The sequence below is a fragment of the Nostoc mirabile CHAB5784 genome (genome assembly GCF_020829645.1).
GTDB lineage: Bacteria > Cyanobacteriota > Cyanobacteriia > Cyanobacteriales > Nostocaceae > Nostoc > Nostoc mirabile.
This window is the reverse complement of sequence record NZ_JAIVFS010000023.1, coordinates 1-57671: the sequence shown is the minus strand read 5'-3', so window position 1 is coordinate 57671 and position 57671 is coordinate 1. Positions and strand designations below refer to the sequence as shown.

Sequence of the window (57671 nt, the reverse complement as noted above, 5' to 3'; positions counted from 1 at the left end):
TTATGGGTAATCGCAAAAGTTATACACCCAATTTAGAAGGAGATATTCCAGCGATCGCCATCGAATTTCTATCGGATACTGAAGGTGGAGAATATTCGGTAAAGCGAGCTTATCCACCTGGAAAATGGTTTTTCTACGAGCAAATTTTGCAGATTCCCATCTACATAATTTTTGAACCAGATGGCGGTTTATTAGAATATTATCAACTTGAAAATAAACGCTATGAGTTAAAGCAACCTGACGAAAATGGTCGTCATTGGATTGAGGTAATGGGCTTATTTTTGGGAACTTGGCAAGGAACAAAAGAAGCTCGCACTGGCTATTGGTTGCGCTGGTGGGATCAAGCTGGTAATTTATTACCGTGGGCTGTGGAACAGATTGAGCAAGAACGCCAACGCGCCGAACAAGAACGTCAACGCGCCGAACAAGAACGCCAACGCGCCGAACAAGAACGCCAGCAAAAAGAACGACTGATTGCTTATTTGCAATCTCAGGGTATTGACCCGAATAATTTGCCTCCGTTCGAGTAGAAACTAAAAACCACCTTTTTGAAATTAAGTATGAATTTGCTCTGCCTATAATTTAGAACCCTTTTTGTAGGGACAATTCATTAATCATTGGTGTCAACTTAAACTCAAACACGCAATTTCCCCTCGTTTTAGATTCCCCAACCCCCGATAAATTGGGGGCAAAAGATTCTAGTTCCCCCCTTTTTAAGGGGGGTTAGGGGGATCGAAAAACTTTCACTCTTCTTATAAGGCTGGGTTTTCACGTTAAGTTGACACCAATATTCATTAATTGCCCCTACAAAAATCATCCAATTTTGCAAAACAAATTAGTTTACCAATTAAGCAACAATATAAGGCGAGTCAATCGCAGCTACACGACCAGCGTCTACCAAAGCTTGATAGACCATCACCGCTACCTCAGCGCGTGTAGCATCGCGGGTAGGATTGAGTTGTTTGAGGTTTGGGTGATTGACGATAATCCCCTTGTCTATAGCTTTTACTACCTCATCCTTGGCATATTCAGGAATCTTTGCTTGGTCATCAAAAGCTTTGATAGATGCTGTACCATCAGCAGATAACCCCAATCCATTCACCAGGGAGACAATCACTTGCACACGCTGGATATTTTTGTTGGGGGCGAAGGTATTGTCAGGAAAACCAGAGAGAAATGAACCTTGATATGCCTGCTGAATTACCTTGGATGCCCAGAAGTCTGCTGCTACATCTTTGAATTTGCTCGCAGGGCGGTTTGGCGGTGGATTGAAAGCTTTTACCAGTAATGCGGCGTATTGCGCCCGTGTCATCGTAGCATCCGGTTTAAATGTGCGATCGGGAAAACCATTAACTATCCCCAATTTGACTAATTCCCGAATAAAGCCACCTGCCCAATGATTCGTAATATCGGTTAATTCTATAGTGGGCGTGGGTGTTGGAGTGGGAATGGGAGTGGGAGTAGGTGTCGGTGTTGGGGTGGGAGTGGGTATCGGTATTGGAGTGGGAGTAGGTGTCGGTGTTGGGGTGGGAGTAGGCGTGGGTGTTGGAGTGGGAGTAGGTGTCGGTGTTGGGGTGGGAGTAGGTGTCGGTGTTGGGGTGGGAGTAGGCGTGGGTGTTGGAACCGAACTATCTGCAAACTCTACGTTTCCTGTGACTTTAGACGTATCTATTTTATTCCCCACAGAAACCAGCTTGTTGGAACTGGCATTTTGCAAATTAAATTTACCGTTATTGCGTAAAGTATTGCCTCCTAAGTTATTGGCACTGCCGATATCTGGTAGGGCAGTTCCGATTACTGTGATCCCATCGTCAGTGTTATTTTCGCAGACATTGTTACGCAATACAGGACGAGCGCTGCCAGAGATGACAATTCCAGAACGGTTTTCGTAAGTTCTGTTATCTCGAAGGGTGGGTGATGCAGTATCACTAATGGCAATGCCAAAACCTGTTTTTAAGCAGGTATTATCTAGAATTTGACCTTTAGAATTTTTAGCGATCGCAATTCCATTGGCTGCATTTTCACTGAACACATTACCTAGAATAACTGGATTAGCCTCACCTGTAGCAAAAACTCCCTCCCTCTTACACTTAGTGAAGGTGCTATTAGCAACAGTAGGAGCAGTTGATTCAATCCAGACACCACTACCACGGCTAGCCAAATTTGTTACAGTCACTCCCCGCACTTCGGCTTTATCCAGTAGCACAAATGTGACATTCTGACCAGCAAAAGTACGGCTCAAATAGCTACCACTCCCTTCAATCAAAATACCATTGCCTTTATTGGTTTCATTACCAACCACAGTCACGCCAGATGGAACCGTTAGCGGAAAGACTTCACCGCTAGCAGCATTGTAATTACCTTCTGCTAGTTGAATCTTGGTGTTATCTGTAGATACCTTAAGGGCTTGCGTAATAGTTTTGAATGGGGCTTGTTGGCTACCAGGGTTGGTATCTTTGCCTGATACTGGATTTACATAAAAAGTCTGAGCCATATTTATACTTCCAAAAAATACATAGCTATCTTAGCGCTAACCATAAAAGTGGGTAGCGTTTGATGCATTAAGTAACTTATACCAATTCGCAATTCGCAATTCGCAATTCGCAATTAATAAACTTAGATGCCGCAGGACTTTCCTGATCTACATCTGTTACCTCATTTTGGAGAATTGGTATTAAGGTACTTTTCACTGCAAGGTTAAAAATTTATGCAAATGCTTTTAGGGTTCACTAGTACTCGACCAACTCAAAATTGCTGAGTGCTGAGTTAGGAATTAAGAATGAGGAGTTCTGAGGTGGATGAATGAGTATCTGAGGTGGATGAATGAGTATCTGAGGTGGATGAATGAGTATCTGAGGTGGATGAATGAGTATCTGAGGTGGATGAACGGAGTTCTGAGGTGGATGAACGGAGTTCTGAGGTGGATGAATGAGTATCTGAGGTGGATGAACGGAGTTCTGAGGTGGATGAATGAGTATCTGAGGTGGATGAACGGAGTTCTGAGGTGGATGAATGAGTATCTGAGGTGGATGAACGGAGTTCTGAGGTGGATACACAAGATTTTAACTGATTCGGCGGGAAGTCCCCCGCTATAGATGTACTCATCGATTCGGCGGGATGAAAGCCAGGGATATTTCTTGCCGTTCTGTTTGTGGTCTTCACCGAAGCTGGAGAACAAACAGGACAGGCAAGAAATATCCAATCTCCTAGATATCAACAAGGAATTACAACAAATAGAATTCGTGCTAAAATAGAGACATTAAAAACGTTGTCAAGATCAGAATTTATCCATCTATCAAACAGAAACAAGTGCTGTCACAAGCGTTTGGTTGTGCAAGATGGTATTGGAACAATTCTCTAAACGCAACGAACGAGCTTTACAAAGAAACGGGTAAAGGGTTATCCCAGATTGGGATGAATAGCCGATTACCCGCACTCAAGAAAGAATACGAATGGCTAGGCGAAACTTATAGTCAAGTGCTGCAAAGTGTTTCGTTGAATTTATCGAGAGCGTTTATCAACTTCTTTGAAAATCGGGCATCTTTCCCGACCTTCAAATCGAAGCATGATAAGCAGTCAATTCAGTATCCGCAAAAAGTTCAAATTGTTGATGAGAACCATCTGAAGTTCCCCGGCAAATTAGGCGTTGTTTCTGCCAAGATTCATCGCACGTTTGAAGGGAGAATCAAAACCGTTACCGTCAGCATGAATCACGCAGGCAAGTATTATGCTTCTCTGTTGTTCGATGATGAACTGCCTTCACTTGAAATTAGCTCAGATGGTAAAGCGGTGGGAATTGATGTAGGTCTAACGCACTTTGCGATCACTTCAGACGGCTCTAAGTTCGACAATCTTAAGCCGTTGAAGAAACGAACCAAGAATCTGAAGCATAAGCAACAAAAACTGTCCCGTAAGCAGAAAGGATCAAATCGCACAAAGAAAGCGCGTCGCATTGTGGCGCGGGTGCATGAAAAGATTGCAAATTCTCGTAAAGACTTCCAGCACAAGCTTTCTCGCAAACTGGTGAACGAAAACCAAGTCATCATTGTTGAGAATCTGGCAGTCAAAAATATGGTGAAGAATCACACTCTTGCCAAAGCAATCAGCGATTGTGGTTGGTCAGAATTCACCAGACAACTGAAATACAAGGCTGAAAGAGACGGCAAAACCTACCTAGAAATTGGACGGTTTTTTCCATCGAGTAAGACTTGTCACGTTTGCCTCAACCAGGTTGGTAGCCTGTCTCTCGATGTGCGTAGCTGGACTTGTTCGAGTTGCAATACAAAACATGACAGAGACGTAAATGCCGCTATCAATATTCGAGATGAAGGCTTACGAGTATTAGCGTTAGGAACTAGCGCTACTGCCAATGGACGGGATGTAAGACCAAGGGCTGGAAGGAAATCTTCCGTGTCTAAGGCTGTTCCGGTTGAAGTTGGAAGCCTACACCATACCGCCTAGCGGTTGGTGTAGGTAGTTCACCCTAAGCATATTGGCCCATATAAGCCAATACGCCTGAGTTAGGAATGTAAAATAAGATTGTTTTTCTCAGCGTTCTCTCTGCCTCTGCGGTTAAACAGTAATTATTTTAACCACAAAGACACAGAGAACACAGAGACAAGAGGTTAAAATAATTCGTAATTCGTAATTGAATTCTTCACTACGAATTACGAATTACGAATTAGTAATTAGTTAATAGGGCCACTTCCAGTCACGAATTTCCGGCATATCGTCGCCGTACTTCTCAATGTAATGTTTGTGTTCGATCAGCTTATCTTGCAACTGCTGTTTGACATAAGCTGCCCTATATCCTAGCTTTGGTACACGATCAATTACGTCCATTACTAGATGGAAGCGATCAAGCTCGTTAAGCACAACCATATCAAAGGGAGTGGTGGTGGTTCCTTCTTCCTTGTAGCCACGCACATGCAACTGATCGTGATTGGTGTGGCGATAGGTTAAGCGATGAATCAGCCAAGGATAGCCATGAAAGGCAAAGATAATGTGTTTATCGGTGGTGAAAATCGTGTCAAAGTCTTTTTCGCTCAAACCGTGGGGATGTTCGCTTTTTGGCTGTAGTGTCATCAAATCGACTACGTTCACTACCCGCACCTTTAACTCAGGAAAGTGCTGGCGCAGAATGTCCACAGCCGCTAAAGTTTCTAAGGTGGGAATATCCCCAGCACAAGCCATCACTACATCTGGTTCGCCGCCTTGGTCGTTACTTGCCCATTCCCAAATACCGATGCCTTTGGTGCAGTGCTTGATAGCAGCATCCATATTTAGGTATTGCAATGCTGGTTGCTTTCCTGCAACGATGACGTTGACATAGTTGCGGCTTCTTAAACAATGGTCAGTTACTGATAGCAGAGTGTTGGCATCGGGGGGCAAATACACGCGAACGATTTCTGCTTTTTTGTTGATTACATGGTCAATAAAACCGGGGTCTTGGTGAGAGAAACCGTTGTGGTCTTGCCGCCAAACGTGGGAGGTGAGTAGATAATTGAGGGAAGCAATTGGTTTACGCCAGGGAATATGTCTAGTCGTTTTCAGCCATTTGGCGTGCTGATTAAACATCGAGTCAATGATGTGGATGAACGCCTCGTAGCAAGAGAAAAATCCGTGGCGTCCTGTGAGCAGGTAACCTTCTAACCATCCTTGACAATTAGTTTCGCTGAGAATTTCCATCACCCGACCGTCCGGGGAAAGGTGGTCATCTTCTGGGAGGATCTGGGCTGCCCAATCCCGGTCTGTGACTTCTAGCACAGCGCCTAAGCGATTTGATACCGTTTCATCGGGGCCGACAATGCGGAAGTTGCGGCTTTCTTGGTTAAGTTGCATGATATCCCGCAGGAATTTTCCTGCAACTTGGGTAGCTTCAGCGATCGCTTGCCCTGGTTTTAGAACATCTACGGCATACTTTTGAAAGTCGGGCATTTTCAGGTCGCAAAGCAAAATACCGCCGTTTGCGTGGGGATTGTCACCCATGCGTCGATGACCTTTGGGAGCCAGTTCTGCTAATTCAGGAATCAGCTTACCGTTGCTGTCGAAGAGTTCTTCTGGTTGGTAACTCTTCATCCAATCTTCTAAGAGTTTCAGATGTTCTGGCTGTTTGGCTATGTTACCAAAGGGAACTTGGTGCGATCGCCAAGAACCTTCTGTTTTTTTGCCATCGACTTCCTTGGGGCCTGTCCAACCTTTGGGGGTTTTCAAGACAATCATTGGCCACTGGGGACGTTCGGTGAAACCGTGTACGCGGGCTTCTCTTTGGATACTTTGAATTTCGGCGATCGCTATATCTAGAGTCGCCGCCATCTGCTGGTGGACATCTGCGGGATCGTCACCTTCGACGAAGTATGGCTTGTAGCCATAGCCTACAAATAAGCTTTCTAATTCCTGATGGCTGATCCGTGCCAGTACTGTTGGGTTAGCAATTTTATATCCATTCAAGTGGAGGATCGGAAGTACAGCCCCATCATGCACGGGGTTAAGAAACTTATTGGAATGCCAGCTAGTTGCTAAAGCACCTGTTTCAGCTTCGCCGTCACCCACAACAGCAGCAACGATCAAATCAGGGTTATCAAAGGCAGCACCGAAAGCGTGGACGAGGGCATAACCTAGTTCCCCACCTTCGTGGATCGAACCAGGGGTTTCCGGTGCAACGTGGCTGGGAATACCACCAGGGAAAGAGAACTGTTTAAAGAGTTTCTGGATTCCCTCAGCATCCTGGGAGATGTTGTGATAATACTCGGTGTAAGTGCCTTCTAAGTAAGTATTGGCTACTAATCCAGGGCCGCCATGACCGGGGCCAGCAATGTAGATTGTGTTTAGGTCATATTTCTTAATCACCCGATTCAGGTGAACATAGATAAAGTTCAGCCCTGGCGTTGTTCCCCAGTGCCCTAAGAGTCTGGGTTTGACGTGTTCCAGCTTTAGCGGTTCTCTCAGTAGCGGATTGTCGAGTAGATATATCTGCCCAACGGAAAGATAGTTAGCTGCACGCCAGTAGGCGTTTATCTTACGTAATTCTTCATCTGTTAAAGGCTTTGTTTGTGGAGGCGTTGCTAATGTCATTTCGACACTCCATTACAAAAAGGATTTTGACGGTTTGATTCAGTATGTAATTTTACTTATTTTCACAATAATAGCCATCTAACTCATGATGAATTTTTCCAGTCTTTGTGAATAAAATACTCCTTAGTGTTAAAAGGCAATCGAACGTGGATTTATCGGTTCGGCAAGTTGAACTTAACGATGCTGAAGCTATTATCAGCATTTTGAACCCAATCATTGAAGCTGGAGTATACACAGCGTTTGATACCCCATTCACTGTAGAAGCTGAACGCGAATATATTTTAAACTTTCCAGTGCGTGGAGTATTCCACGTAGCTATCTGCGGTCATGAGCAAAAGATTGTGGGATTTCAAAGTATGGAACCATTTGCTACTTACACCCATGCTTTCGATCATGTGGGAGTGCTAGGAACTTATGTAGCTTTGTCACATCGACGACAAAAAGTTGCTACAAGTTTATTTAATGCTACGTTTGAGGTTGCCCGTCAACGAGGATATGAGAAACTATTCACTTTTATCCGTGCAGATAATATGGCGGCGCTAGCTACTTACCTCGACCAAGGTTTTTACATCATTGGTACAGCCAAAAGACAAGCCAAAATTAACACGACATATATAGACGAAATCATCATTGAAAGATTTTTGTAAGTATGTCTAAACTTTCTAATTATTAATTTCCAATAATCCAGATGGCGGCGTAATTTCAATACGACCAGATGGTAAGTCTACCACAGGAGTGATCGCTTCCACAAATGGAATCAAAACAGTTTTCTGCTTTTTGTCATTTGTCATTTGTTGTTTGTCAATAGCAAAAGATGGGTGCAACTTGACTTCTAACAAATCATTGCCAGCCGGGATGATATCTACCACTGTACCAACGAGTTCGCCAGATGCTTGCATGAAAACTTCCAAACCAATCAAATCGAGGACATGATATTCATCTTCGCCTAACTGGGGGCGATCGCTTGCTGGCACCATTAACTTACAACCACGCAAAGCCTCGGCTTGATCGCAATTTTCCACGCCAGCTAATTTGATCACATACAAGTTTTTGTTACTGATATAACGTCCTGTTAATAATTCGATTGGTTGCGGTTCTGTGTCACCTGAACGCAACAACCAACGTTTTCCCGGCACCTCAAATCTTTCGGGGAAGTCTGATACAGGATAAATCCGTAATTCTCCAGACAATCCTTGAGGGGAAACAATCTTACCAATTTCTAGCCAATTATCTGATTTGTCATTTGTCATTTGTCATTTGTCATTGGGGAAAGCGTTCTTATAACTCCTAACTCCTGTACAGACGCGATTAATCGCGTCTCTACTCCTAATCAGGCAGTCACCGCCGCACCTTTATAAGCTTCTTCAGCCACTTTTGCTAAACGTTGCATAGCAGTGGCTATCTCTTCATCCGTACCTGTAAGGCTGATGCGGAAGCATTGATGCTTGTGCGCCCATTCTTCCTCTAAACCGGGGAAGAAGCTATTTCCTGGGACAATAATCACACCTACTTGCTTAAGTTGCTGGTAAAATTCCCAGTCACTGATGGGTAAATCCTGCAACCACAACCAAGCAAAAATTGCTCCTTCACCGCGATGGAGGAACCAAGGTAAATCCTTGGGCATCGCTTGTTCTAGGCTGGTTTCTAAAACGGTAAACTTATTTTGGTAAAAGGGACGGATGACAGTGTGAGAAATTTCTACTAAAGCGCCAGAGTTGATTGCAAGAGCTGCGATCGCTTGGCCGTAACGTGAAGAATGGAGACCAATATTTGCTTGGAAACACTCCAGCACTTCAATCCACTTTTCATCGCCAATGGCAATACCAACCCTTTCTCCTGGTAATCCCGCTTTCGATAAACTCATGCAGTGGAGGATGTTATCACCAAACACTGGTGTCATTTCGGTAAAGTTTAATGCTGGGAAGGGAGGCGCATAAGCTGAGTCAATTAACACGGGCAGATTGTAAGGTGCAGCCAGGGCAGCAATCTTTTTCACTTCATCCTCAGTGAGGACATTACCAGTGGGATTACAAGGGCGAGAGAAGAGGATACAACCCGTATTTTCTGTAATCGACAGTTGGCTGAAGTCGGGGCGATATTTAAATCGGTGGGCGGCTTCATCAATATCGAGAGTCGGTTTGTAGGCAGTTAAGGCTTTTGAAACTAAGGAGATGCCGCCGTAACCTGTGTAGTCAGGGCTGAGGGGCAAAACGATTTGTTTTAACTCGCCGCTAGGGGTGTAGCCACCGAAGCTATTCACAGCATAGAAGTAGAGGGTTTGACTGCCGGGGGTGATGAGGATATTGCGTTCGGTTATACCGTTGCCGAAGGCATCGCTTAAGTTTAACCCGTAACGTTTGTTGAAGTCGTTGGCGATCGCTTCAACTAATGGTGCATAGCCCTGACTTGAACCGTAGCGACAAACTACCTCACCATATTCGGGGCTAGCCAAAAGCTGTGCAGTACAATCCCGCCATAGTTGCTCTACCTCTGGCAAAATCAACGGATTACCAGCACTCAAATTAATAAACTGCTGCCCTGCACCCGCTCGTAATGTTTCGATAATATCCTTCATAATTGCTCTGACGCCAGTCAGGTTGGACATTTGAGCGCCAATTTGAGTTAGGGCAGGGTTCATAAGCTGTGACAAAATGTATTAATCGAGGGGTGGACAAATTATTTGGGGGTTGCTGCTGATATCCAGTTTACATCGTTGTCAAAACAGCTGTTGCCGCCTTTAACCAATCTAGCTAGAGAATGATATTTTAACAAAGTAATATTTATCGTTATAGCAGGGATCGTACTTATTAAATACTAGGACTTACGCACACTCTACGAAATCTTCTCTTTTCTACGAAAGGCTGCATAAACGCGCAGCGTCTCGTTGGCAAAAGCCGACGCACCAGAAGGCGGTAGCCTACGGCAAGCCACTACGTGTCTACGATAAATTAAGCTTTTTGCCGATTTTTGCGTCAGTCCTGAATACGATGAAGTGATACAAAAGTGTATCATGCCCTCAATGCTATCAGGGGACTGGGGATAAGAGGAATAATCAATGCCCCATGCTCTTAAAGCACTCCCCGATATAAACTCAAATAAGCCTATTGACAAAACTATATAGGAGGGCTGAAGTTGCAAGTTAAAGCAGCAGTAGCTTACAGCGCAGGTAAGCCGTTGACAATTGAAACCGTTCAACTATCGGGGCCACAAGCTGGCGAAGTGTTAGTTGAGGTGAAAGCAAGCGGGGTTTGCCATACCGACGCCTTTACCCTATCTGGTGACGATCCCGAAGGTTTGTTCCCGGCAATTTTGGGGCATGAAGGCGCTGGTGTGGTAGTGGAGGTAGGCGCTGGTGTCACCAGTCTCAAACCAGGGGATCATGTAATTCCCCTATACACTCCCGAATGTCGCCAGTGCGAATATTGTCTAAGTTTCAAAACTAATCTTTGTCAAGCCATTCGCTTAACTCAAGGACGCGGTGTTATGCCCGATGGCACTAGTCGCTTTAGCATTGATGGGCAAATGATTCATCATTATATGGGTACATCCACTTTTGCCAACTATACGGTGCTGCCAGAAATCGCCCTGGCAAAAATTCGCGAAGACGCGCCATTTGATAAGGTTTGTTACATTGGCTGTGGTGTGACTACTGGTGTTGGTGCAGTTATCAATACTGCCAAGGTGGAACCAGGAGCAAATGTTGTGGTTTTCGGTTTGGGTGGTATTGGTTTAAATGTCATCCAAGCAGCGCGGATGGTAGGGGCAAATATGATTGTCGGGGTGGATATTAATCCCAACAAACGCGCTTTAGCGGAAAAGTTTGGCATGACGCACTTTGTCAATCCCCAGGAAGTAGAGGGTGATTTAGTTCCCTATCTGGTTGATTTAACAAAAGGCGGCGCTGATTACAGTTTTGAATGTATCGGTCATGTCAAAATTATGCGTCAAGCATTAGAATGCTGCCATAAAGGTTGGGGCGTTAGTGTGATTATTGGTGTTGCTGGTGCTGGACAAGAAATCAGTACTCGTCCTTTTCAACTAGTAACTGGGCGCGTTTGGAAAGGTTCAGCATTCGGTGGCGCTAGAGGACGTACAGATGTGCCGAAAATTGTTGATTGGTATATGGAAGGTAAGATAAATATTGATGATTTGATTACCCATGTAATGCCCATTGAGCAAATTAATGATGCTTTTGAATTGATGCACAAAGGTGAATCAATTCGGAGTGTGGTGACTTTCTAATTCGTAATCCGTAATTTGTACCTGAGAGGTTGTTTGAAAATTTTTTCATTGTGACTCTAGGCACTTTTAGATCCCCCGCAAGCTAGAAACTACTCCGCTCAAATTCTCTAGTACTCTGTCAACCCAAAAATGACGGGTGAAGGTGGGGAGTAGGGAGTAGGGAGTGGGGAGTGGGGAAAGAGTTTTTACTGTTTCTCAAATGTCTTCATGTCCGTCAAAATGTATTTGACAGACCACTAGTTTGTAGTTAGCGATCGCCTAGAAAATTTTTTTCTACTACATTCTTCTGCTTTTGTCAAGTCTCTGCATATCACCTTGTTGTACAATCCTTTTCCTGACTTATTTACCGAAGAGGCAGAGGGGAAGGGGGCACTTAGCTGGGGGAGCAAGCCCTTCCCCTCTGCGTGAAGCGAAGCGGAACATGGGTATGAAGCCCCGTCCTTCCAGGACGCTTGGCTGGGGCGGAGTACAAGCTCCGTCTCAGCCTCTCCCCCCTGCTCCCTGCTCCCTGCTCCCCTGCCTCTTTTGACTAATGCATAGCTTAAAAAGGGGAGAGGGGTTGGGGGTGAGGTTTTCTAGATAAGAGTGAAAAGTTAGCTCAAGTGAATTTAGTATTTTCAATTCTTAAAAGAGGTTTCGCCAATGACCAATTCAGATTTAGAGAGAGTTACGGTTCGCCCAATGGATGAGTATAACCAAAAGTTGGTGTCTTACGTCCATCCGCCAAATTGGGTTAATCCTCAACCTGCCGATGTTTACGATTTGGTAGTAATTGGTGCTGGTACGGCGGGATTAGTGGTGGCTGCGGGTGCTGCGGGTTTGGATTTGGGTTTAAAAGTGGCGTTGATTGAAAAGCATCTCATGGGTGGAGATTGCTTAAATCTTGGTTGCGTACCATCTAAAACTATTATTCGGTCTGCTCGCGTTGTTGGCGAAATCTGGGATGCTCAAAACTTGGGAGTTAATATTCCCCAACATAATATTGATGTTGATTTTCCTAAAGTCATGGCAAGGATGCGGCGGGTAAGGGCTGGTATTAGCCATAACGACTCGGCGGAGCGGTTTCAAAACTTGGGTGTAGATGTCTTTTTGGGTAGCGGTCGATTTGCAACTAAAAATACCGTGGAAGTTGGCGACAAAACTCTCCGGTTTAAAAAAGCTGTAATTGCTACAGGCGCCAGAGCTGCACAATTGTCGATTCCGGGAATTGAAAAGGCGGGTTATCTAACTAATGAGACGGTTTTTTCCCTGATTCAACGACCGGAACGTTTAGCGGTGATTGGTGGCGGCCCCATTGGTTGCGAATTGGCGCAGGCTTTCCGGCGCTTGGGTTCTGAGGTGGTACTTTTCCATAGCGGTTCTCATCTTTTGAATAAAGAAGATGCTGAGGCTGCCAAAATTCTGCAAAAGGTTTTGATTAGCGAAGGAATTCGGGTGGTACTGAATTCCAAGTTGGAAGAAGTGGTAACTGTTACTGAGGGGAAACGGCTTTACTTTTCCTCCAATGGTCATCGAGATTCGGTGACAGTAGATGAAATTTTAGTTGGTGCGGGGCGATCGCCAAATGTCGAAGGTTTGAATTTAGAATCAGTGGGTGTAGAATATGACTTGCACCAAGGTGTGAAGGTAAATGATTATCTTCAAACGACGAATTCCAAAATTTATGCAGCTGGCGATATCTGCATGAACTGGAAGTTTACCCATGCTGCTGATGCTGCGGCGCGGATTGTGATTAAAAATACGCTGTTTTCTCCCTTTGGCATAGGACGCTCGAAACTCAGTAGTCTGATAATGCCGTGGGTAACTTATACTGACCCAGAAATTGCCCATGTAGGGTTGTACGAACACGAGGCGCAGAAATTGGGTGTTGAGGTGACGACCATCAACATACCTTTTAGTAGTGTAGACCGAGCGATCGCAGATGGTGAAGAATCAGGATTTCTCAAAATCCACCATAAAAAGGGGTCTGATGAAATTATCGGTGCAACGATTGTCGCCAGTCACGCGGGTGAGATGATATCAGTTGTAACTACGGCAATGGTGAATAAAATCGGTTTGAGTAAGTTAAGCAGTGTAATTCATCCTTATCCCACTCAAGCCGAAGCTATTAAAAAAGCTGCTGATGCTTATCGTCGAACCCTCCTGACATCAAATACCAAAAAATTGTTGGGATTTTTAACAAAGTTATCTTAACCAAAATCAGTGAACAGTTGTCTGACTGTTCACTGATAACTGTAGGACTTACGCACTGTACAAATGCATTGTAATGTGCATTACCTAAAATAGGAAGTTTTCAGGCTTTTCTTAATTATCCTGCGATCGTAAATAGACGATGCTGTAGGGGCACAGAAAAAGCTCATACGTGTCAACTTAACGTAAAAGTTATGTCCCGCAAGGAACTTAAGTTCCTTGCTAATAGCAAAAGTAATCTTTTGATTACTAAATATCCGCAAAAATCTTTAGTCTACTTCAGTAGACTTTAGCTAAAAGCCAAAGAACTTTAGTTCCAGGCGGTTGAGTCAGCCCAGCAGTTAAGCTATTTTTAGCTTAAGTTGACACCAGTGAGCAATGCTGTGCCCTTACGAAAGATATGGTTTTTAACCTTAATCCATATTTGGTATTTCTTGTCAATGCGTAAGTCCTAAACTTACCCCTTTCAAGGTGACTCGTAAAATAAGATTGTTTTTTCTCAGCGCTCTCAGCGCCTCTGCGGTTTAAAAGTGATTGATTTAACCGCAGAGGCGCAGAGAACACAGAGTAAAGAGCTTAAAGAGGAATTTATTGACCAAAATTGTTACCCACCTTGAAAGGGCTAGTCCTAAACTGTAGCCCTTTCAAGGTGGTGAAATTTAGAACGAGAATTGGTTGTTTCAACCTTCAAAAAGCCCAAAATCTGAGCGGAGAATTCAAGATGGTAACACTGAAACAACGTATCTTCGTTGGCCACCTTGAAAGGGCTAGTCCTAAACTGATAACTAATAATTGTTATCTAAATAGGTTGGAAGCGATCAATCTCACCCCCGGTCAAGTTTGCGTAGTACAGATTACCATCCTTTCCAGTGGTGATTTGTACAGGCACTCCTAAATTTGGTCTGTCTTCCTGGTCTGATCGGGATTGTCTAATGTGCTATTGGGATTGTTTTTAGGGTTGTTTGGATTGGTTTCTGGTGGATCGTAGGTATACAACAGGTAAACGTAGTTTTTGGGATTTGTGGCTTTGCCATTGAGATATATGCCTCACAATAGTGCTAAAAGTAATTCCATAATCAATGTTCCAGAATTCGGTTTTATATTGAATATTTTCAAAAAAAACTCGTAATAATTTTGGTTGTCAATAGACCCCTGTTCTGCCACTATCCTGTTACAAAAACTTGGTTATTGTATTTGTTATTAGAAAAAAATCTTGCGATGCCTGCGGCGGGCAAAGCGATTGTTCAAGAGCGGTTAATCAAGGAACTTAAAAGTCAGGAAGTCCGTGATATTGTCGATCAAATGTCGTCAGATGACCGAGCTAGGTTATTTGATGAATTACCTGCAAAAGTCGTTAATCGTCTGCTAGAACAACTAAGTCCAGCAGAACGCCAAGCTACAGCCCAACTATTGGGTTATGAAGCTGATACTGCTGGGCGAATCATGACGCTAGAGTTAATCTCGCTGAAAGAAAACTTTACAGTATCTCAAGCTCTAGAGCGAATTCGCAACTTAGCTAATGCTAGTGAGATGATTTATTATCTTTATGTCATGGATGCGGAAAGGCGCTTAACGGGGATTGTATCGTTGCGGGAGTTGGTGACATCTCAGCCTGAGCAAATTATTGGCGAAATTATGACGCGTGATGTGGTATTTGTCCACACTGATACAGATCAGGAAGAAGTTGCCAGATTAATCCAAAGATATGACTTTCTGGCTGTGCCTGTGGTAGATCGAGAACAGCGTTTAGTAGGTATTGTCACCGTCGATGATGTGATTGATATTCTGCAACAGGAAACCACCGAAGATATCTATGCCTTGGGTGGTGGTGTGCAGTCGGGGGGCGACAACTATTTTCAGATGAATTTACTGGAAATTGCTCGGAAGCGGGTTGTGTGGTTGTTGGTTTTACTTATAACTAATACCATTACAGGAACAATTACAGGACTTACGCACAAGGAATGGAAAATCGAACCACAGAGGACGCAGAGAAGCCAGTGCGCCCTTGCGGTTAAGAGACTTGAAGCAACTGGCGCGACACGGAGGAATAAGAGTTTGAGAGTTTTTTTGCATAAGTCCTAAATTATTAAGTCACAAGAAGACCTTTTGGCAAAAGTGGTAACACTAACAGCGTTTATCCCTTTGCTGACTGGTACTAGTGGTAACGTGGGTGCCCAGTCTTCCACAGTGGTGATTTGTGGGATGAATACTGATGAAATCCGATCGCTTGGCGCATTGCAAGTAATTGGCCGGGAGGCGATGTCTGACGACAAGCCGAAGAAGCGTCTACGCAGGTGCATTATTAGGAGGAATGTTAGGTACGATCGCTACTGTCTGGGCTTATTTTCTGCAAGGACGATTAGAAGTAGCGATCGCTGTCGGCACTAGTCTGGTAGCTATTTCTATTTTAGCTTCTATCTCCGGTTCAGCACTACCGTTTCTATTCCGCTACCTCCGTTTAGATCCGGCATTAATGTCAGCACCATTCATTACTACAGCAGTTGATGTCGTGGGCGTTTTGATTTACTTCAATTTGGCGCGGGTAATTTTAAAGTTATGAAAAGAGTCATTAGTCATTAGTCATTAGTCATTAGTCATTAGTCATTGGTCATTAGTCATTAGTCATTGGTCATTAGTCATTGGTCATTAGTCATTAGTCATTAGTCATTGGTCATTAGTCATTAGTGAAGAATAAAGTCCAAATGACTAACTTTTACAATTCTGATTCCGTATCTGGAGCAACAATTTCGCCAGTACCCAATTGCAGGATCAAGTCTTGCTCAGTAATCAATCCACTAAGTTCTTTTACTTGTAAATTCATGTCTTCACAAGCTTGTCTTAGTTCTCGTGCAAATTTGTTGAGGTCTTGACCATAGCCACATTGATAAGCAGCAGTTTCAATTCCTTGCTTGGCATTTGCTCTAGCACAATCTACTAGTTCCGTGCCATACAGTGGTGTAGGAGATGCCATAGAGGTACTTATTACTTCTTAAATGTTTGCTGCTAGATAGACTATCAATATTATCATATTTACTCATCCCTCCAATGGAAGACCATCAGGGTAGAGTTACAAGTTGAGAGTTAGGAGTTAAAAGTTAACAGTTATAAATTAAGAATATATCGGTTATAACTCCTAACTCCTGTACAAACGCGATTAATCGCGTCTCTACTCCTAACTATTTCACTTAACCATTAACAACATCTCCACCATTGACATGTAACACTTGTCCAGAGACATAAGAAGCATCATCAGAGGCTAAATATACGTAGCTAGGAGCAACTTCTTCTGGTTGTCCGGCTCGTTCCATTGGTACTTGTTTACCAAAAGTTTCAACTTTCTCTTCGGGAAAAGTTGAGGGAATTAAAGGCGTCCAAATTGGCCCTGGCGCGACAGCATTAACGCGAATTCCTTTGGATACTAAATTTTTTGATAAGGAGCGAGTAAAAGCAACGATCGCACCTTTTGTAGAGGAATAATCTAGTAACTGTGGGCTACCTTTATAAGCTGTTACCGATGTGGTATTGACGATAGAACTACCTGCTTGCAAATGCTTGAGTGCAGCTTTAGTCATGAAAAACATTGAGAATATATTAGTGCGGAAAGTTCGCTCTAGTTGTTCTTCGGTGATTTCTTCGATACTTTCTTTCGGATGTTGTTCGGCGGCGTTGTTGATGAGAATATCGAGTTTGCCAAACTCACCAACTGTTTGTTGGATAGCTTGCTGACAAAAAGTTTCATCGCCAATATCGCCTGCAATGGTTACTGCACGACGCCCTTGTTTTTCTACCAATTGTTTTGTTTCTTTGGCATCATCGTGTTCATTGAGGTAAAGAATCGCCACATCTGCACCTTCTTTAGCAAATGCGATCGCTACAGCACGACCAATACCACTATCTGCGCCCGTAATCAATGCTACTTTATCTTGTAACTTGCCACTACCACGATATTGGGCATCATCTGCCTTGGGTTTTGGCGTCATTTCTGATTCCACACCTGGTGTTTCTTGCTGCTGTGGCGGTTGTAATTTTTGCTCTTTTTGCTCTTTTGATTTAGCCATAGGTTTTGTCTCGGTAATTTAATATTGTATGTAATTGGATGTTGGGAAAAGCCGTTTCCAGTCTCTAGTCCCCATTTCAAAAATAAACCTTGGATCGAAACTTCAACCCAAGGTTTATTTTTTGCTTTGGCTCCCACTAGCCATTTGCAATTTTAGACGTTTATACCTCAGATACTTATCACACGTACTTATTGCTGGCAATTGTACGCGGCTTACATTATTTATCCTCACACCTGACACACGCTATTCACCTGACCACCAAAAACAAGGATACAATTTTCATCCGATGAAGCATTGCTTCTTTTTATCTGCTCTTAAGTTAACTATTATTGTGCTGTACTTTATCGCTCCATAGAGGTAAAATAAACTGAAATTTGCTCAACCTTAAGACGTAAAATAAATTAAATAAATAAGAGTTACTAAATTAGTTTATTATTTATTTAGGGTGATATCTGCATAGCTGGCTTCTTGCAAAAGTATCTGACAACTAGTCTTTAAACTAATAACCCAAAAGCCTGCGTGGTGCGCTACATTGAGATCATTAGAGGGTAGGGGTTATGGCAATACTAAATATTTCTGAGTCAGAGCAGGTTGAAAAGTTTCACCAGTTACAATTAACCCTGAGCGATCGCTGGAAAACAAGCGAGTCATTTGACAATAATGAAGCGGATATTTTAATTATTCCCTCCCTGAGTATCGACCAGCGCGAACTCCAAAAGATCGAAGGCTGCGAGCATTATGAAGAAAGATTACTATTTTCCTTAATTCGGTTGCAGAATCCCCGGACTCGGCTGATTTATGTAACATCAGTACCGTTGCATCCTAGTATCATTGATTATTATCTGCAACTGTTGCCAGGAATTCCCTTTTCTCATGCTCGCAACCGTTTGCTGCTACTTTCTACTTACGATTCCTCGCTTAAGCCTCTGAGTCAAAAGATTTTAGAACGCCCCCGCCTGCTAAAGCGGATTCATCAAGCTTTGAGGCTAGATAAATCATTTATGATTTGCTACAACTCTTCGCACTGGGAAGGCGAATTGTCTGTAAAATTGGGTGTACCTCTGTATGCTGCCGCACCAGATTTACAGATTTGGGGGACAAAAAGTGGCAGTCGGCAAATCTTCAAGGAAAGCGGAGTACCGCATCCAGATGGCAGCGAAAAAATTTGGAACCACACAGATTTAGCAGAAGCTACGGGTGATTTATGGGAACGGCAACCGACATTAAAACGGGTAGTAGTCAAACTCAACGAAGGCATTTCTGGAGAAGGGAATGCGCTGCTAGATTTTAGACCGATTGAGAATGTAGCACCGGGTAAAGGGACTCATGCCGAAAGGGTAGCAGCAATTAGCGATCGCTTTTCAACAATGCGCTTTCAAGCAAAGCTTGAGACTTGGGACAATTTTTCGGGAAGAATCCCTGAGTTGGGGGCAATTACCGAAGCATTTGTGGAAGGGGAAATTAAGCGATCGCCCAGCGTCCAAGGACGGATCACACCCACAGGCGAAGTGGAAATTCTTTCAACCCACGACCAAATTCTTGGAGGCCCAGACGGTCAGATTTATCTTGGTTGTAGCTTTCCGGCTGATGAAAGATATCGATTGCAATTACAGCAATTGGGACTACAAGTTGGCAGAAAGTTAGCAGAGAAAGGCACTTTAGAGCGATTTGGCGTAGATTTTATCGCCGTTGACAAGGGTAACGGAGAGTGGGATATTCAGGCGATCGAAATTAACCTGCGTAAAGGCGGTACAACTCATCCATTCATGACCTTGAAATTATTAACGAACGGTCGCTATGACCTTTCCACGGGTTTATTTTATAGTCAGCAAGGTCGTCCAAAATATTACATTGCCACTGATAATCTGCAAAAAGAGCGCTATCAAGGATTATTACCTAATGATTTGATGGATATCATTGCCGATCACAGACTGCATTTTGACAGTGGTACTGAAACGGGTACAGTGTTTCATCTTATGGGGTGCCTTTCGCAGTTTGGCAAGTTGGGATTAACCAGTATCGGAGATTCCCCGCAACAAGCACAAGATATTTATAACAAAGTCGTGAAAGTTCTGGATGAAGAAACCCGCAGCAATAATCATAATTTCTCGGAGTTTTCAGATTATTCCTTTCCCGTGGCTTGGGATGAATATAGTTAAATCAACTAGCGATCGCCATCCAAGTCCTCAGGCATTAGCCGAATAATTTCCACTTAAGTGGATAGCGATCGCCGCTAAACATCTGGTCAAATTAATTATGCGTTGCCCTAAATCCTTGGTAGGTACAATTCATGAATTGTGCCTACGTCATTTTTACTCCTATGTCTAATATCATGTCCGCCTAATTAGTTATAATTCCCGCTTCTATGCAAAACACCGGAAAATCCTCTTTCCCCCTGCTCCCTGCTCCCTGCCCCCTGCGCTCTTAATGATAAGTCTTTAACCGGACACGATATAATAGACAGATTGTATAATTTGACAATTGACTAAGCAACCTGTAATGGTCGTGTAGGAAGCATCCTGGGTTCTGGTAGTGGCTTCCCCTCTTCTTGAAGCATCTCAACAAACGCCTCAATCACTTCTTGCCCATTTTTAGCGGCTTCTTCGTAGGTTTTGCCATGTGTATGAAACTCCTGCCAGGGGAACTCAGGCAAATGCACTAGGAAGAGTTGATCGTTCTCTGACCATTGAATCACCATGCTGTAGTGATAGCTCATCTATTATTCACCTTCGTCGTTTTCAAAGTCTTCCAAGCTTTTGAGTACCCGTTGAATGTTCTTCTCCAAATATAGCGGAGCATCATCTCCGTCCTTCCCTGGAATGGTGAGAGGTTCTTCAGGTAGCAACGGATGTTTCCAATACGTATGACTTCCTTTTCCTCGACCTGGCTGAAGAATGTATCCAGCTTTTGCTACCATTGCCTTCAGTTCTCTAATTTTCTTGGGCATTGGTTTTCACGGTTTACCAGTTCAAGCTTACTATAAGTTCAGCGATCGCTTGATCTTCTAGGTTGGTTATTATCCAAATGTCACCTGATCTCGAAGCACATCCACAACCTTCCCAACTTGCAAAACCAAATATCCCAGTAATTTATCCAAAAAATTGAGAATGCGGCGACATATTCCATCACCTTTTGGAACTTTAGGGAAAAGTGCGACGCCCAATAGCCCATCGGAGATATCGTTTTGATGTTTCTCTTGATGTGGCACTCACCAGGTGTGGTATTTAATAGGACTTACGCAAAAACCCTCTCAAACTCTCATTCCTCCGTGACGCGCCAGTTGCTTCTCCCTACAGCCCTTCTCAAGACAGGAGACGCTGTGTTTCGACTCCGCTCAACATAAAGAAAGCGTTCGGGCATCCTACGGCAGGCGCTAGCCTCTCACGAATGGGATTCGGGGAGACGCGCAAGGGACAAGTCTCTTAACCGCAAGGGCGCACTGGCTTCTCTGTGGTTCGTTTTCCGTTACCCGTGCGTAAGTCCTATTTAAGTTAGCACAACTTGAAGCGTTTCTTGCCAATCTAACTGCAACTTTGAGTGAGCATTACCGCTATTAATGGCAATTTCTACCCAGCCGTGACTGCCAACTAAAGCTATTATCTCTCCCACGTTGACATCACTGTAAGTTTCACAGCCTGGTATACTCAACCCCGCAGCTTGCACACACCAAGTTTTGCCTTGTACGTAACTTCCTGCAATGTTGCTCACTAAGTTGCCAAAGTGGTCAATATATTGAATGCAACCCACTACACCAGTGGTTGTTTGCTTGCACTCGCCTATATCCAGTTTTACCAAACTTGCTGGATCAATTTCTTGTCCTAGCTGTTTGAGAGGGACACCACTAGCAAGACTAGCTCCCACTGGTGCAAAGATATCTCTACCGTGAAAAGTCTTGCTTGGTTGAGGAGTTCGCCAATAGTTAAAATTTGTAAGTTCCACGGCTGCGATCGCCAGACTTTGACTAAGTACCCCGCTAAAGATACCATTATCTGGGCCTACCAGAAACCCTTGAGCAAATTCTACTGCGATCGCTCGTCGCTTGCTTCCCACACCCGGATCTACTACTGCCACATGCACTGTGCCAACTGGGAAATAGGGATAAGCATTCATCAAAGAAAATCTGGCTGCGGCTATGTCTTGCGGCGGAATTTGGTGCGTTAAGTCTACCACCGTCAGTCTGGGGTTGATTTGGGCTATGACACCCTTCATTATGCCTACATAAACATCGCGATCGCCGAAATCGCTCACTAAAGTCACGAGTGGTTGTTGACCTATCTGGTTTTTAGACATATTTTATGTTAAATGTACATTAAGTGGTAATATTCTGTAGCAACAGCTACAAAATATGTGTTATGTTAAGGATGTAAGACATAAAGCAAAAAATTAAAGAGGGTAATCACTATGAATCAAAGTAGACTACAAAGTGTGAGGAAAGCACAAGAAGCTCACAGAGAGAATATTCAAAAAAGCCTAGAGCATCGCTTACAAGTAGCCAGAGCAAAAGGCGACGAACAACTGATTCGTCAACTGGAAGCTGAGATGAGGTATTCGGGCTAAATCAAGTTTTCAATGTTCTTAGTTTGTTGTGTAACCCGCTACGGCGGGTTTTTTTTGTATTTAGGGTGTTTCCTGGCAATTTCGCTCTTAGGGACTTCCAAATAAAAAAATACTCAAAAAACTGGCGAAAAAACTCTCTCCTCCTTATTCCTCTGTGTCGCGCCAGTTGCTGTCATAGCGGGAACGCTAAGAGCGAACAAGTCGGGGAACCCGCAAGGGCGCACTGGCTTCTCTGTGTCTGGAGTGGTAGCCGGAGGGCAAGCCCTCCGGCTTGGTGCAGTCGCTCATGGGGGAAACCCCCAGACGCTCGATGACTCGCTCATAGCGTTGCCATGCCGTTGGCGCAGCCTAAGAAGAGAAGGCTTTACGGCTGCGCTATCCGCGGCATCGTCTCCCCTTGGGAGAAGACTGCGCTGCTTCACCGCTTTGCGTCTACGTTTATTTGGATAATTTATTTCTTGGAAATCCCTTACAGCGTTTTCAATTAATTGAATTACCCCACTCCCAATACGGTTCGGATAAGGTTTTTTGATGACACGCCGCTAATCGCAAAGACGCGATAAATCGCCGTCTTTACAATAATCAGTCCTTTGTCTTGACGGCGATTTATCGCGTCTCTTGCCTTAACCGAACCGTATTGACCCCACTCCCCACTCCCTATTCCCCATTCCCCATCCCCCACCCTCACACTTCCGGTTCAACACCCAAGGCTCGTAACTGTCTCTAGTGAACTAAGACTTTGGTTTATAAGTCGAAGCAACGTGCAATTCTTTCAACTGTTTACCATCTACACTCGAAGGTGCATCTGTTAACAAACAACGTGCTTGTTGTGTTTTCGGAAAAGCAATGACATCTCGAATAGATTCTTCTCCAGCTAGCAACATCACCAAACGATCTAAACCGTAGGCAATGCCACCATGCGGTGGTGTACCATATTCAAATGCTTCTAAAAGAAAGCCAAATTTACTTTGTGCTTCTTCAGGAGATAAACCGATCGCTTCAAACACTTGCTGTTGAATTTCTCGCTGATAAATCCGCAGACTTCCGCCGCCAACTTCTACGCCGTTGAGTACCAAGTCGTAAGCTTGGGCGCGTGCAGTCTTTAAGTCGCTCAAATCATCAGGATGTGGTGCTGTAAACGGGTGGTGGAGTGCTTCTAGACGCTTTTCGTCAGCATTCCACTCGAACATCGGGAAATCCGTAATCCACAGCAAGTTGATTTTTTCTGGATCGATTAAGCCAAATTCTCTAGCGATCGCTTGTCGTAATCTATCTAATGTCTTATTAACTGTAGCAGCATCACCAGCCCCAAACAATAGCAAATGTCCAGCTTTTGCACCTGTACGGCGTAAAATTTCTTGTTTTTGTTCCTCGCTGAGGTTGTCTTTAATCGCGCCAATGGTGTCAATTTCGCCATCATCCCTGACGCGGATATAAGCTAAACCTTTAGCACCGGCTTCACTGGCTTCTTTAAATAAATCACCGCCTGGTTTAATGCGGACATTAGAAATTACATCGTTACCGTTGGGAATGGGCAGGATTTTGACGATACCACCATTTGTAACAGTGTCCCGAAAGACTTTGAAACCAGAGTCTTTCACAACATCTGAGACATCGACTAATTCCAAACCATAGCGTGTATCTGGTTTATCACTACCGTAGCGTTCCATCCCCTCAGCGTAAGTGAGGCGGGGGAAAGGACGCTGTAACTCAATTCCTTTAACCGTTTTGAAGATATGGCAAACTAAGTTTTCATTCAGTTCGATAATTTCTTCTTGGGACATGAAGCTCATTTCCATGTCCAACTGGGTAAATTCTGGTTGCCTGTCGGCGCGTAAATCTTCGTCACGAAAGCAACGCGCAATCTGATAATATCTATCTAAGCCGGATACCATCAGCAATTGTTTAAATAGCTGGGGTGATTGCGGCAAAGCATACCACTCACCAGGATTGACGCGACTGGGTAGAACATAATCCCGCGCCCCTTCTGGGGTTGAACGGGTAAGTATTGGGGTTTCGACTTCGATAAAACCTTCCAAATCTTCCAAATAACGACGCATGGCTTTGACAATTTGATGACGCAGTTGCAAATTTTGCGCCATGCGTTCGCGTCGCAAATCCAAATAGCGATATTTCAGCCGCAAGTCTTCCCGCACTGTCTCGGTGTCAGCTACAGAAACTTGGAAAGGTAACTGTTTGCGAACAGCATTCAGGAGTTGAATTTTATCGGCGTAGATTTCTACCTCGCCTGTTGGGATGCGGCTATTCAGCGATTCATCGGGACGTTGTGTTACCCTACCAGTGATTTCCACAACATATTCATTTCGCAGGGCGTTCGCCTGTTCGTAAGAATCTGGGGTGCGTTGCGGATCGCTGACGATTTGGACAATTCCAGAGCGATCGCGTAAATCTAAAAATATCACACCACCGTGATCGCGGCGACGGTCTATCCATCCGTAAAAGGTAACAGTTTCTCCAATATGTTCTTTTCGGAGTTCGCCGCAATAGTGAGTTCGCATAAGTGTTAGTTATTGTTTCCGGGGCTAGATTGGCAAGCAAATGTCAAAGCTTTCCCATTATCTAGCATCAATAGTAATTGTAGTAATAAACATACAATAATCTCACGCCAATTTGGCAAAGGTCGATTGGGGGAGTGGGTGAGACGCAAAAGCTCAAAGAAGACGCGATCGGGCAAAGAAATTATCAGATCCTCTCACCGTGTCCTGGCACCACCATGTTTTCCCACAAGTGTCAACAAAAGCCTAGAAATAGCTTAACTGTTGGCTTCCTCGCCCGCCTCGAACTAAAGTTCTTTGGCTTTTAGCTAAAGTCTACTGAAGTAGACTAAAGATTTTTGGCTATATTTAGTCATCAAAAGAAGACTTTCGCTAAAAGCCAAGGAACTTCAGTTCCTTGCGGGACATGACTTTTACGTTAAGTTGACACTAATGCCATGTTTCCCGTAATATAATGTTTCCATTTTTACAATAATTCTTTTGTGTAACTTAACTATGGAACACAACTGATAACTTTTAACATTTTTGAGGGGTTTAAGTCCCTCGCTTCTAACAGCGACAAGTTTTGTGGTGGAGTTAAATAATTCGTAATGACGCTCCTGCGTCACTAACGCTGCGCTAACGTAATTCGTAATTCGTAAATTTTGTTTTGTAATGGGGATTTAACCCCAACACAAAACTTGCGTGATTTTTGAACCGGGGGACTTAAACCCACAGAACTAGTTAAAATCCCCAGACGCTCTCTACGAGACGCTGCGCGTAGCTTGCTTCTCTATAAGAGTACGCGGACTCGCTAACGCAACTCTTGGAGACGCTAATGCAAAACAAAATTTCCGAATTACGAATTACGAATTACGAATTACGAATTATTCAATCACTGTCTCCATAAAAATCTTCATCTAATAACTGTTCTATCAGAAAAGGGCAATCGAGAGGATATTCTGTGTCCGTTGGTTTTCTCACTCCTAATTTAGCTTTTTTACTTTCTTTGATTGCCAGTTTGCGAGCATCAATATAGGTTTGAGAAATAACTTCAGTAATATAGTTTTTGAAAGAAGGATTTTCTTCCAAATCCTTTTTTACTCGAAAACGATGTTCTGTAACAGAACTATACCAGCTTCCTTTCATCATCTCAGGAGCATCAGATTGAACGGTTAACTTGAGTAAATGAGCAATCAAGATTGTTAAATTACTCATAAATGACCGTTTTTCTGACTTTCCCATGTCTTCTAATTCTATAAGCAAATGCTCCCAATCTATGTCATTAAAACGATGTTCTTTAATTTGCTCAATAATGCTTTCTCGCCAAAGATTAAAATCTTGTTCATACAGTTGATTGTTCATATAGCAGTTCTCGTTTACGTGAGGTACACCCGTAGGGGCACGGCACTGCCCATTGGTGTCAACTTAAGTCAGAAAGCTCATTCCACAGTCATTTTACCCCACCCCTTAATCCCCTCCCCGTGAACGGGGAGGGGAGATTTTGTCGTTAGACAAAAGCGGGGTGGGGTGACGACGGCTTAATTAGTAATTGAGTGGACTTGATATAACGTCATTGCAAGGGTTTCACGTTAAGTTGACACCAATGGGCACTGCCGTGCCCTTACACATCGTGATGTAATATTGTACAGATAGAACGATTTACCAGCCTTGGAGAAATTGCTGGGGAAGAAGTTTTGAGTGAGTTGTTTACTTTGTATTCAGAACCAGTGATTCGGCTGAATTCGGTCAAAATATTAAGTTGACAAGCACAACTTGATAGCGCATACTTTGCTTGGCCTAGAAAAGCATATCTTTAATTTAACTCTTCTGTAAGTTGTGGAACCGCTCCCATAAGTTCGGCAACCGCTCCCGTAAGTTGTGGAACCGCTCCCGTAAGTTCGGGAACCACTCCCATAAGTTCGGGAACCACTCCCATAAGTTCGGGAACCACTCCCATAAGTTCGGGAACCACTCCCATAAGTTCGGGAACTGCTCCCATAAGTTCGGGAACCGCTCCCGTGAACCCGAAGACCGCTCCCGTGAACCCGAAGACCGCTCCCGTGAACCCGAAGACCGCTCCCGTGAACCCGAAGACCGCTCCCGTGAACCCGAAGACCGCTACAGTTGCAATATTTATAACTACAGCTTAAATATGGTGTGCAGCAAGTCGTTGGAATGCCGACGGCGCTGGAATATCTACGAGGTGCTTGCGTATTACCTCGGCACACGCACCTGGGCTTAACAACGAGGTATCGACTTCAAGATCATAGATGCCAGGGATGTGGACTTCACGTTGCCATAACTGAACCGGATGTGGCATTAACGAGTAGGCTGCACTTCCCACTTTCCCCCCTGTCTTTTGTCGCCGTTCCATAATGATTTCAATGGGACAACGAACGCCTACGAACAAGACCGGCAATCCGTTCAAACGCCGCGCACTATCGGCCAGAATGCCCCGTGGGATTGCGTAGGCGTCATGGTGTCCGACATCAACCACGACATTCAGACCCAAGCGGCTGTGGGCGGCGATGGACTCATACATGGCGCTGTACAGAATCGGAACAAGGGGTTCGATGTCCTGGCGTTCTCCCCCTGGCCGCAGACCGATCCCAGGCAGGTATCGTGCAGGAGTCATTTGCATAAACCTATCGACACCCAAGTTCATCCACAGACCATCAAATGTCTCCTGGATGACTGCAACAATGCTCGACTTCCCTGATCGCGGGGCACCATTCAGGATGATAATCTGTCCTAGCTCCTGTGTCTGCCCCATGATCACTCCTCAATATATATAGTTAGCAGTTCCACGTTAAAGCTAAAACGTTGAATCGGCAATTGAAAATGCTTCTACCTCAGCTAATGCCTCACGGCTGAGGTAGAGATTTGATTGTGAGTGCAAGCACATTGCAACGAAGACCGCTCCCGTTAAGAGTTAGACCGCTCCCGTTAAGAGTTAGACCGCTCCCGTTAAGAGTTAGACCGCTCCCGTTAAGAGTTAGACCGCTACAGTTGCAATATTGATAGCTACAGCTTAAGTATGGTGACACCAACTTCAATATTGCTGATGACACCTTAAGCATTCAAAGGTAAGGGCGCACAGTTATGCGCCTATACCGCGTATTGCATTCAAAATTTTTGTATTTTCCTTATTTTGCCAAAATCCGAAATATTGCACAGGAAACTTGTATAAAATCTCAGTAATACCAATTCTCTAATATCCGTCACCAAATTCAAACCCCCAAACCCAGATTTAATCTGACTTTCTTAATTACGAATTACGAATTACGAATTACGAATTAGTGATTATGCCGCCAGACTACTCCGGTCAAAATCTCCGAGGTCGCTCTTTTAAAGGTCAAAACCTGACTGGGGCTAACTTTAGCAAGGCAGATATTAGAGGAGCAGATTTTACCAATGCTATTCTCAAAGATGCTAACTTCACAGGTGCTAAAGCTGGACTACAGCGGCGTTGGGTAATTGGGTTGCTCATAGTCTCATGCCTGCTGTCGGCAGTATCAGGGTATTTATCAATCTTCATTGGTGCACCTATATCATATATTCTCGACTTCAAAAACACTGAAAAATTCGTTTTTGGGATAGTCTCCCTGGTTATAGTGGCAGTCTTTTTTATTGTCACTAGCCGCAAAAGTTTAATAGCTGGTTTAGGAGCCGGAGCCGGAGTCGGAGCCGTAGTCGGAGCCGGAGCCATAGTCGGAGCCGTAGTCTTTGCCGGAGCAGGAGCCTTTGCCCTAGCCTTTGGCGGAGGCTTTGCCGGAGCCATAGCCGGAGCCGGAGCCTTTGCCGGAGCCTTTATTGGAGCCGTAGCCGGAGTCGGAGCCGTAGCCGGAGTCATAGCCGGAGCCTTCGCCTTCGCCGTAGCCATAGTCGGAGCCGGAGCCATAGCCGTAGCCAAAGCCTTCGCCTTCGCCATAGGCTTCGCCATAGCCGGAGCCTTTGCCGTAGCCGGAGCCTTTGCCGTAGCCATAGACGTAGCCAAAGCCTTCACCTTCGCCGCAGCCTTGATACTATTTAGCGCTTACATTGGCTGGCGTAGTTTAGCAGGATATGAAAGAGATGCTTGGCTTCGTTCATTCGCTCTTGCATATGCTGCAAAAGGTGGAACCAGCTTCCGCAATGCCGATTTAACCGATGCTGATTTTACTGGCGCAATCCTGAAAAACACAGATTTTAAAAAAGCAAACCTGACACGCACCCGTTTTTATGAAGCAAAAAAACTTGACTTTGCCAGAGTTGACGACACCATATTAACTAAATTAGCTGTTATAAAATTACTCGTCACTGGTAATGGTCGAGGAAAATCTTATGCTGGTGCAAACCTGAAAGGTGCTAACCTGATAGGTGCAGATTTAAAAGAAGCGAATCTAAAAGATGTTGATATTACAGAAGCCACCTTCCAAGGCGCTTGTTTAGAGCGGGCAAACCTAACTTTAGCTCAAGCTGTAGGTACTAACTTCACCAGCGCCCAAATGACAGGTGCTTGTGTCGAAGCGTGGAATATTGAAAGTACAACCAAATTAGATAATATAGATTGTCGCTTTATCTATCTTTTAGAACATCCCAAGCCTGAAACAGATGACCGCGAACGCCGTCCCAGTAGTGGCGAGTTTCAACCAAGAGAATTTACCAAGCTATTTGAAGAAGTTTTAAATACTGTTGATTTAATTTTCCGCAATGGCATAGACTGGAAAGCTTTTGTTCAAGCCTTCCAAACAGTGCAAAACCAAAATGAAGACACAGAGTTAGCCCTACAGAGTATTGAAAATAAAGGCGATGGGGTAGTCGTCGTTAAAGTTGGTGTACCTGTTGATGCCGATAAAGAAAAGATTCATAGCGATTTTACGCAAAATTATCAACTTGCATTGCAAGCTGTAGAAGAAAAATATAAAGCACAATTACAAGCTAAAGATGAGCAAATAGTCGTTTATCGCCAACAAAGTGGAGAGATGGCAGAGATTGTAAAATTATTAGCCAATAAGCCGATTAATCTTCAAGTTGACAATAAAGTTGAGAATAAAAATATGACTAACAGTAATGATGCCAGCCGGAAAATTGAAATTGGTAGTGTTGGCAGAGATTTTAATGCCAGTGGACAAGCTTTAAATTTAGACGATGTTTGAAAAGTCTTCTTGTCGGTATTAAAAGTTCTAGATCCCTCTAAATCCACGCCAGTTGCTCATGGGGGAAACCCCCTTGGCGCTAGCCTCTCCCTTTGGGAGAAGACCGCACTGGTTCCCCGATAAATTGGGGAACTTTGACTCCGGTTCCCCCCTTTTTAAGGCTAGGGGGGATCTAAAAGTGCCTATAGTCACAGTGAAACACTTTTCAAACAACCTCTTAGGTGATATTAGCGGTACGGTAACAAATACCATCAACCAGTTACCAGCGTCTCCCGAACCTGAGAAACCGGGAATTAAGGAACTGTTGACGCAATTGCAAGCAGCAATTGAGGCTGATACAAACTTACCGCAAGAAGATAAAGCTGAGGCATTAGAGCAAGTGAAAGCCTTAGCTGAAGCGGGCAAAAGTCCTCAAGAGGGGGCAATGCAAAAGGCGGCGAAAACGGCTATAAAGATTTTAAAAGGGACAATTTCTAGTTTACCCAGTGGCGCGAAATTGTTTGAAGATTGCAGCAATCTATTGCCGTTGATTTCCAATTTTCTGGGTTTAGGTTGATCCGCCCGTGATTTAAATCGCGGGTTAATTATAGCGCTTTTCGTTTGTATGCAATAGACTTTGACCTCTCTCCTAAGAGGAGCTACGGTGTACACACAAGTCGAATTACCCCCTTAATCCCCCCTTAGAAAGCTACGGTGTACACACAAGTGCTGTCCACATAGGTTTCAACTTTTTTACCTACATTTTGTCAGAGTTAAACTGTCACACTCACCAACATCCCGCCCTGAACTTTAGTTCTGGGCTAATAGCTGAAGTCCACTTAAGTGGACTGAACGATCAATTTAGTCCACTTAAGTGGACTTCAGCTATGAGACTCGGAATTCATTCCGAGGCGGGATAGAAACGCAGTGCGAGATTTTTTAATAAAGATAGACTGCGACAAGACTTGTGTGTACACCGTAGCCTTAGAAAGGGGGGAGACCGGAAATCTAGTTCCCTCCCCTTTATAAGGTCCGGGTTAGGGTGGGGTAAAACCTTGGTTAATCAGCTATTTTAGACTTGTGTGTACACCGTAGCTCCTAAAAGGAGAGAGGCTTTAAATCTTACTCCCCAACCCTAGTAAGGAAGGGGTTGGGGGTTAGGTCTGTATTGTATCAACTGAGAAATCGCACCCCATTCAACTTAGAGAGTAAGGTAAAATTATAAATAAAAGTATTAAGAATTTTAAATAAACTAATCAATGTCCAGCATTACTCTTGACAAAAGTAAATCTCATGTCGTCGTTATCGGTGCGGGAATAGGTGGACTGACTGCTGGAGCATTATTAGCTCATAGAGGTTACAGCGTTTTAATTTTGGATCAAGCCCTCGTACCAGGAGGCTGTGCTTCGACGTTTAAACGGCAGGGATTTACCTTTGATGTGGGCGCAACTCAGGTGGCGGGGTTGGAACCAGGGGGAATTCACCACCGCATTTTCTCAGAATTGTCAATAGATTTACCACAAGCAACGCCTTGTGACCCTGCTTGTGCGGTGTATTTACCTGGGGAAAGCACACCGATTAATGTCTGGCGCGACCAAGAGAAATGGCAAGAGGAACGACAAAAACAGTTTCCTGGTAGCGAACCGTTTTGGCAATTGATGGCAACTTTGTTTAATGCCAGTTGGGAATTTCAAGGACGCGATCCGGTGCTACCACCACGTAATTTATGGGATTTGTGGCAACTAGCGCAAGCTGTGCGTCCTAGTACATTAATTACCGTACCCTTCACTTTGTTTACGGTAGGAGATGCTTTACGGTTATGTGGACTGGGTAATGATCAACGACTGAGAACTTTTTTAGATTTGCAACTAAAGCTATACTCCCAGGTAGATGCAGAACAGACAGCATTACTTTATGCAGCCACAGCGTTGAGTGTATCCCAACTGCCCCAAGGATTGTTTCACCTCCAGGGAAGTATGCAAGTATTAAGCGATCGCCTGGTACAATCCTTAGAAAGAGATGGCGGCAAATTGTTGATGCGCCACACTGTTGAACAAATCAAAGTAGAAAACGGCAAAGCTACTGCTGTAGTTATTAGAAATCAGAAAACTGGCGAAGTCTGGACAGAAGCCGCCGACCACATAGTTACGAATGTCACCGTGCAAAACTTGGTGCAATTATTGGGAGAACAAGCGCCATCTGGATATAAAAACCGCGTGGAAAAACTGCCCCAAGCATCGGGCGCGTTTATGGTGTATTTGGGTGTAGATGCCAGCGCGATTCCGGCTGAATGCCCTCCCCACCTACAATTTATGTACGATGTCAATGGCCCCATTGGCGAGAATAATTCCCTATTTGTTTCTGTTAGTCATCCTGGAGACGGCCGCGCACCGGATGGGAAAGCGACAATTATTGCTTCTTCATTTGTCGATCCTGCACAGTGGTGGCAGACTGATGATTATGAAGGACTAAAAGAAAAGTTTACCCAAGAAGCGATCGCTCATCTTGCCCAATACTTCTATCTCAAACCAGAAACTATTATTCATCAAGAAGCCGCAACACCGCGCACTTTTGCCTATTTTACAGCCCGCGATCGCGGTATAGTTGGCGGTATAGGTCAAAGAATTCCCACCTTTGGCCCCTTTGGGTTCGCCAATCGTACACCCATCCAGCATCTGTGGTTAGTTGGTGACTCCACCCATCCAGGGGAAGGTACTGCTGGGGTGAGTTATTCGGCGCTAACGGTAGTTAGGCAAATTGAAGCCTAAAAATTAGATGCGCTTGTCAATACTGCTCGGTTAAGAATATTCGTAGGTTGGGTTGAGGCTTTGCGAAACCCAACATTTTGCGGGGTTTGTTGGGTTTCGTTCCTCAAACGCCACTTGCTTCAAGTCGGGAAACCCGCCCAACGCAGTGGCTCCCCAACCTACACATTTTTATTTTTCAGGCAAAACCTACGCAGTATTGATGCGCTTGTGCTATCCAGGCTTGCGTGCTGCGAATATCAAAAACAGAGGAATACGCTTTCGTCGCTCATAGGTTTGCACGTCTTGAAAGTGTTTGCGTTGCGGACACGCTTCACGCAAATCCTCAATGATAAATCCATCTGCATTGAGCAGATGAAAATAGTCTTCCACCGTGCGGTGATACTTTTGCACCGTGCCGCCGAGCCAATCCGTAACTCGCAGTCCGGTTGTAAAATAGTTATCGACAATCCAATCTTGGCGGAGCGTCCCAGAAGTCCATCCAGCGTCAGAAGAAGTGATTACAGGATGCTCGACCGAAAAAACAAAGAGTCCCGTAGGTGTGAGTGTGTGGAATATCTGGGTGCAAATTGGTACTAAATCAGCGACATAATGCAGGGAGAGTCGCGCAATAACTAGATCAAATGCTGCGTGTGGATACATCCAGTTCTCAATCGTCTGCTCAATGATCTGACCATCCGTGTCAGCAAGTGTCTTGGTTGCGACGGCAGCCATCTTGTGTGAGCCTTCGATACCAGTGTAGCTCGCAGCGCCGCGATCAAGGAATTCTCGCCCAATCGCCGCATCGCCACACCCCAAATCGAGGATACGTTTACCAGTAATGGGTCGAATGAGATCCATCATCACTGGCTTTTCAAGCGTATCGTTCGGTGTATCTATACGTTGACGATGGCGCATGTAGGTTGCAAAAACCGCCTCATCATCATAGAAATTTGGGCCTGTCTGCTCCATACGTGCTGTTCCTTTACAGTACGCTGATGACATCATTGACATATTAGCAGATCAACAATGAATACAGGTTAGTATGGGGAGCAATTTAACTGTAATTGAAAACTCTGCCTTGATTTAAAGGCAAGTCATACCTGTAACTGATGACAAAGGGGACAGAAAACTGGTGAAATAAAATTAGTATAGCTAATCTGGAGTAATGACAGACAGCGTTTTAATTCTTGGTGGACGGGGGCGGATTGGTAGCACTGTTGCTCAGGATCTCGCTACCCATACGCAGGCACAAATTACGATTACTGGACGTTCTGCGGAGTTTGGGAAGGCTGTTAGCTTGTCTTCGGGAGGACAAGTGCAGTTTTTGGTATTGGACTTGGCAGAAGTTGACAAGTTGCAAGATGCGATCGCAAACTCTAACTTAGTCATCCACTGTGCTGGGCCATTTCACTATCGAGATACTAATGTTCTCGAAACCTGTATTGCTCAAGGCGTTAATTATGTAGATGTCAGTGACCATCGTTCTTATACCAGCAAAGCTCTCAATTTTAGTGAACAAGCTGCTGCTGCTGGTGTGACGGCAATTATTAATACTGGCATTTTTCCTGGTATTTCTAACAGCATGGTACGTCAGGGAGTTGAACAATTTGATCAACCAGAAAAGATTCATTTAAGTTATTTAGTTTCCGGTTCTGGTGGTGCTGGCATTACAGTGATGCGGACAACTTTTCTTGGGTTGCAGTATCCTTTTGAGACTTGGATAGATGGAAAATGGGAGATAATCAAGCCTTATAGTGAAAGAGAAGTAATTGAGTTTCCACCTCCTTATGGACGCACCGGAGTTTACTGGTTTGATATGCCAGAAACCTTTACACTGCCGAAAGCTTTCCCATCAGTAAAAACTGTAATTACTAAGTTTGGCTCTGTTCCCGATTTTTACAATCACCTAACTTGGATTGCGGCACATATTTTTCCCAAGTGGTTAATGCAGCGTCGTTACATGATTGAATTTCTGTCTCATGTCAGCCATTCGATGACAGATGTCACTAATAATTTTACTGGGATTGGTGTAGCAGTTCGTTCAGAAGTTACAGGACAAAAAAATGGTGAAACCGCCGTTTATTGTTCAACTGTAGTGCATGAAAATACAGCCGTAGCTTCTGGTTGCGGCACAGGTAGTATTGCCCAATTATTGTTAGAAGGTAAGCTCAAGAAACCAGGTGTTTTTGCTGTGGAAGAAGCGCTAACAACAGATTTATTTGAAGAGGCAATGCAAAGTCGAGGAATTAAAATTAATCACAGTTGGTTATAGCTTAATACGCTTGGGTTAAGCACACTGATACCGCAAGGCGGAAGTCAAAAGTTTTGTATATCAAGGCTTTTGCTTATTTCAAATGGTAGCTTGATTTACGCCGCGCTGTACTAGGTGAGAATTTCATCCGATTTTAGGAAATATTCAGATACAGAGGTAGGGACGTACATTTGTACGCCCCTACTAGAGGTAAAAATTAATATACCTTGCGGTAGAAGTAAAAACTGTACCTAAACATTTAGGATGCCTGTGAGCCTGAAATATTGAATATATTTATACATGACCAAAGAGGCGGAGGGGCAGGGGGCAGGGAGCAGGGGGGAGCAAGCCCTGCCCTGGAGCCGTGGAGTGGAGCGGAACATGGGTATCAAGCCCCGTCCTTCTTTGTCCGCTCTGGATTGGTCGGAGTACAAGCTCCGTCCAATCCTCCCCCCTGCTCCCTGCTCCCTGCTCCCCTGCCTCCGGCATTGACCAAGGCTTATAACAGAACAACAGGAGGAGTTTTTCGTGCAAAAAATTTTATTAACTTTAAAACAAGCATTACGTTCAAGCTTTTTGGTTATTGGTTTAATAATTTTCATTAGCTTGTCAGGTTCTTTAATTTTCGTTCAGCAAGCTAGTTATGCAACTACTCTTGAAGAATTAAAGCTAGTACCGCCAGACTATAAACCAAATTCTGAAGAAAAAATTAATCGTGCTAACGAATTTGACCCTGGTGTTGGCGTTCAAGAAGAAGAACGACAAGAAGCTTATGAGCAAGCAATAAAAGATTCAAAAAACCTTAATACTATAGAGAAGACTTACGAAAGGAATTTGAAGGCTGAACAAGAACAAAATCCCCCAGAAAGTTTTGGTGAGAAAGCGAAAGAAGTTATTGAAAAGGTGACAGGTAAATAGGAAATATATGCCTAACCCCCAACCCCTTCCTTACTAGCGTTGGGGAGTAAGATTCAAAGCTCTCTCCGGTTTTGAGTTACAGGTTTAGAAAATTAAATTGTAAGGTGTGTTATCGCTGAGAGTACGGCATCTTCAACAATAGACCTTTTGCATAAATCAAACAATTTGAACCCCAAAGAGTCAAAGCTACGCTTTGTCTCCCCTCCTGCTTGCGGGGAGGGGTTGCGGTCATTGGTGTCAACTTAAGCTAAAAATAGCAAAACTTTCGGCTTGACTCAACCGCCTAGAACTAAAGTTCTTTGGCTTTTAGCTAAAGTCTACTGAAGTAGACTAAAGATTTTTGGCTATATTTAGTCATCAACAGAAGACTTTCGCTAAAAGCCAAGGAACTTCAGTTCCTTGCGGGACATAGCTTTTACGTTAAGTTTACACCTATGGGTTGCGGTGGGGTGCTAGGTTAGGGACTTTTGCAAGGAAAAGTCAAGCAATAATCCAATCAGATTTACAAATCGTTGGGGTGGGGTGCTAGGTTAGGGACTTTTGCAAGAGGTCTAATTTAAGGTGCGTTAGCCTTTGACATAACACACCCTACAAAAAAAAATTGTTTTTACTCAAATTCATCTATTGTGGCGGGAGGAGTAGCGTTTCTCTGATTAGCAATATTGCGCTCATACAACTTCATTAATGGAGTTGCACTAATGCCATGTATAATCACAGAAGCTACAATCGTAGTGTAAGTTATCCAAGCAATTTGTTCAGCAGGTTCACCTTTTAAGCCATGACCAAACGCATAGGCGAGATAATATAAAGAGCCGACACCGCGAATACCAAACCATCCAATCAACCACCTAGTTCCTGGATGAAAGGTTCGGCGGTGTGAGTCTACAGGACGTTTGCCTATTGTGCTAATCCAAACTCCTACAGGTCGGATTATAAAGAATAATAAAATTATCACTAATAAAGATTGCGTAGCATAGTTGAGCATTGGCTGGAATAATAATATTGAACCCAATAGTAAAATTGTCCCAACTTCCAGCAGCTTTTCAACTTTTTCAACAAATTCCAATTGTGCTAGCGGTTTTTGATGATTTTTGTAACTGCGTTGAACAACTAACCCAGCAACAAATACTGCTAAAAATCCATAGCCATTCACCATTTCTGTTAAGGAATAAGTTATTAGAATTGTGCTGATAGCAATAAAGTCTTCCATCAACTGATCGGCACGACGGCGTTTTTGAAGTTTTTGTTCAATCCAAATTAAAGATTTTGCAACAACAATTCCCATAACAATGCCAGCTGCGATCGCCCAAATTAAATCAACCGCAATCCACTGTTTAAACCAGTTATCCCAGTTATCATCTTTTAATGCATGAAGGCCAAAATAAACGAAGGGAAAAGCTAAAGCATCATTTAACCCACCTTCAGAAGTTAAACCAAACCTCAACTCATCTTGGTCATTTGTATCGGTCAGTTGTACCTCTGATGCTAATACTGGATCGGTAGGTGCAAGAATTGCTCCTAATAAAATCGCTTCTGCCCAATTCATCCCTAAAAACAATTTACCCACAACAGCCAGAGCCAAAATTGAAATTGGCATCAGAAATACAATCAATCGGGCTGTAATATCCCAAGCCCCCAAGCTTAGAGGACGAACAATTTTTAAGCCGCAGCCAAACACAGAAATAATTACTACAAGTTCTGTTATTTTTTGCAGCACTTCGGCATTAAAAACTTCATCTCGACGTAATTGAATCAGCCCAAAGACGTAAGGGCCTAGCAAAATACCAACTACTAGATAGATAAGGGCAAAAGAAAGAGGTAAACGAGCAATCCAACCTGACCCTAATGTGACCATCAGCAGAAGTAGACCAATCACAAATAAGTTAATAATATAGATATCTACCATATAGCGATTTATATACAAATTAGGCGTTACTTTGTAAGCATAGTTGTAATAGCTTGATCTTAGAAGTTACCTATGGGAAGATTTTCTTGAATTGGGGATTGGGGATTCACACCCGCTACCAAATTTGAGAAGAAGGGAATAAATAAATGTGGCGTTGGCTTTGCCCACCGTAGGCATCCCGCTTTGATTATTCGCGTCTGGATTAAAACACAGCCTCTAAAACAATGGGATGTAGCACGGGAATATGGCTAATACACACCTGTACGCTCCTAGGAATGGTCTATATTCCCTACTTTCTCATTCAGATATCGCCGAATTTAGTACAAATATACTATAATATAGATAGCGTTCACAAAGCCTAGCCAAATATATAACGGCTCTGTGAAAACCTTCTGGAAGATGGATTCAAGGGTTAGTTCGATGATGAAGCATTACATTCTCAACCTCAATCCGACTGCCAAGCATGAATGGGATCGGTGTATTTTACGTGACCCGTTGACTGCCAAACGCCCAGACATTGCCAAATTAATTGCTGAAGCGGTTGGTGCTGATACAGGCAGTTATTTAGTGAGCGTGAATATCGAAGTTCAAGTTTTGGAGCAAGCCGCAGTCCCTCAAGCCGAACAACTCTCGCTTTCATTTCCAGAGGTGAGTGTGCCCTCACAACCACAACTACGGGAAGCGGCTTGAGCTAAAGTGCAGAGTTTAGCAAAAAATAAAGCCTGCATAAGCAGGCTGACTTCGTGTAGCCGCAGACTTGAGTCTGATATCAGCAAAAAATATACAAAAAGTCGGGGTAGGGCATATCCCATTGGTGTCAACTTAAGCTAAAAGTAGCTTAACTGTTAGCTGACTCGCCCGCCTGGAACTAAAGTTCTAGGCTAATAGCTAAAGTCTACTAAAGTAGACTAAAGATTTTTCGGATTATTTAGTCATCAAGAGATGACTTTCGCTATTAGCAAGGAACTTTAGTTCCTTGCGGGACATGGCTTTTACGTTAAGTTGACACGTATGGGCATATCCACGACTCTAAACGGACACGGAGGGAGTGTAAGACCGAGATTTCGGCTGTTCCCGGTGAACTGTCAACCCGACTAGAATACGAACAATTACGGTTGTTTGATTGCAAGAGTTTCACCGTCCCTTTTAGGGCGGTGAGGATGTCAATGGCTTTGCTTTTCTTCAATCCATCTAACTCGATGGATTGGATCACCATAAGAGCGGAAGTCGTAACTATAGGGTTTAGCCATAGCAAATCAAATGAGAGTAGGTAATGATAATACTTCTAGTTTATGTCCTAATAGACTGGATGGTTGCTATATCTTGAAGCATGGCTAAATGCTTATTAACAGGTGCAAGAGTATTTGCAGCAATCAGCCCACTGGCGGCGACTGCTGGTAAACCAATGCCGGGAAATGTCGAGTCTCCACAGCACATCAGCCCTGCTAAAGGTGTGCTAGGCCCAGGAAACATACCACTTCCAGCCTGAATTGCTGGGCCGTAGGAACCTTGGTGACGGCGGAGATAACGCTCGTGAGTTAGAGGCGTACCAACAAGTGTGACTTCGCAACGAGAGCGAATATCTGGAATGATTCGCTCTAGCGCTTGCCACATTACGGATGCACGCGATCGCTTTTGTTCGGCGTATTCTTGGTTCCTTCTATCCATTCCCTGCCAGATAGAGTATGGTTCATTACCAGGAGTATAAACATGAATTACGTGCTTACCTGGTGGCGCTAAAGATGGATCAAGAATTGAAGGAATTGATATCACCACAACATTCTGAGGTGCTGTTATGCCCAATTCCCAGTCATTAACCACGATGTAATGACACCGCAAATTTGACTGTAATCCTTGAGCATCAATGCCTAAATGTAGATGCATAAAGCTATCACACTCAGGTGTTGCTTGTCGTTTAACGCGGTACTGTTTGGGTACTGCCTTTTCTGGTAGTAACTTAAGTGTGTCCCAAACCGATGCATTAGAAATTACTGCCCGACGCGCCCGAATTTCTTGGCGATCGCGCAGACGCACACCCACCGCACGATTACCTTCTACAAGCACTTCTTCCACATGAGCGCCTAGAATCAGCTTCCCGCCATGACGCTCCAATCCTTGTACAAGGGTGTCAACTAAAGCACCACTACCACCAATGGGATATTCAAGTATTGCATCTGGACGATACCACTCGGCAAACATAAATCCTACCTCTGCGGCGCTAGTGCCATCTGCGGGCAATCCAGAAAGTAGGAAACACAGCAAATTAAGCCAATTTCGGGTAAAAGGATCTTTAACAACGCCATCCATAATCCGGCTAAAGGGGCCCGTCAGCTTAATTATATTCGCCAGATTTTTTGTCAGAGATGGGATAAATGGGCCGACAGTTCTAGCTGCACCAAAGTCAAAGCGTAATGCCGCCGATGGTATGGAAGTTGCTGCACTAGCGAATGGTTCCATAACGCGCTGGAGTTCTTGCCATTCGGCTACAGCATCATGTCCACGGAATTTCATCAGCACTTCACAAAATTGCTTTGCACCAACTGACGTGTCAAAATCGCCTTCTGGTACACAACAACCCCAAGTATTATAGGTTAGGCATGGTAATTCCGAGCCAATTGCATCTAACACTTGCCGCAGAGGGTTAGCAGAGGGGCTGTAAGACAGTCCAGAGTAAAGGGACGGGCCCGAGTCAAATTTGAAACCATTGCGTTCAAAAGCATGGGCAGCGCCTCCAGCAATGGAGTGGCTTTCGCAGACTATCACATCAAAGCCATACCGTGCCAAAACAGCAGCACAACTCAAACCGCCAATACCGCTACCAATGACAACTACATCTGTAACTTGCATATCTGTTTGCAACAATAAACTAAAACAGTTGGGGAAACTTGGATAATATCATTCGCTCCTCCATCCATAAACCGCTCTAATTAGTTAATATCATCACAAATGATGGACATAAACCGCCAGTGCCGCGTTCTTGAAATTAAAGGGTTGATTCACACAGACTAATGAGAAGCTTAAACTAGTAGCTAGGTTTACCCAAGCCAAAGTAAAACTTTTTACCCAGCACTAGGGGCTAGGGACTGGGGACTAGAGAAGGAAGACAAGGAGCAAATTAACAATTCAAAATTCAAAATGACGCTCGCGGACTCGCTAACGCTGCGCTAACAAAATTCAAACATTTTAGACATTTACATAAGGGGATTTAAACCCCGACTGAAAATGATACTACGTGTAATGGTTGGGGTCTTAAACCCTTTGATTTCCGATAATAACTCTTCATGACTAACGACTAATGACTAATGACTAATGACTAACTCACATGGAGAGAAGAATTTGAAAAATCAGCAATTTGGAAATTGGCAAAGCACAGTTTTAGGAATTGTGTTAGCAACACTAGTGATTCTGGGACTAAATTCCTTTATCATTATTAACCCAGGACAAGCAGGAGTGATCAGCATCTTGGGTAAAGCGAGAGATGGGGCATTATTGGAAGGAATTCACGTAAAACCGCCTTTTATCTCAGTGATAGATGTGTATGATTTGACGGTGCAAAAATTTGAAGTGCCAGCAGAGAGTTCTACTAAAGATTTGCAAAATTTATCTGCGAGATTTGCAATCAACTTTCGCCTCGATCCCATACAGGTAGTTGAAGTTAGAAGGAAACAAGGAACCTTAGAAAATATTGTATCAAAAATCATTGCACCCCAGACCCAAGAAGCATTTAAAATTGCAGCAGCTAGAAGAACAGTAGAAGAAGCAATTACCAAAAGAAGTGAGTTGAAAGAAGACTTTGATCAAGCGCTAGGCGATCGCTTAGACAAATATGGGATAATTGTGTTAGATACTAGCGTAGTTGATTTAGCATTCTCACCAGAATTTGCCAGAGCAGTGGAAGAAAAACAAATTGCTGAACAACGGGCGCAAAGAGCCGTTTATGTAGCACGGGAAGCAGAACAAGAAGCACAAGCAGATGTGAATCGCGCTAAAGGTAGGGCAGAAGCTCAAAGACTCTTAGCAGAGACACTCAAAGCCCAAGGAGGACAATTAGTTCTGCAAAAAGAAGCAATTGAAGCTTGGAGGAGCGGCGGCGCTCAGATGCCCAAAGTCCTCGTTATGGGTGGTGACTCAAAAAGCGGCGTCCCCTTCATATACAACCTTGGGAATGTCCAAAATCAACCATAATTTGAGTAAATAATATTTAGTAAGTTGGGCTAGTACAAGTCGGCGGAAATAAACCTACCATTTCATTACAGCCATAAAGCCAAAAATTAAAGCCTTTTAACTTTTGACTTCCGCCTTGCGGCACTAGTACAGCACAGTGGAAATAAACCACCTATTTCAAATGTCTAGAACCCTTACGCAATCATAATTACGAATTACGAATTACGAATTACGAATTACGAATTACGAATTACGCCTTGCGGCACTAGTCCCAACTTCAACATAACAGAAAAACCAACCAGACAATAATTGAACTTTATGTCAACCCCCAATCCTCAGAATCTTACTGCTGAAGAAGCAAAAAAATTACTGAATAAATTCAACTGTCTAGATATTGCGCCTGTCCTCAAGCCATCAGAAAAATCAGTAATTCGTAGTGCCTTAATTTTGATGACCAAACTTGCTGATTATCAAATTTTAGGAATTTGTGCTGATACAGCAGAAGAAGGAATACTGGCCATGAAGACTTATTCTCTGGCTTTGGGTTATGAACCACCAGACAATTTACTGACTCCTGTTGGCCCAGTTTATATCAAATTAAATGGTAAAAATGGCTTGTGTTATCTCGATTCATATCCTGGACATCATCGTGGCGTATTAGTGTCTTGTCAGTCTTACCACGAAGACGGAATCAACGAAATGTATGGACATCTCCCCTTGGATTTATTTGTATAGAATTCAGCGAATGTAGGTAGGGTAATACCTTACCTACTAACTAATAATTAATGAAAAACTACTAAATCTTATGAGTATTATTACACTCCAATCAGTAAAAAAAGACTTTGGCATCAAAGAAATTTTAAAAGATGCTAGCTTTAGCCTCGATGCTACCGATAAAGTTGGCTTAATTGGTACTAACGGTTCTGGAAAATCAACCCTATTAAAAATGATCGCCGGGTTAGAATCGATTGATAGTGGTCAGATTTTAGTCAACTCTGGTTCTAGAATTATCTACTTACCCCAGTTGCCAGATTTAGATGAGAATCACACAGTTTTAGAGCAAGTTTTCGCCGATAGTGGCGAACACATGGCTTTGGTGCGTGAGTATGAAGAACTCTCAGATAAATTGGCTCACTATCCAGATGATAGCCAACTGATGTCTCGCCTTTCTGTGGTGATGCAACGGATGGATACAAGTGGTGCTTGGGAATTAGAGACTAATGCTAAAATCATCCTCACCAAATTAGGAATTTCTGACTTTGAGGCCAAGATAGGCACTTTGTCTGGAGGCTATCGCAAGCGTATTGCTTTAGCATCAGCGTTGCTAGCAGAACCAGATGTTTTGCTCATGGATGAGCCGACAAACCATCTGGATGCTCTTTCTGTAGAATGGTTACAAAGTTATTTAAATCGCTATCGCGGCGCACTTTTTCTGATCACTCACGATCGCTATTTTCTAGATCGCGTTACCAATCGGATCATTGAAATTGACCGAGGCGACATTTACACTTATTCAGGTAACTATTCATATTACCTCGAAAAGAAAGCTTTAGCTGAAGAATCTGCCGTAAGTACTCAACGTAAACACCAAGGCTTGTTGCGGCGCGAGTTAGAATGGCTCAAAAAAGGGCCGAAAGCCAGAAGTACCAAGCAAAAAGCGAGAATTGACCGCGCTCATGCTCTGCGGGATACTGAATTTAAACAAGTTCAGGGTAAAGTTGATATTTCTACAGTTGGTCGTCGCATTGGCAAAAAAGTCATTGAATTAAATAACATTTCTAAAGCCTACAATGGACGCACCCTGATTAATAGTTTCACCTACGAATTCAGTCCAGAAGACCGCATCGGTATTATCGGCGCTAATGGTGCTGGTAAATCCACTTTAATGGATATTATTACTGGTCAGATTAAGCCAGATTCCGGCATTGCAGAAATTGGTACTACAATTCACATCGGTTATTTTGACCAGCATTCTGAAGAATTGCTCACAGCCTTAAACGAAAATCAGCGCGTGATTGACTACATCAAAGAAGAAGGAGAATTTATCAAAATTACCGATGGTACTCAAATTACTGCTTCTCAAATGTTGGAGCGGTTTTTGTTTCCTGGTAATCAACAGTATGCCCCAATTAATAAACTTTCTGGTGGTGAAAAACGCCGTTTATTTCTGTTGCGGGTTTTGATGAGTGCGCCCAATGTGTTGATTTTAGATGAACCGACGAATGATTTAGATGTTCAGACATTGGCAGTATTAGAGGATTATTTAGAGGATTTTGTCGGGTGTGTAATTGTAGTTTCTCACGATCGCTACTTTCTCGATCGCACAATCGACACAGTATTTTCTTTTGAGGAAGGCGGTAATCTCCGGCAATATCCAGGTAATTACTCTATTTATCTGGATTATAAGAAGGCTGAAGAAGCACAGCAACAAGCTGCTAATAGTAAGGAGAAGCCGAAAAATACCGAAGTCCAAAATGGTGCGGCTTCACCCAAGGATGTAGAGAATACCAAGCGGCGGAGGTTATCCAATTGGGAAAAAAAGGAATTTGAGCAGTTGGAAGGTAAAATTGCCCAGTTAGAGGCTGAGAAAGCAGAAACCGAGAAAACACTAGCGAATGTCTCACCGGGGAATTATAGCCAAGTGCAGAAATTGTATGATCATGTGGAAAAGCTCAAGCAAGCGATCAATGTGGCGACTGAACGGTGGTTAGAATTGGCAGAGATGGAGTCTTAGAAGATATTTCAAAAGCCCTGGCGAATGGAATTCGCACGCCAGGTGCTTCAAGTCGGCGGAGCCGACGCCAGTCGCTCATGGGGGGAACCCCCTTGGCGCTAGCCTCTCCCTTTGGGAGAAGACCGCGCTGGCTCCCCAACGCACTGGCTTGGCTATACAGACAAAACCCACCTCCGTGGGTTTCAAATTCCTTGAGTCCGCGCAGGCGGACTTCGTTATTGGACAATAAGAGATTTCAATTAAAAAAAATATCCAAGTAGGGTGCGTTACGGCGTTTCGGCTAACACACCCTACCACTTCATTTTAGCAATTGCTGCTAACCGCGTTGTAATATTATTTGCCACCAAATAAGAAATTGCCCGTGTCTTTCAACAGTTGGTCTCGCGCATCACCTTGTGTGTCACCCAACTTTGCTACCGTAACCGTAGCATTGTTATATGTTGACTCCAGGAACCCAGTTGCACTACCAGTTCCGCCTACCATTGCCATTGAATCAGCATCACTCAGTTCTTCAAACAAATCCTCTTGCAAATCAGCAATTTTTGTAATCATAAATACTTTACCAAGTAATGAAAATTTGTGTTTACTTAGTAAACTTTATAATATTTAGCAGATCAATGACAACTAACCATAGTTAGTTGACAAACATTGAGGCTACAAGCCTAGCATCGTGGACATTTACCCCCACTACCTCATACTGTAAAATTAATCGCTTCCACTCTGGATAAATCTCAGGTACATCTTCAAGTATCAAGAACAAACCTTCTAAACGCTCCAGTTCCGTCCTAGCTTCAGCTATGGTTAATCAGTGTGCCAATATCGGTAATAGTTGTCAAAACTTGTTCTCCGAAATTTTTTACATTATCTCTAATTTGACCAGTTAGCAAGATATTCATCTAGAGTCACGGACTCACCATCTTTATACTCAGCGCGAATTGTTTGAATTTCTGCCAGTGTTTCTGCATCGTCTTCGTACAACGCTTCTTCCGCTTCAAAAATTTGTTGCTCAATTAGTTCTTGAAGTTGACGTTTTTCTGTTAAATCAAGGGAAGATATTGCTTCTGCTAAAGTTTCTAAGGAGAGTTGTAATTTAACAATAGCTGGCATTTTTATCCTTTTGGGTGTATTTTTTTCGCATTTTGACACCATTATGCTGATTTTAACAGTTATATTTTTGTTAAGCCCAAAGTTTTTGGGTTGTGTTTCAGGGCAAATGCATCTAAACTTCAGGCTTGTGGGGTGCAGCGCAGCAATTGGATTTGCCTAACGTGCGATCGCACTTCTACAACACCCTACTAACTATCTCTCATAAACTGCGTAGTTTACCGCCGTAGGCATCGCCTACAATGGTATCAAGCAGGTATCGCATTTACAAACTCTCTCTGGAGTCGATGAGTGGCCGATCGCAATTAGCCATAAAATCATCAGAGAAATTGTCTAGACTCTCGATGAGCGATCGCCAGGGATTATCTTTGGCTTCGTTCTCGTCATCATCGTATATTCTTGCCCTTCAATAGGGAGGTTAGTTACATTTGCTAACACATGCACAACGCCTTCTAACTCTTCTCTGTCAACCTATGTTAGTAATAGTATTTCATTGTTATTGTTGACCACGCTATTAGCTCTCCATAAATAATACTGAATTTATGACTATACAAATTAACATCGAACTTCCAAATGATGTTTTTTCAGCACTCCGCAGTAACCCAGAAACGTTTGTTCAAGAGATGCGTTTAGCGGCTGCTGTCAAATGGTATGAAGTTGGTATGCTTTCCCAATCTAAGGCTGCTGAAATTGCCGGAGTTAGCCGTCACCAATTCCTAGAAGCACTCGATTGCTATAATGTTTCACCTTTTCAAGTAACTCCTGAAGAATTAGCCCAGGAGTTAGCGCGTGACTAGACAATGGGTTGTAAATGCTTCTCCATTGATTGTGCTGACTAAGATTAACCAAGTTCATTTGCTCGATCGCGCCGCCAAAACCGCAGCACTTGCTTTAGAAATTCCGGTGCGGGGAACTCTCGGTGTTATTCTGCTTGCAAAACGGGAAGGTAAGGTAGAAGCCGCTAAACCGATTTTTGAACAACTGATTCAGGTTGGTTTTAGAGCGTCCTAAGCTTGAGCAGCAATTATAACTTTCCGATCAATCTTGCATTCCTGCATATAACAGCCTAACAAATAAGCGTACTCCGTCATCTGCTTTTAATCTTGAATAAGAAGGAACTTCTCTATTGCCGATCGCACGTAAGTCTGATAACAACTCTGGATGAAACTGGCAAGTGAAAGAACGACGAATTTTTTTAGTTTCAAAGTCTTTATAATTGATACAAGTAGCTGAACATTCTGTGACTATCTCTTGATCAACCTCTGTAGAACATAAAATTTCTACAGAGTCAGGTAATTGGATCAGCCATGACAGAGGGCCGCTAGCTACAATGTGTCTATAGGGAACAATAGCATCATGAATACTACGATAAGCCCAGTTAGCAAATAGTATTGCCTCTTCGTTAACTTCATCTGAGTGAAACATTGAAATTGACACTTCGCGCTCATATTGAATTGTCGTATCAATTACACCTTCATGGGCATCTGATGTGACATCATGAGCATGAATCAATTCCCAAGGAATTCCTGCAACTTTACCGTCAAGCGACTGGTAAGGTAACAATACGCGATCGCCAACTTCCTTTGACTCATTAAGTGTCACTGCAAAATGCTCATCATTCCAGCTATCAGCAACTCTTCGTCCATCACGCTTTTTGACTTGAAGTGTTTTACCCATCGTTGCAATCCGTTCTGCAACCTCTTGCAGTGAATTGAGTGCTTTAGCCTCACTGTCACGTTCTAGAGATGTTGTACCCAGGACTTGTTTAACTGCTCGTTGAATCAGCCGTATATGACATTGTGCAGCAAGCTGATGTCCTACACAAATAAAGATAGCAGGAGCGCTAGTAGGCGATCGCGAAATCAATAATTTTTCTACTAACGCAAACATATCTTCTCGTGGGCAAGCTGGGCTTGTCCAAGTCGATGCATCATAAACTGATGGGTCGCCTCCTTCCACCACTACTGCATAACCAGAGCTAATTGCCCCAACGACTAATTCTGGGTCAATAATTCCAGTAGACCAAACTGGAAACAGTATTGAGTCCATATCAGCCACTTTCTGAGCAATATAAGCTACATTTTTGGAAGCGCGAACTTCTTCACCAAGGCTATTAATGCCTACATGTGACCACGGCTCAATAATGACTATTGATTTGCGTAATAAATTAGGATGTAACAGCAAAAAATCCAAATCTGCTCTGGAATTAATCACCTTCTCTAATGGCTTTCCATGTCCCCATTCAAAAATTTCGTCAGGCGCAAAAAGTTCTTTTTCAGAAAGTGGATCAACAGATGTTCTATCTGCTAAAAAGCGACCTAACAGAATATGTGCAGATTCAAAATCTGTATAGCCTGGATGTAAGTAACCAGAAGTTAAGCGCCATTCGGCTCTTAGAGTTTGATTGTGATGAGCTTGAGCAGATTTAATAGATTCAACCATGATTAAATAAATGTTGTTAGTTATGTTTCAGAGGTTATTTTAAAAATGGTTGACTGTGATTCTAAGTACTTATTCAGAATGGAGAGCGTTCAAGGCGATTTCGGATGGATGAACCACTCCGTTACCTGCTAGATTGGCTTTCTCTTGCCTGCGAAGCACGATCATGCCACGAGAGCGATTCGATGAGGAATCTTTATCTACGCAAGCGGCATATAGAAGCTTGATTAGGCATTTCCAAAACCGAGTATACCGTTTAGGATTTGTATCTGCAATGGTTATTTCTTGAGTTTTCGGATCATAGTCTGCTCATAAGGAGAAGTGACCACCTTCTAAACTTGGATTTTCATGGGCAATACGGGTATTGAAGTTAAGAATGTGGACATCAGTTTCATCACAAACGGCGGCTTCAACTTCACGGATGAATGCTTCGAGCGTCATACTCGGTTTATCAAAATGCTCTATCCGAATAGACAGGGGTATTCCTTTTTTTTCAAGGTAAGTTCGACAGGTATCGTAGGTTTCTGCTAACGTCATGCCATCATCTAAAACCGATGCGATCGGCAGTTGGGTTGCATAGAAAATTTCATCAACAGTTGTCAGATATCCCAATGCGGTAAAGGCATAGGCAATTGCAGTGACATTGCAACAGTAAATGGGTTGTTGAAACTGATGTAGTTGAATGATTTCCAAACGAGATTTGGAAATTTTAGCTAGATTATCAAGATCCATTTTTCTGCCTCCCTAGATACATATCAATTAACTCAGGACTTAGTTCATCTTCATATATCGAGCGCAACAATTACATAATTGGCTGTATCATTACCTACACTTGGCACTAGCCGTTGTAAACCCTATGATTGTTACAATCGCTATAAAACTACAAATGATTTGTTTGATTAGTTTTTTCATAAACTCTACCTCCGATTGTTTTATTAATTGGCTGTCAGCTTTTTTGAACAGATGCTTGTATTATCTAGCGATCGCCATTCAAGATGCAAGGACAGTTAAGACAGTTAAGCAAATTTTTGAGACGAGTACATTAATTCCTAACTTTTAAGCTATCTGCTTGTCTTTTGTAATCACAGCATTTACTTGCTCTCCATCAACAAGCCGTTTTGCGTTTACGTTACGCACTCCCCAACAAACTGAAGCGGTCTTCGGGTTCACGGGAGCGGTCTTCGGGTTCACGGGAGCGGTCTTCGGGTTCACGGGAGCGGTCTTCGGGTTCACGGGAGCGGTCTTCGGGTTCACGGGAGCGGTCTTCGGGTTCACGGGAGCGGTCTTCGGGTTCACGGGAGCGGTCTTCGGGTTCACGGGAGCGGTTTCCCTTAAAACTTTTATGAAACTTAAATAAGTATTCCTATAAAAATCAACATCTAGTGGTGAGATACTGGGAAATTACTGGTATCACCTGAAAAGTTTATTAAAAAAATTGTGAGTTACCCTGAGCCGGAATCCGGTTTAACTGAGGCAAGCTAGCTCTAGAAATATCTTAGAGAAATAAATTTATGTCCCGTCTCAAACGCACATCTCGCATTTTAGAAAAAGCTCAGTTAAGATCCGCCGGACTGAAATCTATTGTTCCAAGCATCAAATTTGATGAAAACTATAGTCTGGAAAAACTGATTGAGTCAATTGATCAGTTACGTAACACAATTGATGTTTATAATACTGCTCTGTCTGTGGTTGACTCTTCTAAAACTGAAATTGAAGAGATGGAAAAAAACTTGAGTCAGCTTTCTGAAAAGATGCTGATGGTGGTTGCTATCAAGTACGGCAAAGACAGCCGTGAGTATGAGATGGCGGGTGGTGTTCGCAATAGCGATCGCATCCGCAAAATCAGGTCAAGCCGCTTCAAAAATGTTACAGAGCAAGCATCAGATGAGAATGCTAAAACTGCATGATCGTGGTTAGCGTAACTATCTATGCGGACATGATATTATATGATGTCCGCTTGATTACTTATTAAACGCGAAGAACCCCACCCCGCCAAAGCTGTGCTTTGTCTCCCCTCCCCGCCTGCGGGGAGGGGTTGGGGGTGGGGTGTAATGATCGTGGTTAGCATAACTATCTATGCGGACATGATATTATATGATGTCCGCTTGATTACTTATTAAACGCGAAGAACCCCACCCCGCCAAAGCTGTGCTTTGTCTCCCCTCCCCGCAGGCTCTTAGGGGTTGGGGGTGGGGTGTAATGATCGTGGTTAATCTATGCGGACATAATATTACCGCCGACTGCGAAAACCCTGTCTTCCATTAACTTGGTCAAAAAGTACATCGTATTTATCAAAAAATGCAATACCAGTATTTACAAATATAGGAAGTTCTGCTTGCGGTGAGATACTCAAATTCCAGCGATTAAATCCGTCGCGGGTTCCTGGTGTCAGGCTGTAATCAAAAATGCTATTTATTGTTACTTTCAAAACATTTGTTGAGCGCAATACTCCCGGTTTGAGTTTACCTACTGTAGAAGCTGACTTGAATTGAGTCAAACCATTAATAGTTCCAGTATCAGTGATCATTGTGCCATTACAAGAATTTTTAGCAGAACTTCCAGCAAGAGTTAAACAAACTTTGCTCAGTCGAGAGTCCCATCTGTTACCGGGTACACCATTAATTTCGCTTTGTTTACTCCAAGCAGCCATTTTGAAATCTGCTTGATTATTGGCAGTCAAACCGAGGATTAAACTGCCATTCTTGTTACTACCACCATTTCCAATCACGATAAATCCGTTACTTAGATTTCCTGGTAATTTTCTTAACGGATTATAGAGAAGTGACTTTTCAAAATAGTTGACACCGATAATACCGGAAAATGGCACACCACTCTTTGCTGAACAATTAGGCTTTTGGGCAGTACATTGGCGACTAGTAACAATCTGTACCGGAACGGGTTCTGCGGCGGGAAGCAAACCAAACCGGATGTTAGTATAAACTAATTCTCCCTCTAGGATAGTACCATCACTTAATACTTCCTTGATATTTTGTCCGGTTCTGCGAATAGGGGCATTACCTAAAAACTCTTTGGGAACTCTCAGCCCTGCTGAACCTGTATCTAATAAGATACGCTTTGGTTGACCACCTGCGATCGCTATTTCTAGAAAATAGCCGCGAACCCGTTGACCGAGGGAAGGTTTTGTGTATAAAGGTAGGGATATGGTATCAAAAGTTGGCTTACGGGGTGTATTTTGAGAGATGTCGCGCAACGCTGAATTGGGAAAAAGAGCCGCAAATGCTGACTGTCGTTGCGCTGCTGGTTCAGGCGCGATATCCCAAAGGCTTTCGTAGTAGAAAAAGCCGCTACCTAAACCGCGTTGTTGCGCTGCTTCTACCTGGGATTGGATTTGTGGCATGGAAACTGGGCGATTTCGCAATCCCGCCATAATACCGATACCAGTTGGGATGACTTGTTTTGTTTCTAAAATTTCTGGGCGGGTAATTTGAGCGATAAAACTTTCTAAATCATTACGGTATACTTGCATGACTAACTCATCGACAATACCCAACCGTACCCAGTTGAGCCAGTCTTGCAGTTGCAGCTTGTAGGCGAAATCATAATAATTAGGAGAAACTGAGAAAATAGCATTCGGTTTTCTAGCTTTCACGGTTTGGTGAAGGTCTACCATGAATGCAGTGATTTTATCTGCCCGCCATTTTATCCATGCTTGGGCTTGGGGATTGGGTGGGGGAGGATTGCCAGTTTCTTGAGTATATAGACTAATTGTGTATTTATCGTAACCAAAATCTACAGGTAAACTCATGTGGTCGTCAAATTGAACGCCATCAGCATCGTATTGAGTAATGACTTCCATCACGAGTTCAGTGATAAACTTTTGCACTTCCGGGTGAAACGGATTCAACCACGCTACTTCACCCGCAGCACTAATTGAAGTTTGAGTCCCATCCGGCTTTTGTGTCAGCCAATCTGGATGCTCTGATGCGAGTTCCGAAGTTAGAGGAACCATGAAACCAAATTCAAACCAAGGTATTGCTAGTAACCCTTCTCTGCGGGCTTGGGTGATAATGTCTGCAATCACATCTTGTCCATCTGTTCCCTTGAAGAAAAAGGGAATACCCTTTTTTTGCATGATGGCACTGGGGTAATGTGTATAGCCATCGTTCCACACTACTGGATAAACAGTGTTAAAGTTTAACTGCCGCAGTTGGCTCATGGCTGCTTGCACCTTTGAGCGATTTCGGAAAACGCTAAAATCGTTACCACTCAGCCACACCCCCCGAATTTCTTGACGAGGTTGAGGAGGTAGTTGAGCAACGGTAGGGGCAAAAGTGTTGAGTAGCAATACCGCAACGAATGATATCAGACATAATAATGGCAGCAGACGCTTCCTTAAAAGCCACCAACCTTGATGAATCAAAGGCGATGTCTGGCGACTAGCCGCAACTCTACTAGACGCTTTGCGTAGTAAGAGTAAGCCTCTACGTACAGGTTTAAATAGTAAGTTGGTTAGAGTAGCATTAATTTTTATGCTTTTTTCCCAGAACTGAGTTGTCATTACTTCTGCTTACTAAATGAGGTTAATTGGTTATATTTCATTCCATATCAACGTTAAATTGCTGCATCAGGAAAAGTGATACAGTAATTTAGCTGCAAGATAGTTGACGCAGTTATAGGGTTAGTAGTGCCAAATAGAAATGTTTCAAATGTAAGCCGGGCGTTGCTGAATCAAGGGATGATTCTTGTAGGGTGGGCGTCTCGCCCGCCCTGAAATACAAGGGACGGGCAAGATGCCCATCCCACAAAACTAGCAAAATCATCCCGCAAATATGCAACGACGTAAGCCGTAATATATTTGCGCTGCTCTCATACCAATTTTAAAAATGATTCTGACAGATGGACAGAGAAAACCCAGATACACTAAGCGGTTTCCAATCCAAAATCTAAAATCCAAAATCCAAAATGGTATCACGCCTACGCCTGGTAAATTTTTTGCATATAGCGGTTCTCGCTTACGTGAGGTACACCCGTAGGGGCACGGCATGTTCCCTACACCTTGCGATATAATTTTGTACCGCATCTGAGTGGGAACCGCTATAGCAGCATTTCTCTTTTTGAAATTAAGTCACAATGATAATAGGCAATCATAGAGGGTGCTGTTATGTTTCGTCTAACTCAAACTGTTCGGAACTTGTTCATTCGGATTCAAGGCTTGTTTGGTGTTTTATTCCAAAGTGTTTCTAATTTTTTCGGAAATTTCTTTGGTTTTTTTGGCAACCTGTTTGGATTCAATAGCTCTGGTTATTTCTTGGAATCTGATCAGCAGCAAGGTATAAAACAAGCTTCTGCAAAAGAGCCAAGTGAAACGAATCAGGATAACACTCCTAAAATTTCCGCCACTACCCGCCGTCGTTCTAATGCCAAAATTGACGACTACTTTCTCAATATGGCTCGTGATGTGAAAAAGAATTAACAAAAGCCATCAATTGGAGGGTGATCTTAGTAATGCGTTAGCAAAGCTTGCCGTAGGCATCGCTTTGTCAGGGTAAGATCATCTCAATTAGCGTTGACTGCTGACTCAGGAGGCTACCAATTAATTACTGTTAAAATTGTTACCTTCGCAAACTCTTGATCGGCAGTTACCAAACTTGCTGAATTTTGGATCGCCATTGCTGCAATAATTGCATCTGGTAGTTTCAACCGATATTGCTGGCGAATTTCAATGATTTTCTTAATCAAAACAGCATCACTCGCCACTAAATTGACAACCTCAACTCGCAATACGGTTCGTTTAACGTGTTTATTCCTCGAAGATCCCCCCAACCCCCCGATAAATTGGGGGGCTTTGTTTCCTATTTACCCCCTTTTTAAGGGGGTCGCCGTCGGCGGGGGGATCTTAACCGAACCGTATTGCCTCAACTCGTTGCAAAAACTGCTCAAAAAGCTGACGATCCTCTTGACTCAGCCCAGAAAACGCGATAAATTCAATTTTGCTAATAACTGAAACTCCAATCCAATGAGCATCTTGGAGTAATTGAATAAGCTGAGAACTTCCTTGAAGCAGAGCCGCGATCGCATTCGTATCCAACACGTAGCGATTACCACTCATCGCGTAGATTCCTCTGCATTGCTACCGCATCTCCTTGCCAAGTTAATCGCCCCACCAAATCAGAGAAATCATAACTAGGTTGCTGCTTTGACTCTGACGAAACTGGATTCAAAACAACTACAATTTCTACTTCAACCGCCGCTAACTGCGTTGGAATATTAAGATTTAAATATCCTGATTCATCGATTTTAGTTGTAAGTTTTAAAACTTCCATTACCTAAGAATTAGTAAACCTCATCTTATTCTAAATTTTGTAGAGCGAACATTGCTCAATCACATCCCCAGATCCCCGACTTTTTTGAAAAGTCGAGCTTCTTGTGCCTCACGATAAATCCTATTCTCATTCCCTGCTATCTCTAGGGCCTGTTTTCAAACTACTGCTTTAGCCTCCTAACTTTTTAGATCCCCCTAAATCCCCCTTTTTAAGGGGGACTTTGATAAGTTTTTGCCCCCCTTTTTAAGGGGGGTTGGGGGGATCTAAGACTTTGAAAACACGCCCCAGCCCCTAAAAAAATCTGTTACCAAAACAGAAACCACAGATGAGTCCGCTAGCTGCACTTATAAAATCAACATAAAGTTTCAGGAATATTACTGGCAACAATTAAATAATTTATTAATCATCGGAATTGATGCCGACGGGATAGGGCTGTAAATAATCACTGATTGAGGCTGTGAGGCTAAAGAATGAAGAGAAGTGCAAAGTCTCAACGAGTTTGCTGGTGGTTTCTACCAAAATTGACCCGCTACAGTTTAACTTTATTGCTGAGTGCAGTAATGCTTGCTGATGCTGTGGGGGCGACACCGAAAAACCGAGGGTGGCAGATAGCACAGCAGCCAGCAACCACTCAACAAAATGCCACTCGCGCTGCTGCAAAACGGGTTTTTCAAGAGGGGATGCAGCTTCAGAAACAAGGGACAGGAGAATCACTGCGACAGGCGATTGGCAAATGGCAAGAAGCGCTGAAGCTTTGGCAACAAGTTGATGATAAACGCTGGGAAGCCCTCACCCTTCTTGGTATTGGCTATGTCTACAACTCATTAGGAGAAAAGCAAGAAGCACTCAAATACTTCAACCAAGCTTTACCCATACTCCGTGCGGTGGAGGAAAGGGGAGGGGAAGCCACCACCCTCCTTGGTATTGGCTTAGTCTACGACTCATTAGGGAAAAAGCAGGAAGCGCTCAAATACTTCAACCAAGCTTTACCCATATACCGTGCAGTGGAGGACAAGCAAGGGGAAGTCGCCATCACCCTCGTTCGTATTGGCTTAGTCTACTCCGATTTAGGAGAAAAGCAAGAAGCGCTCAAATACTACAACCAAGCTTTACCTATATACCGTGCAGTGGAGGACAAGCGAGGGGAAGCCTTCACCCTCAACAATATTGGCTTAGTCTACTCCGATTTAGGAGAAAAGCAAGAAGTGCTCAAATACTTAAACCAAGCTTTACCCATACGCCGTGCAGTGGAGGACAAGCAAGGGGAAGCCGTCACCCTCAACAATATTGGCTTAGTCTACTCCGATTTAGGGGAAAAGCAAGAAGCGCTCAAATACTACAACCAAGCTTTACCTATATACCGTGCAGTGGAGGACAAGCGAGGGGAAGCCGGCACCTTCAACAATATTGGCAGTGTCTACTCCGATTTAGGAGAAAAGCAAGAAGCGCTCAAATACTTAAACCAAGCTTTACCCATACTCCGTGCAGTGAGAGACAGGGGAGCTGAAGCCACTACCCTCAACAATATTGGCAGTGTCTACTCCGATTTAGGAGAAAAGCAAGAAGCGCTCAAATACTACAACCAAGCTTTACCCATATTCCGTGCAGTGGAGGACAAGCAAAGGGAAGCCGGCACCCTCAAAAATATTGGCTTAGTCTACTCCCATTTAGGAGAAAAGCAAGAAGCGCTCAAATACTTAAACCAAGCTTTACCCATACTCCGTGCAGTGGGGGACAGGCGAATAGAAGCCACCACCCTCACCGGTATTGGCTCAGTCTACTTCTTATTAGGAGAAAAGCAAGAAGCACTCAAATACTTTAACCAAGCTTTACCCATACACCGTGCAGTGGAGGACAAGGGAGAGGAAGCCATCACCCTTTTTAACATGGCTTTACTAGAACGCGATCGCAGTAATCTACAACAAGCCCAAACACATATTCAAGCAGCTATTGAAATCATTGAAGATTTACGCACCAAAATAGCTAACAAAGAACTACGCGCTTCTTACTTTGCCTCAGTCCAAGGCTACTACAAGTTCTACACCGACCTTTTGATGCAACTGCACAAAAAAGACCCATCAAAAGGATACGATGGATTGGCACTGGAAGTTAGCGATCGCTCTCGTGCCCGTGGTCTAATAGAACTACTAACCGAAGCAAACATAGATATCCGCAAAGCCCCTATTCTTGGTCGGCTTTTACCCTGCTGGGTGAGTGGCGGTGAACTAATTCGTAATTCGTAATTCGTAATTCGTAATTAAGTGAATATCGTAGGTTGGGTTGAGGAACGAAACCCAACAAACCCCGGAAAATGTTGGGTAACACTAAAGTTCAACCCAACCTACTTTGAGACAAAATTTATCAGCAAAAAAATTGTAGGTTGGGTGGAGGCTTTGCGTAACCCAACATCCTGATATATGTTGGGTTGCGCTCCGCTCCACCCAACCTACGTCTAATGCACTATTTTAAGCTTGACACGCTACTACTTTGAGACAAAATTTATCAGGAGTGATTTTTCATGAAAAGCATATTTACATCCAGACAATTTATTCTTCCCTGCATAGCAACAATTGGGGTAGGAATTTTGGGGATTTGGGCTTCAGTCTCAGCCAAACCACAAACCCCACCCAGGTTTACCAAGGTTGAAAATCCCGGAGAATTTAAACTAGAAGGAAAAGGGGAGCCTTCGGTGCTAAATCAGAAAGAGGAACTCCCTGGAGAACGGGTAATCATTGGTTCAAAGGATGACCGTATTCCCATGACTAGCAGAGACTACCCTTGGTCAGCCTTTGGTAAAATCGAGGGGATAGGTGCTGATGGTGGCGGTTACAGTTGCACGGGAACGTTGATTGCTGAAGACGTTGTTTTGACAAATGCTCACTGTGTCGTTAACTCTGAAACCCGAAAAGTTAGTCAAAAGCTCACATTTAAGCCAAACTTAGTTAATGGTGTCGTCAAAAGTAAAAATGATGTAGCTTACGCAACTAACGTTCATTACGGCACAGACTTTAAAAATGGCAATTTAGCCGATTACGCAAATGATTGGGCGATTTTGAAAATCAACAAGCCTATCGGTAAAAAATATGGTTATTTGGGCTGGAAATCCCTACCATCTTCTACTCTTGTTGGAGATACAAAAAAATTCGCCTTAGTCGGCTACTCTGGCGATTTTCCCAACCCTGAGATAAAAGGTCTTGAAACTTCTTATATAGCTATAGCCATGAAGATTAGGACGTAGACTATAAGAGTTCCAATTGCGTTTACCCCATTTCAATGGCCAAAGCAAGAGAGTGATGATTTCCGGCAAAAAGTCATGCAAGCGATTGAGTTGGACGGTCTCAAGAAGTGTGAGGCAAGCCTTCTGTTCAATATCAGTCGCAACACGATT

47 protein-coding genes and 3 pseudogenes (1 of these 50 running past the window's edge) are annotated in these 57671 nt (G+C 43.4%); 24 read left to right on the top strand and 26 right to left on the bottom strand.

Features of this window, described 5'->3' with window-relative positions; genetic code table 11:
- Positions 1-530, top strand: partial view of a Uma2 family endonuclease gene (locus tag LC653_RS16750; protein WP_229495537.1) — the 3' portion only. It extends 268 nt beyond the left edge of the window; only the last 530 of its 798 coding nucleotides appear in the window; the start codon falls outside the window, past its left edge; the stop codon is at positions 528-530.
- A 317-nt stretch (positions 531-847) separates the two neighbouring features.
- Here the strand turns inward: LC653_RS16750 and LC653_RS16745 are convergent, their stop codons facing one another.
- Complete coding sequence (locus tag LC653_RS16745; protein ID WP_229495536.1) at positions 848-2494, bottom strand: DUF1565 domain-containing protein; 1647 nt, start codon at positions 2492-2494, stop codon at positions 848-850.
- A gap of 272 nt (positions 2495-2766) precedes the next feature.
- The gene (locus LC653_RS16740; protein WP_229495535.1) at positions 2767-3105 is read right to left on the bottom strand and encodes a hypothetical protein; all 339 of its coding nucleotides are present in this window, start codon (positions 3103-3105) and stop codon (positions 2767-2769) included.
- A 204-nt stretch (positions 3106-3309) separates the two neighbouring features.
- Between LC653_RS16740 and LC653_RS16735 the strand changes: the two genes are divergently transcribed.
- Positions 3310-4461 carry an RNA-guided endonuclease TnpB family protein gene (locus LC653_RS16735; RefSeq protein WP_229495534.1) on the top strand — a complete coding sequence of 384 codons (1152 nt, stop codon included), beginning with the start codon at positions 3310-3312 and terminating at the stop codon, positions 4459-4461.
- 231 nt (positions 4462-4692) lie between these two features.
- On the opposite strand, the gene LC653_RS16730 is transcribed toward LC653_RS16735, so the two are convergent.
- On the bottom strand, positions 4693-7074 hold the full coding sequence (locus tag LC653_RS16730; protein ID WP_229495533.1) for a phosphoketolase family protein: 2382 nt from the start codon (positions 7072-7074) through the stop codon (positions 4693-4695).
- A gap of 146 nt (positions 7075-7220) precedes the next feature.
- Between LC653_RS16730 and LC653_RS16725 the strand changes: the two genes are divergently transcribed.
- A complete protein-coding gene (locus LC653_RS16725; protein ID WP_229495532.1) occupies positions 7221-7721 on the top strand; it encodes a GNAT family N-acetyltransferase in 501 nt (166 codons plus the stop codon).
- Positions 7722-7736: 15 nt separating this feature from the next.
- Here LC653_RS16725 and rimM read toward each other — a convergent pair whose 3' ends face one another.
- Both rimM and LC653_RS16715 read right to left on the bottom strand, forming a co-directional pair.
- On the bottom strand, positions 7737-8324 hold the full coding sequence (gene rimM / locus LC653_RS16720; protein ID WP_229495531.1) for a ribosome maturation factor RimM: 588 nt from the start codon (positions 8322-8324) through the stop codon (positions 7737-7739).
- Between the two features lie 80 nt (positions 8325-8404).
- Positions 8405-9712, bottom strand: a complete 1308-nt coding sequence (locus tag LC653_RS16715; protein ID WP_229495530.1) for a valine--pyruvate transaminase — start codon at positions 9710-9712, stop codon at positions 8405-8407.
- Between the two features lie 494 nt (positions 9713-10206).
- Between LC653_RS16715 and LC653_RS16710 the strand changes: the two genes are divergently transcribed.
- The 4 genes and pseudogenes from LC653_RS16710 to LC653_RS16695 all read left to right on the top strand — a co-directional run.
- Positions 10207-11316 carry an S-(hydroxymethyl)glutathione dehydrogenase/class III alcohol dehydrogenase gene (locus LC653_RS16710; protein ID WP_229495529.1) on the top strand — a complete coding sequence of 370 codons (1110 nt, stop codon included), beginning with the start codon at positions 10207-10209 and terminating at the stop codon, positions 11314-11316.
- Between the two features lie 642 nt (positions 11317-11958).
- Complete coding sequence (locus LC653_RS16705; protein ID WP_229495528.1) at positions 11959-13509, top strand: mercuric reductase; 1551 nt, start codon at positions 11959-11961, stop codon at positions 13507-13509.
- Between the two features lie 1164 nt (positions 13510-14673).
- Positions 14674-15444: pseudogene (gene mgtE / locus LC653_RS16700) on the top strand (magnesium transporter); the annotation flags it as partial.
- A 144-nt stretch (positions 15445-15588) separates the two neighbouring features.
- Positions 15589-16066 (top strand): annotated as a pseudogene (locus tag LC653_RS16695) (magnesium transporter); the annotation flags it as partial.
- A gap of 153 nt (positions 16067-16219) precedes the next feature.
- Here LC653_RS16695 and LC653_RS16690 read toward each other — a convergent pair.
- The gene (locus tag LC653_RS16690; protein ID WP_229495527.1) at positions 16220-16477 is read right to left on the bottom strand and encodes a hypothetical protein; all 258 of its coding nucleotides are present in this window, start codon (positions 16475-16477) and stop codon (positions 16220-16222) included.
- 214 nt (positions 16478-16691) lie between these two features.
- Positions 16692-17564, bottom strand: a complete 873-nt coding sequence (locus LC653_RS16685; RefSeq protein ID WP_229495526.1) for an SDR family oxidoreductase — start codon at positions 17562-17564, stop codon at positions 16692-16694.
- Between the two features lie 557 nt (positions 17565-18121).
- Between LC653_RS16685 and LC653_RS16680 the strand changes: the two genes are divergently transcribed.
- Positions 18122-19723, top strand: coding sequence for a peptide ligase PGM1-related protein (locus LC653_RS16680; RefSeq protein ID WP_229495525.1), 1602 nt, complete (start codon positions 18122-18124; stop codon positions 19721-19723).
- Between the two features lie 326 nt (positions 19724-20049).
- Here the strand turns inward: LC653_RS16680 and LC653_RS16675 are convergent, their stop codons facing one another.
- The 4 genes from LC653_RS16675 to LC653_RS16660 all read right to left on the bottom strand — a co-directional run bounded on the left by LC653_RS16675 (position 20050) and on the right by LC653_RS16660 (position 21854).
- Positions 20050-20280 carry a type II toxin-antitoxin system HicB family antitoxin gene (locus LC653_RS16675; protein ID WP_229495524.1) on the bottom strand — a complete coding sequence of 77 codons (231 nt, stop codon included), beginning with the start codon at positions 20278-20280 and terminating at the stop codon, positions 20050-20052.
- Between the two features lie 3 nt (positions 20281-20283).
- On the bottom strand, positions 20284-20511 hold the full coding sequence (locus LC653_RS16670; protein ID WP_118167716.1) for a type II toxin-antitoxin system HicA family toxin: 228 nt from the start codon (positions 20509-20511) through the stop codon (positions 20284-20286).
- A 69-nt stretch (positions 20512-20580) separates the two neighbouring features.
- Entirely contained in the window at positions 20581-20772 is a 192-nt protein-coding gene (locus LC653_RS16665) for a hypothetical protein (RefSeq protein ID WP_229495523.1), read from the bottom strand.
- A gap of 278 nt (positions 20773-21050) precedes the next feature.
- The gene (locus LC653_RS16660) at positions 21051-21854 is read right to left on the bottom strand and encodes an SAM hydrolase/SAM-dependent halogenase family protein (protein WP_229495522.1); all 804 of its coding nucleotides are present in this window, start codon (positions 21852-21854) and stop codon (positions 21051-21053) included.
- A 111-nt stretch (positions 21855-21965) separates the two neighbouring features.
- Here LC653_RS16660 and pirA point away from each other — a divergent pair, with 111 nt between their 5' ends.
- Positions 21966-22121 carry an arginine synthesis PII-interacting regulator PirA gene (gene pirA / locus LC653_RS16655; RefSeq protein WP_229495521.1) on the top strand — a complete coding sequence of 52 codons (156 nt, stop codon included), beginning with the start codon at positions 21966-21968 and terminating at the stop codon, positions 22119-22121.
- Between the two features lie 731 nt (positions 22122-22852).
- Here pirA and aspS read toward each other — a convergent pair.
- From aspS to LC653_RS16635, 4 genes are all read right to left on the bottom strand, one after another.
- Positions 22853-24640 carry an aspartate--tRNA ligase gene (gene aspS, locus LC653_RS16650; RefSeq protein WP_229495520.1) on the bottom strand — a complete coding sequence of 596 codons (1788 nt, stop codon included), beginning with the start codon at positions 24638-24640 and terminating at the stop codon, positions 22853-22855.
- Positions 24641-25507: 867 nt separating this feature from the next.
- Positions 25508-25981, bottom strand: a complete 474-nt coding sequence (locus tag LC653_RS16645) for a DUF29 domain-containing protein (protein WP_229495519.1) — start codon at positions 25979-25981, stop codon at positions 25508-25510.
- A 451-nt stretch (positions 25982-26432) separates the two neighbouring features.
- Positions 26433-26618: a hypothetical protein gene (locus tag LC653_RS16640; protein WP_229495518.1), complete on the bottom strand. Its 186-nt coding sequence runs from the start codon at positions 26616-26618 to the stop codon at positions 26433-26435.
- A 147-nt stretch (positions 26619-26765) separates the two neighbouring features.
- The gene (locus tag LC653_RS16635) at positions 26766-27392 is read right to left on the bottom strand and encodes a chloramphenicol phosphotransferase CPT family protein (RefSeq protein ID WP_229495517.1); all 627 of its coding nucleotides are present in this window, start codon (positions 27390-27392) and stop codon (positions 26766-26768) included.
- 532 nt (positions 27393-27924) lie between these two features.
- Between LC653_RS16635 and LC653_RS16630 the strand changes: the two genes are divergently transcribed.
- The 3 genes and pseudogenes from LC653_RS16630 (at position 27925) to crtD (ending at position 32504) form a co-directional block, all read left to right on the top strand.
- On the top strand, positions 27925-29757 hold the full coding sequence (locus LC653_RS16630; protein ID WP_229495516.1) for a pentapeptide repeat-containing protein: 1833 nt from the start codon (positions 27925-27927) through the stop codon (positions 29755-29757).
- Between the two features lie 223 nt (positions 29758-29980).
- A pseudogene (locus LC653_RS16625) lies at positions 29981-30313 on the top strand (hypothetical protein); the annotation flags it as partial.
- A gap of 682 nt (positions 30314-30995) precedes the next feature.
- Positions 30996-32504, top strand: coding sequence for a C-3',4' desaturase CrtD (gene crtD / locus LC653_RS16620; RefSeq protein WP_229495515.1), 1509 nt, complete (start codon positions 30996-30998; stop codon positions 32502-32504).
- A gap of 210 nt (positions 32505-32714) precedes the next feature.
- Here crtD and LC653_RS16615 read toward each other — a convergent pair whose 3' ends face one another.
- A complete protein-coding gene (locus LC653_RS16615) occupies positions 32715-33452 on the bottom strand; it encodes a class I SAM-dependent DNA methyltransferase (protein WP_229495514.1) in 738 nt (245 codons plus the stop codon).
- 196 nt (positions 33453-33648) lie between these two features.
- Here LC653_RS16615 and LC653_RS16610 point away from each other — a divergent pair, with 196 nt between their 5' ends.
- Both LC653_RS16610 and LC653_RS16605 read left to right on the top strand, forming a co-directional pair.
- Positions 33649-34755 (top strand): saccharopine dehydrogenase family protein, encoded by a 1107-nt coding sequence (locus tag LC653_RS16610; RefSeq protein ID WP_229495513.1) that lies wholly within the window; start codon positions 33649-33651, stop codon positions 34753-34755.
- Between the two features lie 507 nt (positions 34756-35262).
- On the top strand, positions 35263-35652 hold the full coding sequence (locus LC653_RS16605; protein WP_229495512.1) for a hypothetical protein: 390 nt from the start codon (positions 35263-35265) through the stop codon (positions 35650-35652).
- 607 nt (positions 35653-36259) lie between these two features.
- Here LC653_RS16605 and LC653_RS16600 read toward each other — a convergent pair.
- Complete coding sequence (locus tag LC653_RS16600) at positions 36260-37558, bottom strand: cation:proton antiporter (RefSeq protein ID WP_229495511.1); 1299 nt, start codon at positions 37556-37558, stop codon at positions 36260-36262.
- Between the two features lie 420 nt (positions 37559-37978).
- On the opposite strand from LC653_RS16600, the gene LC653_RS16595 reads away from it, so the two are divergent.
- Positions 37979-38248 (top strand): hypothetical protein, encoded by a 270-nt coding sequence (locus LC653_RS16595; protein ID WP_100900343.1) that lies wholly within the window; start codon positions 37979-37981, stop codon positions 38246-38248.
- A gap of 600 nt (positions 38249-38848) precedes the next feature.
- On the opposite strand, the gene LC653_RS16590 is transcribed toward LC653_RS16595, so the two are convergent.
- Positions 38849-40405, bottom strand: a complete 1557-nt coding sequence (locus LC653_RS16590; RefSeq protein WP_229495510.1) for a phytoene desaturase family protein — start codon at positions 40403-40405, stop codon at positions 38849-38851.
- A 462-nt stretch (positions 40406-40867) separates the two neighbouring features.
- Between LC653_RS16590 and LC653_RS16585 the strand changes: the two genes are divergently transcribed.
- From LC653_RS16585 to LC653_RS16575, 3 genes are all read left to right on the top strand, one after another.
- Positions 40868-41743: a prohibitin family protein gene (locus tag LC653_RS16585; protein ID WP_372478183.1), complete on the top strand. Its 876-nt coding sequence runs from the start codon at positions 40868-40870 to the stop codon at positions 41741-41743.
- Positions 41744-42040: 297 nt separating this feature from the next.
- Complete coding sequence (locus LC653_RS16580) at positions 42041-42457, top strand: DUF1824 family protein (RefSeq protein ID WP_229495509.1); 417 nt, start codon at positions 42041-42043, stop codon at positions 42455-42457.
- A 70-nt stretch (positions 42458-42527) separates the two neighbouring features.
- The gene (locus LC653_RS16575; RefSeq protein ID WP_229495508.1) at positions 42528-44456 is read left to right on the top strand and encodes an ABC-F family ATP-binding cassette domain-containing protein; all 1929 of its coding nucleotides are present in this window, start codon (positions 42528-42530) and stop codon (positions 44454-44456) included.
- Between the two features lie 333 nt (positions 44457-44789).
- Here LC653_RS16575 and LC653_RS16570 read toward each other — a convergent pair whose 3' ends face one another.
- Both LC653_RS16570 and LC653_RS16565 read right to left on the bottom strand, forming a co-directional pair.
- On the bottom strand, positions 44790-45008 hold the full coding sequence (locus LC653_RS16570) for a hypothetical protein (RefSeq protein ID WP_229495507.1): 219 nt from the start codon (positions 45006-45008) through the stop codon (positions 44790-44792).
- 315 nt (positions 45009-45323) lie between these two features.
- Positions 45324-45563: a hypothetical protein gene (locus LC653_RS16565; RefSeq protein ID WP_229495506.1), complete on the bottom strand. Its 240-nt coding sequence runs from the start codon at positions 45561-45563 to the stop codon at positions 45324-45326.
- A 539-nt stretch (positions 45564-46102) separates the two neighbouring features.
- On the opposite strand from LC653_RS16565, the gene LC653_RS16560 reads away from it, so the two are divergent.
- Positions 46103-46357, top strand: a complete 255-nt coding sequence (locus LC653_RS16560; RefSeq protein ID WP_229495505.1) for a UPF0175 family protein — start codon at positions 46103-46105, stop codon at positions 46355-46357.
- On the top strand, positions 46350-46571 hold the full coding sequence (locus LC653_RS16555; protein ID WP_229495504.1) for a DUF3368 domain-containing protein: 222 nt from the start codon (positions 46350-46352) through the stop codon (positions 46569-46571). The genes LC653_RS16560 and LC653_RS16555 overlap by 8 nt, the downstream gene beginning before the upstream one ends.
- Before the next feature lie 27 nt (positions 46572-46598).
- Here the strand turns inward: LC653_RS16555 and LC653_RS16550 are convergent, their stop codons facing one another.
- Positions 46599-48002 carry a hypothetical protein gene (locus LC653_RS16550; RefSeq protein ID WP_229495503.1) on the bottom strand — a complete coding sequence of 468 codons (1404 nt, stop codon included), beginning with the start codon at positions 48000-48002 and terminating at the stop codon, positions 46599-46601.
- Between the two features lie 306 nt (positions 48003-48308).
- Positions 48309-48731 carry a hypothetical protein gene (locus tag LC653_RS16545; protein WP_229495502.1) on the bottom strand — a complete coding sequence of 141 codons (423 nt, stop codon included), beginning with the start codon at positions 48729-48731 and terminating at the stop codon, positions 48309-48311.
- 779 nt (positions 48732-49510) lie between these two features.
- Between LC653_RS16545 and LC653_RS16540 the strand changes: the two genes are divergently transcribed.
- Entirely contained in the window at positions 49511-49906 is a 396-nt protein-coding gene (locus LC653_RS16540) for a hypothetical protein (protein ID WP_229495501.1), read from the top strand.
- 323 nt (positions 49907-50229) lie between these two features.
- On the opposite strand, the gene LC653_RS16535 is transcribed toward LC653_RS16540, so the two are convergent.
- Positions 50230-52518 (bottom strand): glycoside hydrolase family 10-like protein, encoded by a 2289-nt coding sequence (locus LC653_RS16535; protein ID WP_229495500.1) that lies wholly within the window; start codon positions 52516-52518, stop codon positions 50230-50232.
- Positions 52519-53121: 603 nt separating this feature from the next.
- On the opposite strand from LC653_RS16535, the gene LC653_RS16530 reads away from it, so the two are divergent.
- Positions 53122-53433 (top strand): threonine dehydratase, encoded by a 312-nt coding sequence (locus LC653_RS16530; RefSeq protein WP_229485548.1) that lies wholly within the window; start codon positions 53122-53124, stop codon positions 53431-53433.
- Between the two features lie 113 nt (positions 53434-53546).
- Here the strand turns inward: LC653_RS16530 and LC653_RS16525 are convergent, their stop codons facing one another.
- The 3 genes from LC653_RS16525 to LC653_RS16515 form a co-directional block, all read right to left on the bottom strand.
- Positions 53547-53783 (bottom strand): PIN domain-containing protein, encoded by a 237-nt coding sequence (locus tag LC653_RS16525; protein WP_267923085.1) that lies wholly within the window; start codon positions 53781-53783, stop codon positions 53547-53549.
- A gap of 73 nt (positions 53784-53856) precedes the next feature.
- On the bottom strand, positions 53857-54069 hold the full coding sequence (locus LC653_RS16520; RefSeq protein ID WP_229495498.1) for a PIN domain-containing protein: 213 nt from the start codon (positions 54067-54069) through the stop codon (positions 53857-53859).
- Positions 54059-54283 carry a hypothetical protein gene (locus LC653_RS16515; protein ID WP_229495497.1) on the bottom strand — a complete coding sequence of 75 codons (225 nt, stop codon included), beginning with the start codon at positions 54281-54283 and terminating at the stop codon, positions 54059-54061. Before LC653_RS16515 ends, LC653_RS16520 begins: the two co-directional genes overlap by 11 nt.
- A gap of 470 nt (positions 54284-54753) precedes the next feature.
- Between LC653_RS16515 and LC653_RS16510 the strand changes: the two genes are divergently transcribed.
- Together LC653_RS16510 and LC653_RS16505 are read left to right on the top strand one after the other, a co-directional pair.
- Positions 54754-56526, top strand: a complete 1773-nt coding sequence (locus LC653_RS16510) for a tetratricopeptide repeat protein (RefSeq protein ID WP_229495496.1) — start codon at positions 54754-54756, stop codon at positions 56524-56526.
- A 275-nt stretch (positions 56527-56801) separates the two neighbouring features.
- Complete coding sequence (locus tag LC653_RS16505) at positions 56802-57521, top strand: trypsin-like serine peptidase (protein WP_229495495.1); 720 nt, start codon at positions 56802-56804, stop codon at positions 57519-57521.
- Positions 57522-57671: the final 150 nt, after the last annotated feature.

Excerpts from the sequence above, each read along its gene's own strand:
- LC653_RS16635 (WP_229495517.1), bottom strand. The coding sequence starts at position 27,392 with ATGGGGCAGACACAGGAGCTAGGACAGATTATCATCCTGAATGGTGCC.
- pirA (WP_229495521.1), top strand. The coding sequence starts at position 21,966 with ATGAATCAAAGTAGACTACAAAGTGTGAGGAAAGCACAAGAAGCTCAC.
- LC653_RS16745 (WP_229495536.1), bottom strand. The coding sequence starts at position 2,494 with ATGGCTCAGACTTTTTATGTAAATCCAGTATCAGGCAAAGATACCAAC.
- LC653_RS16550 (WP_229495503.1), bottom strand. The coding sequence starts at position 48,002 with ATGGTTGAATCTATTAAATCTGCTCAAGCTCATCACAATCAAACTCTA.
- crtD (WP_229495515.1), top strand. The coding sequence starts at position 30,996 with ATGTCCAGCATTACTCTTGACAAAAGTAAATCTCATGTCGTCGTTATC.
- LC653_RS16535 (WP_229495500.1), bottom strand. The coding sequence starts at position 52,518 with ATGACAACTCAGTTCTGGGAAAAAAGCATAAAAATTAATGCTACTCTA.
- LC653_RS16505 (WP_229495495.1), top strand. The coding sequence starts at position 56,802 with ATGAAAAGCATATTTACATCCAGACAATTTATTCTTCCCTGCATAGCA.
- LC653_RS16630 (WP_229495516.1), top strand. The coding sequence starts at position 27,925 with ATGCCGCCAGACTACTCCGGTCAAAATCTCCGAGGTCGCTCTTTTAAA.
- LC653_RS16685 (WP_229495526.1), bottom strand. The coding sequence starts at position 17,564 with ATGGCTAAATCAAAAGAGCAAAAAGAGCAAAAATTACAACCGCCACAG.
- LC653_RS16530 (WP_229485548.1), top strand. The coding sequence starts at position 53,122 with ATGTTTCGTCTAACTCAAACTGTTCGGAACTTGTTCATTCGGATTCAA.
- LC653_RS16615 (WP_229495514.1), bottom strand. The coding sequence starts at position 33,452 with ATGGAGCAGACAGGCCCAAATTTCTATGATGATGAGGCGGTTTTTGCA.
- LC653_RS16640 (WP_229495518.1), bottom strand. The coding sequence starts at position 26,618 with ATGGGAGCAGTTCCCGAACTTATGGGAGTGGTTCCCGAACTTATGGGA.
- LC653_RS16670 (WP_118167716.1), bottom strand. The coding sequence starts at position 20,511 with ATGCCCAAGAAAATTAGAGAACTGAAGGCAATGGTAGCAAAAGCTGGA.
- LC653_RS16690 (WP_229495527.1), bottom strand. The coding sequence starts at position 16,477 with ATGGCATCTCCTACACCACTGTATGGCACGGAACTAGTAGATTGTGCT.
- aspS (WP_229495520.1), bottom strand. The coding sequence starts at position 24,640 with ATGCGAACTCACTATTGCGGCGAACTCCGAAAAGAACATATTGGAGAA.
- LC653_RS16740 (WP_229495535.1), bottom strand. The coding sequence starts at position 3,105 with ATGAGTACATCTATAGCGGGGGACTTCCCGCCGAATCAGTTAAAATCT.
- LC653_RS16715 (WP_229495530.1), bottom strand. The coding sequence starts at position 9,712 with ATGAACCCTGCCCTAACTCAAATTGGCGCTCAAATGTCCAACCTGACT.
- LC653_RS16540 (WP_229495501.1), top strand. The coding sequence starts at position 49,511 with ATGTCCCGTCTCAAACGCACATCTCGCATTTTAGAAAAAGCTCAGTTA.
- LC653_RS16570 (WP_229495507.1), bottom strand. The coding sequence starts at position 45,008 with ATGATTACAAAAATTGCTGATTTGCAAGAGGATTTGTTTGAAGAACTG.
- LC653_RS16520 (WP_229495498.1), bottom strand. The coding sequence starts at position 54,069 with ATGAGTGGTAATCGCTACGTGTTGGATACGAATGCGATCGCGGCTCTG.
- LC653_RS16645 (WP_229495519.1), bottom strand. The coding sequence starts at position 25,981 with ATGAACAATCAACTGTATGAACAAGATTTTAATCTTTGGCGAGAAAGC.
- LC653_RS16730 (WP_229495533.1), bottom strand. The coding sequence starts at position 7,074 with ATGACATTAGCAACGCCTCCACAAACAAAGCCTTTAACAGATGAAGAA.
- LC653_RS16510 (WP_229495496.1), top strand. The coding sequence starts at position 54,754 with ATGAAGAGAAGTGCAAAGTCTCAACGAGTTTGCTGGTGGTTTCTACCA.
- LC653_RS16565 (WP_229495506.1), bottom strand. The coding sequence starts at position 45,563 with ATGCCAGCTATTGTTAAATTACAACTCTCCTTAGAAACTTTAGCAGAA.
- LC653_RS16580 (WP_229495509.1), top strand. The coding sequence starts at position 42,041 with ATGTCAACCCCCAATCCTCAGAATCTTACTGCTGAAGAAGCAAAAAAA.
- LC653_RS16705 (WP_229495528.1), top strand. The coding sequence starts at position 11,959 with ATGACCAATTCAGATTTAGAGAGAGTTACGGTTCGCCCAATGGATGAG.
- LC653_RS16590 (WP_229495510.1), bottom strand. The coding sequence starts at position 40,405 with ATGCAAGTTACAGATGTAGTTGTCATTGGTAGCGGTATTGGCGGTTTG.
- LC653_RS16545 (WP_229495502.1), bottom strand. The coding sequence starts at position 48,731 with ATGGATCTTGATAATCTAGCTAAAATTTCCAAATCTCGTTTGGAAATC.
- LC653_RS16600 (WP_229495511.1), bottom strand. The coding sequence starts at position 37,558 with ATGGTAGATATCTATATTATTAACTTATTTGTGATTGGTCTACTTCTG.
- LC653_RS16595 (WP_100900343.1), top strand. The coding sequence starts at position 37,979 with ATGATGAAGCATTACATTCTCAACCTCAATCCGACTGCCAAGCATGAA.
- LC653_RS16515 (WP_229495497.1), bottom strand. The coding sequence starts at position 54,283 with ATGGAAGTTTTAAAACTTACAACTAAAATCGATGAATCAGGATATTTA.
- LC653_RS16675 (WP_229495524.1), bottom strand. The coding sequence starts at position 20,280 with ATGAGCTATCACTACAGCATGGTGATTCAATGGTCAGAGAACGATCAA.
- LC653_RS16660 (WP_229495522.1), bottom strand. The coding sequence starts at position 21,854 with ATGTCTAAAAACCAGATAGGTCAACAACCACTCGTGACTTTAGTGAGC.
- LC653_RS16560 (WP_229495505.1), top strand. The coding sequence starts at position 46,103 with ATGACTATACAAATTAACATCGAACTTCCAAATGATGTTTTTTCAGCA.
- rimM (WP_229495531.1), bottom strand. The coding sequence starts at position 8,324 with ATGACAAATGACAAATCAGATAATTGGCTAGAAATTGGTAAGATTGTT.
- LC653_RS16680 (WP_229495525.1), top strand. The coding sequence starts at position 18,122 with ATGGCAATACTAAATATTTCTGAGTCAGAGCAGGTTGAAAAGTTTCAC.
- LC653_RS16610 (WP_229495513.1), top strand. The coding sequence starts at position 33,649 with ATGACAGACAGCGTTTTAATTCTTGGTGGACGGGGGCGGATTGGTAGC.
- LC653_RS16585 (WP_372478183.1), top strand. The coding sequence starts at position 40,868 with ATGACTAACTCACATGGAGAGAAGAATTTGAAAAATCAGCAATTTGGA.
- LC653_RS16575 (WP_229495508.1), top strand. The coding sequence starts at position 42,528 with ATGAGTATTATTACACTCCAATCAGTAAAAAAAGACTTTGGCATCAAA.